A 57,671-nucleotide genomic window follows, 5' to 3' on the forward strand; every position below is an offset into this window, starting at 1 on the left:
CCCTGGTGCCGTCCGGCACCAGGGCCCCTCGACGTGTGGCCACGGAAAGTTGGGATGACACCAGACGATTCGCTCGGCCCGAGATGACCGGCGCCACGATTCGTCATGCCGAGCGGGCACGCAGGAACCAACCAGAGGGTGCTGAGTCCGCCGCGTCGGTGTCGTCGGGATGTCGGCAGCGGGCGTGTCGCACCCGCCCGGCCCGGCAGCGGGGGCGGCCGTCCGTATGGTGCGACGTCTCCGACGGCGACGCCGTGCGTGGCGCTGGACGGCGCCGAACTCCTGTGAAGACCAGCGGAGCCGTGCACAGCGTCCCAAGCCGACATCATGATCAGGCCAGCGGGTCGTGCCCCCAGTTCATGAGCGAGTAGCGCCAGCGCGTCGCGGTGACGTCCCCTTCGGGGCGCTGTTTCAGGTGCCGGTTCACGTAGCCGACGACTTTGCGCATATGGGCGACGTCGTCGGTGCCGAGGTCGGCGTTCTTCGTGCGCAGGAGGTCGACGATGCGGCGGCCCGACGCGTGTCCGACGCTTTCGCCGCCGTCCGTCTTCTGGCCGACGCTTCGGGACTCTTCGGTGCCCAGCCATTTCTCCAAGGCGGTCGGGCTCATGTTGACGGCCCGGTGGAACCGGTCGATGACATCGTCGCGTTCGTCGTCCCGGTCGCCGGTCATGATTTTCCGCGCTTCTTGCGCAGCGCTCCGGGTCTGTGTACGGCGGACCGGCCGGTCTTCTCGCTGCGCACCTCGTACTGCGGATCCCGCGCCGAGGCGTCGACTGTGCGACCGGCCGCGTGTGTTCGCTCGGTGATCAGGCGCTTGATGACGCCGGTGACGTTCTTTCCGTGACTCCGCCAGGAGACCTTGTCGCCCTTGCGGAACCTCGTTGTCCTGGCCACGTCCTGCTCCCGGTCCTGTCGGCGGTTGTGTCGAGCGGCTTGCGGATGCGGGCGGCCGGCCCGAGAAAAGGCGGAACGGCGTTCGAATCCGGTGTCCCTGCGCAGCCGACGCAATCCGACCAAGTGCCGCTTTTTCATCACAACACCCTGCCGCGCGACCCGCCACGCAGCCTTCCGGCGTCCTCAACCTTGCGTACGAGGCCGACTTCGCGGCGTGACCGGTCGTTCCCAGGGGAGCGGTCACGCCCCGGCAGCTCCCACGCCGTGTTGCTCCCGGCTCTGTGGATGCCGTGTCAGGTGGACGCGCGCTGGACGAGCCGGGGATTGAACAGAACGGCGGCGCTTGGGGGTTCGCGGCCGGCGAGGCCCGCCACGACCATGTCGGCGCGGCGGCGGACGACTTCGTCGAAGTCGAAGCTGATCGTGGTCAGGGGTGGGTTGGCCAGTCGCGCGGTGGGGATGTCGTCGACGCCGATGACGGCGATGTCGGCGGGCGCTGTGAGGCTGTGTTCGCGCATGCCCGCGAGGACCGCTGTCGCGGTTTCGTCGTTGAAGGCGCAGACGCCGGTCACGGATTCCGCGACCCAGCCGACCACGGCTTCGGCGGCGGTGGTCGCCTCAAGGTCGGTGCTGCGCACGACCGGTGGTGCGAGTCCGGCGGCCGCGCACGCTTCGGCCACCCCGCCCAGGCGCTCCTCGGCCATGCGGTGCAGGTTGGGGTGCCGGGGCAGGGCGTAGCCGATACGGCGGTGGCCGCGCTCGATGAGGTGTTGCGCCTGGAACTGTCCGATCGGTGCCGTCGCCGAACGCTCGCGCGAGGAGGGGATCACGACGTCGGCGCCCGCTCGGCGCAGGGCTTGCGCGGTGTCGTCGTCGAACGCTTCGAAGCCGATCACGGCCGAGGCGCCGATTTCGGCGCAGACGTCCGTCAGCGGTCGTCGGTGTCCGCCCGCGAGGTGGGTGACCAGGGTGAGGCCGTGCTCGGAGAGCGCGGCGGCGAGGCCTTCGACGAAGCGGCTGATGCTCGCGCCGATGGGCAGGTCGGGTACGGCGAGCAGCGCGATGTCGCTGCGCCCGCGCGCCAGCGTCCGGGCGGACGCGTGCGGCCGGTAGTCCAGTCGCCGGGCGGCCTCCAGAACGCGCTGCCGGGTCTCCTCGGGGATCGACTGGCCCGGGCGGTTGTTGAGGACGAAGCTGACGGTCGTCTGCGACACGCCGGCGGCCCTGGCGACATCGGTGCTTGTGGGGCGCTTGGGACGTGTCATGACGGTTCGTGCCCTCACAGGTGTCGGTGGTGGCGACTGTCGGATCGGCACAGGATAAGACGCTGCGCCATCCGTGTTCGGCGGGGGTCGGAACCGTCCGGTCGGACTCCGGTCGCCGGGCTGCCATCTGCGCAACGACGGCATCGTCCTGTGGGACCGGGACCGGGACCGCGTCGCGAAGCAGAGGTGACACCGCCGGTCGGCCTCGTGCCCCCGCGCACCACCAGCACAGCGCAGACGACGGTGTGACGTTGATGGGATGCGCAAGTCTCGCAGGGGTCAACGAGTCGGGGCTTCGAGCCGGAGCGCTCCTGCCTCTTCCCGAAGGGAACGTATGATCGCGCGTTCGTAGGGCGTCTCGTTGGGTTGGTGCAGGACACGCCGGGAGTGGTCCGTGCCAGTCGGCCAAATCCTTGCTGGTCCAGCAGCCGAAGCCGGTGCCCGGCCCGTTCCAGGGGTTGGGATCGGTGGTGCCGAACAGAACGTAGCCGGGAGGGTTCGTCGTCACGAGCAGGAACGGGTCACGGATCGGGACGTCGGGAAAGGCTGCGGGGGCGGGATTCATGACCCTCCGTGGGCTCGTGTTGATGCGCGGCCATGGAACTGTCGTGCATCTACGGCCACTTGGTGAAGCCTTCATGACGCACGGTCCAACTGCCGTCCTTGGGGAAGCCCGGGGCATCGGTGTCCGCGTCGTCCCACCCGGCGGCCATGAGGGACACGGCCGCGAGCAGGCTGCCGTTGGTGGGGAGGTACAGGGGCAGGAGGCTGCCGATCTGGGGGCTGTGCCCGGTGGCGATGTAGTGGTTCTTGGGGGTGTCCGTGAGCAGTGCGTCGACGGCGAGGTCGGGACGGCCGACGCGGGCGGCGGTCATGGCCATGACCGGGAAGTCCCAGGCCCAAGCGGTGTGCCAGGCCCAGTTGTCGCGCACGTCGAGCAGGGTGGCTTCCATGGCGGCCGGGTCGATGAGCGGTGTCGCGGGGACGACGCCGAGCGCGCACAGCAGCGCCGGGTGGTCGTCGCGGCGCAGGTACGGTTCCGTCGCGATGGCGGTGTATCGGCCGTGCTGCTGGTGTGGTGTGGTCAGGCCGTCCTGGATCAGCTGCCAGTCGCCGTGCCGGGCGCGTCCGGAGCGCTCGCGCCACCGTTGCGCGATCTCCAACCCCCACCACCAGTACGCGAGTTCGAAGGTCGGGTCCTCGGTGGTCCGGGCGTCGTAGAACTCCTGGGCGGGCATCACGGGCGCCGGCAGGTGGTGGGAACCGTCCCGTTGTTCGACGAACGACGCCATGAACAGGACAGTCTCGTCCACGAGTTCGGCGAAGCGGGCGACGAGTTTGTCGCGGTCGGCTTCGCTGCGTGCGCGGTACAGCAGCTCCAGGAGGTACAGCGGGTGCGGTTGCTGCCAGATCAGCAGGGCGCCGATGTCGCGGGGGCTTTCACGGCCGTCGGGGCCGACGTGCTTGGGCCACCGCGCGCCGGCGTATCGCTGGCGGCGGGCGGTGGCGCGTGCGGTGTCGAGGATGGACAGGTACCAGTCCATGCTGCGTTCGAGCAGCTCGGGGCGGCCCCATGCGGGGAAGTGCGCGGCGTGCCACCAGTGCATCTCCAGATGGAACTTGCCCTGCCAGGAGTTGGTGGTCAGACCCGTCTCCGGCGGGGGCATCGTGCCGGAGCAGTTCACCGCGGTCAGGTACTGGGAGAGCACGACCCGGCGCTCCAGCTCCGCGGCGCGCGGATCGCTGCTGCCCGCGAAGTCGACGGCCGCACCCGACGTCCAGATGTCGCGCCACCACGCCTCGGTGGCGGAACAGACCTCGTCGAAGCCGGAGTTGGGGATGGAGGGGCCATCGCCGGGGGTGGAAGGTCGCGACGATGTCGAGGGTGTTCCCGGACGTGGTCAGGAGGAACGTGTGTGACTTGTCCGCCGGGCCGATGCGTCCCTGGGTCCAGTTCAGTTGCAGCGAGTAGGTGGTGTCGTCCAAGGACCGGGCGAGCCGGCACGACCGTTCGTCGCGGGCTTCGAGGGAGGTGGTGTGCTTGCCCGGCGCGGTCCAGTCCGCGGTCTGGCAGAACCCGTCGCTCGCGTAGGGGAAGCGCACGGCGACGCGGGCCAGGCCGGCGGCCAGCAGGTCGGACTCGATGCGGAACGCGACCCGCGAATGGTGGGGATCGGCGACCGTGGTGACGCGCACCTGCCGCCCTGCGTAGGTGAATTCGCTGGTGATCGTCCCGGTCCACAGGTCGAGGCGCTGACGCGTGTCGGCGAGCGCGTCGGGTCCGGTCTCGCGCGCCGCGCCGATCGCCGGGCGCAGGTCGAGGCCGATACGGCCCAGGTCGAGGCGCTGGGGGTTGACGTGCAGCCAGGTGCCCGCGCGGAATTCGTCGGCGACGTCGCCGCCGAAGGCTCCCGCGATGTCGAACCTGTCCGGGTACTCCACCGGGCCGCGCGCGGTCTCGTACGTGGACATCGCGTCGGCGAGGCGGAACCCGTCCGGGTTGGGCATCTCGTGCCAGCCCCACGTCGCCATCGTCGCCGTGTTGACCACCAGACGCTTCTCGGTCATCGCCGCACCCTGGTCGTGGAACGTCGCGAAGGTCTGCATGCCGGTGATGACGGCGGTGTAGGCGAAGTCGCCGTTCCCGACGGTGAGTACGGCCGCGGGGTCCGGCTGCGTCAGCTCGACGGTGTGGCGGCGCACGACGGCTTCACGGTCGATCGGCTCGGTCGACAGAGGAGGAATGGTCACGGTGGCTCGCTTCGGTCGGGCGGCGTAGTTGGCTGCGGAGGTGTGTTCAGGCGGTCGCCTCGCGAAGCTCGGGTCACGCGTGCGCCGCGAGGCTCGTCAGTCGAAATCCTCGACACGCCACTCGTCGTGCCAGTCGAGGACCGGCATGTCGCCGTCGAAGCGGACGGGAAGCCATACATAGTCGGCGATGGAGGTGTTCGGGTCGAGCAGGTCCGACAGGCCCTCGGGGACGTCGTGCTCCTCGGCGGTGGCCATGGTCGCACCGGACGCGGCCATGGCCTCCATGCCGCTCACCACGGCGGCCGAGACCTCGGGGAGCAGGTTCGGCAGCCACCGATCGGCCAGCGCGATGTAGAGGTCGCGCTTGTGTACGCCACCTCGACGGACAGCTCGGGGCAAGGTTCTGCGGTGTGCCCGAGGCCACAGGAATCCGGCGCACGGACTCGGCTGCCACCGCACTCGGCGGGCGGGAGCTTGGGGGCTCCGTCCTCGTGCGGTGGTCGTCGACCGAGGTCGGCCGGCTCGTGCCGCGGCCCGCGGAGTGGTGTGGGGTCAGGTTCCGTTGGCGGGTTGGGTGTAGGTGTGTCCGTCGACGGTGGTGGTGAGGGTGCCGGTGGCGTTGAACTGGTTCCTCAGCACGTCGATGGTGAGGTGGAAGCCGTCGGGGCTGGTCTTCTTGGTGGCGTCGACGCAGCCGGTCTGGACCAGGTCGGAGTACCAGTCGATCTTGTTGAGCGTCGGGGAGGGGTTGTTGGTGGTGACGCTTTCGGTGCCGTTGAGGACGTGGTAGCCGTCGTCGGAGTAGTTCGTGTAGCTGACGGCGACGGTGCTGATGGCGGTGCGGGCGGCGTTCTCGGTGATGGTGACCTGCGCGCTGCCGAACTTGTCGCCCTTGAGGGTGTAGGTGCCCTGTGGGATGTACGGCCGGGCTGGCGGCGGGGTGCCAACCTCGTAGGGGACGCCCCACGGGACGGTGTCCGCGATCGGGGTCACCGGGCGCGGCGGTACCGGCTTGCGGTCGGTCAGGCGGGCGATCATCATCCGCGAATCACGGCCGCCGTCCGCGGTGGACACCGGGCAGGGCAGCGGGTTGTTCCCGCCGCACGCGGGCGAGGTGACCAGGGCCTGCCAGTAGACGACGGCGGTGCCGTCGGGTGACCACATGGCGTCGGCGCGGCCGTTCCAGTTGGGGTCGTTGACCGCTCCGGGGCTGCCGTCGCCCGCGGCGTTGAGTTGCTGGCCTTGGTAGGAGCCGCGGTCGCCGTACCGGTCGATCAGGATCGGCTGGAAGAACCTGCGGCTGCCGTTGTTGCGCGTCGACGAGGTGACGCTGGTGCTGACCATGTCGGTGACCGGCGGGACGGCGCGCATGCCGGCGAGGAACATCTGCCGGTCCGAGCCGCGGGTGTCCAGCGCGACGATCCAACGGTCGTCGGGCGAGGCGGTGACCGGGTCGACGTACTCGGGGTTGCCGGTGAGGCGGCGCACCTTGCCGGTGGTCAGATCCGCGGCGAAGACGTCGATGTTGGACGACTCCAGCGGGGCGCCGATGTAGAAGACCTCGCGGCCGTCGGCGGAGAAGCCGCGCAGCTCGCCGACGGTGATCGCGTCGGGGTTGTAGTCCAGCTCGTTGGGGTTGTCCGGGTTGACCCGCCACAGCTGCTGGGCCGGGTCGGGGTCGAACAGCCGGACGACGTTGACCAGGTCGTAGCGCGGTGCGAGCGGCGTGCCGGTAGTCGGTGCGGGATTGTACACCAGGCGGCCGATGTAGGCGTACTGGCCGAGTTTGCCGTTGATGGAGGTGAAGGCGTTGAAGCCGTAGTGCACGCCGTCCGGGTGCATGCGCGGTTCGCGGATGGGTCCGCCGGGCCCGGAGCCGTCCGGTGTGGTGTTCCATCGGATCGGAACGATGTGCACCTGGTCCGGGGTGCACGCCGCGTCGGCGATCTGGTGGGGGCCGCAGTCGACGATCTCCGTGCCGACCGTGACGCGTTTGCCGTCCGCCAGGGGGAAGGGGTGTTCCGGTGCGGCGGTCACTCCTTGGGCGTTCTCGGGGGGAACGCCGCAGGTGACGCACTTCCATGCGTCGCCGCCCGGGAATGTGGTGCCGTCGGTCTTGACGATGATCAGCTGGTCGCCGGTGTAGATGCTCGCCGGATCCGGGGCGGCAGGCGCCCCGGTGAAGGTGACCACGGCGGTGACGTGCTTGCCATCGGGCAGGAAACCGCCGGACTCCAGGCCCCCGCGTTGGCTCATGCATCCGGTGCCGCGGGGGTTGAGCGCCGGTGTGCAGCCGCCCGGTGCGTTGTCGGCGGTCACCGGCGGCAGTGGCAGTTCGGTGACCTCTATGTTTTCGGGCTTGGGCGCGGGCGGGTTGTTCCGCACATCGGGCAGGAGCTGTTCCGCGCAGGCGCACTGCGCCGGCAGGTCCCATGTGCCGACCTGGGACCAGGCGTTGCCGCGCGAGAACCGCAGATCACCGGAGTCCTTGCACGCCGCCCAGCGGTCCGTCGGGCGGGTCTCGGTGAGCGAGTGGCGGTGAGCGCCGGGCCACGTACGGCACGGGGTGCCATCCGACTGCAGGAACAGGTCCACCGCCGGGTCGGGCGTGATCGTCGCGGACAGGCCGGACGCACGGTTAGGCGAGTCGTGGTACAGGCGCAAGCCGGAGGCCGTGTCCGCGCCCTTGCACTTCCTGCCGTCCTCGCCGGTGCCGATCCGGGCCGACACGCGGAGCGCGAGTACGTCCCCCGCCTTCAGCACCGGTACCGCGAACTCATCCCAGGGGAACGCGATTTCACGTGCGCGGTCGGCGTCCGGGCTCAGGTCGCCGACACAGCGGCGCGTCCCGGTCGCCACCGGCGTGCCGTTGTTCAGCAGCTCGACCTGCACGTCGAACCGCGCGCCCTTGTCCCGCTTGTCGACCAGCCCCAGCCACAACCGCGCCTCACCCAGTGCGGTGAGCGAGACCAGGCCGGCCTCGGTCAGTCCGGGACGGTAACTGCCGGTGGCCGTACCGACGGTCACCGCAGGCCCCGGAGGCCGCCGGTCCGCGTCAGCCGAATCCGCGGCATCGGCGGACGGCCACGACAGCGTTCCCGCCGCGAGGACCAGAACGAGCAGAGCGATCAGCCGCGCGCGGAACTGCGCGGCTCTGGTGCCGGCCGCACGCACCTGCGGCGGAGGGATCTCCGCCTGGGCGTGCGGGTTGCCGAAACGCGTGCCGCACGAGATCACGCGCGGTCGCACGGCAACACGCCATCGTGTGCGCACACCTCTCGCTGATCGATCGGAGAACACGAAACCCCCTTCGCTATTTTCGGCGGCCTTCGACGGGTCGACGATCACGCCGAAACACTGCCGCTGTTCGCCGCAGCAACGCCAATTGGTGCCGCGAGCGTAGGGAAGGCGAGCCCTGCATATCAATCGCGGACAATCCACAATCTGAACTCATGGCCTCATCACTTGGATTGATGAGAATAATTGCGGGGCTGCGGCCATGCCGGTGGAGAAGGATGAAACGACGAGATGTCCGTGCGGGACCAGGGCGCGGGACCGGGCGGGACGAGTCCACAGGACGCGCGCGAACACGGGAGCGGTCGCCTGTTTGCCGCCGGCATTCGTTTTTGGGTTGTGTTTCCCGGAACAGTTCCGGCAGGTTCCGATTCAGGCGGTTATTGAATTGACGGTGCGCATGCGTGCCGCGTGGACGAAATTACTTCGCTCGCTCCGTGAAAAACATTTTCCGAGCGACCCACGGATGCGGGGACACATCGGGCGATCTGCGGTTTCCGCAGGAACGGGGGCTTGCCAAAACCGGTCCGGGGCCGCTGCGGGCGCCAAGGCAGCGTGTGCGGGCGCCCGCCGTGAGCGGGCCGTGCTCATACCGCGTTGTGGGTCCCGTCGCCGGTGCGGCGGGACCCACAACGCGGGGGCTCCTCGGGGGTGTGCGTGAGGGCGCGTCGGTCAGCGTCGCACGGGTTCGAGGAGGATCAGGTAGATCGCGTTCGGGGCGAGGTCGATTGTCTCGGTGTAGGTCTTTCCCGGCTTGACGATCTTGTCGTCGACGAGTTGGAGATCCGCTTTGGTCGGGTCGGTGAAGTAGTTGCTGGTGGTCTGGTCGATCCGGAAGAGCTGTCGGCGGACCGGGCCGTGCCGCAGTTCGGAGGGCAGGCGGGTCATGTCGACGGTCGTGCGGTAGCTGGTGTCGTTGACGTGCTGCCAGTTCCAGACCATCAGCGATGCGCCGGTGCGGTCCTTCGACGCGGTTGCATAGATGCCGTTGTCGCCTTCGAGGTTGTCCGAGACGGCGGAGACGCGTGTGTCCTTCATCCTGGACTGCATCAGGAGCATGTTGCCGTAGGGCGTGAAGGTGTCGGTGAGCGGTCCGTCGGGGGTGCGGGTGACGAACTGGTCTTTTCGTTCCTCCGCGAAGTGCCGGACGCACCAGTTGAACATGTACGTGTCGGGCTGATTCGCGTACAGGTAGCTGTAGGTGGCCATGGCGGCCGCCTGCCGGACGTAGTCGTTCCTCGGGTCGGTGTCGTCGAACGACGGGCCGGGGTAGATGCCGGTCTCGGTGATGAAGGCCGGCAGATCCGTGTCGAGGCGGCGCTGCTTCAGCCACCCGGCCAGTGTCCGCCGCTGTGAGGCCACCGCGCTGAGGTCGCTGACGTACCGCGTCGGTGTCTGGTACTTGTCGTCCCAGGACAGGTAGGCGTGGTAGGAGATGAAGTCGAGGCGCTTGCGGGGATTGCGGTCGGCGGCGAAGTCGTCGAGGAACGGCTCCATCCACTTCGGGTCCATCCACATCAGCGCCGGCCCGCCCACCTGGATCCGGTCACCGCGCCGCACGTTCTTGTTGACGTCGCCGACCGCCTCGTAAAACGGCGCGTAGAAGCGGTACAGGTCGCCGGGTTGCAGGGTCGTCTGGTCGGCCGGGCGTCCCGCCCTGCGCTCCTGGCCGTGGAACTGCCAGTCGGGCTCGTTGAAGGCCTCGACGTACTTGACGTCCGGGTACTTCTCCTTCAAATTCCGCAGGATCAGCTCCAGCATCGGCCGCAGCTCCGCGAGCGGGCGCCGGCCTCGGACGAACGCCGACGGGCTGAGGTTCACCAGAAGGGAATCAGACACCGAGCTCGCCTGGGTGAGGTAGGCGTCCACCGCCGAGAAGTCACAGGTCTGGGTCGCGAGTTCGCACGTGTCGAACACGTTCGTGCCAGGGGCGTTGGCGTTGCTGAGCCAGACGCGGTAGACCTCGCCGTGTAGGCCCTGTTCGTTCAGGTACGCCACGTCGTCGGCACGCTGCTGGGGCCACGCCGCCGCGTTGCCGAAGTTGTTGTACTTCTCCGGCCGCGGTAGTTCCCCCTGCCGCGCACCGAAGTCCACGGACACGCTCGCCGGAGCCGGTGATGCGGGTGACTCAACCGCGTGAGCCGCTCCGACCGGGACCGATAGCGGGGCCAACAAGCCGGCGAGTGCCCCGGCCCATAGCAACCGTTTCGTCGGACGTTTGACCGTCAGTGTCTGCATGCCGGAAAACCACCTCGTTTCGTCGGGCGGCCCGAGGGGCCGTTCCCAGGGGAAGAACTCGGGGTTTCACACAGCAGCGGAGGAGGACGCGGACCGGACCACCGGAACCGCGCCCGCGAACGGGCGTGATGCCGGCGCGCCGTCGTGCCGCCGCCGGCCGAGCCCGGCCGGTCGCACGGGTTACGTGCGCGCCAGGTTTCGTTTCTTGCCCCGGTGACCGTGATGGTAGGAAGCGCACATTCCGCGGATCAATATTTCCGAGTGCAGAATTGAAACTCATGTTTCCATCATTCAGAATGATGACCGGGCGCTCCTTGCCCCAGCAGAACCGAGGCGACGGTCGCGACTGAGCTCCGGAGCAATCACGACGACTGATGACAATGATCGATCCCGTGTGAGGCTTCACCCGACCGTCAGGGGAGACCTGGTGGAACTCAAACAGCTCAAGGCGCTGATCACCGTGGCCGAAGTCGGCAGTGTGACCCGCGCCGCCGAGATCCTCGACCTGGTCCAACCCGCCGTCACCAGGCAGATCCGCACCCTTGAGGACGAGATCGGTGTGATCCTGTTCGAGCGCAGCAGGCAGGGCATGCGCCTCACCGCGGCCGGGGAGATCATGGCCGACCGCGCACGCCGCATCTTCGACGACCTCAAGCACACCCTGATGTCCGTCCAACCACACCCCGACGACGTGACCGGCACCGTGGCCGTCGGCCTACTGGAGAGCACCGCCCACCTGCTCGGCCCGCTCCTCGTCGCGGCACTCCGCCGGAACCACCCCGGCATCGATCTGCGCCTGACGGTCGCGTCCTCCGATCACCTCGAAGAATGGCTTGACAACGGCGACCTCGACGTGACCCTGCTCGACAGCGCCCACAACACCCCCGCCATCAACAGCCACCCCGTCGTCCGCGACAACCTCTGGGCCGTCGCGCCACCCACAGCCGGACTCCGGCCGGACACTCCGGTACCTTTCGCGCACGCCGCGCGACAGCCCCTCGTGCTGCCCTCGTCCGGCCACGCACTACGTACCCTGATCGACCACGCCGCAGCGACCGCCGACGTCGCCATCGACACCGTCGTCGAGACCAACTCCCTGCACATGCAAAAGCGACTTGTCCTCGCCGGCCTCGGCTGGACCGTCCTGCCCGGCGTGGCCGTAACGGAGGACCTCGCCGACGGATCGCTCAGCGCCGCTCCCCTGTGCGAACCCGATATACGGCGCTCCCTCGTCGTCGCGAGACAACCCTCCGCCCGCACACCCTCCGCCGTACGCGTCGTCACCGCCACCCTCGTCCGCCTGAGCAGAACAGCGATGCGCGAAGGACACTGGCACCCGCACTACCACACCCCCCACCCCAAGACTGATCCGCGCCCGTTGCCGACATGACCAACGGCAGTGCGGATGCCACGGTGGCCTGGAGGGCGAAGTCCCCCTGTCGGAAAGCCAATTGGCATTGCCGGCGCTGGTGGGGGAGGAAGGGATGGCTGGGCGGCCGATGTATCCGACGGACCTGACCGATGTCGAGTGGGCGGTGGTGCCGCCGCTGCAGCCCGGTGGCTGTCCAGCCAAGCAAACTCTTCTGAGCTCATCGACGCGTTGGTGTATTGGGTGCGCGCAGGCTGTGTCCGGCGCGGCTTCCCCAGGACTTGCCGCCATACCAGAAGGTGCGCCACTTTCTGGCGCCGGTGGTACGTCGAGGGCCGTTGGGAGGAGATCCCCGCCGCCTGCGTGCGCACGAGCGCGCTGGTGGGGCCGTGAGGCGACTCCCAGCGCGTGTGCGTCCGACAGCCGGAGTGCCACAGGCGACCGAGCGGGGCGGCCGGCACGGGTAGGACGACGGCAAGCAGGTGCCGGGCATCAAGCGGCGCATGCCACTTGACACCCTGGCCCTGGCCGTGTGAATCAGTTCCGCCATCGTCGGCGGCCGGGACGGGCCGCCGTCCTGTTGGCCGGCTCCGCAGCCGAATTCCCGAGCCTGCGGCACCTGCGGGCCGACCAGCAGCACCGACACCAACTCCAACCGCGCCCGGGGCCAGACCCCGGGCCCGTGTTACGGGAACCAGTCGGCGAAATGCCATCGCGGAAAACCTTCGACAACCTGTCCCGCACCGACATCGCCGCAGTGCCCGCGGGTTGGCTGACTCGCGATCGGGAAATCACCATGGGCATGACCGGATGCATGGCATGCACGGTTCATGCGATCGCGCTGTGGAAGCGGTCGACCCCCTCTTACACCGTCACCCGCATTTCGTCGCGGATTGCCTCGCCGTCCGACTCGAGGCGACCGAGTCCGTAATCGCCCAGAATCTGCGTGCGCTCCATGATTCGAACAGCGTCGGCCGAGATACCGGTGGCGCAGTGGAGCATGCGCCAGTTGTCCCAGAGGACCATGTCGCCGAACTTCCACTCGTGGTAGTAGGCGTTGGCGGGATCGAGGCACAAGTCTCCCAGCGAACCGAGGATCGCGTCCCCTTCCGGCTTGGGGAGACCTCGGATTTCCTGGGCGAAGTAGGGCGAGAAGTTCAGCACCGGTCGGCCGGTTTCCTTCTGGCGGTAGACGAGCGGATGCTCGACACGTGGAAACAGGCCTTGGTCGCGTTTCGTGATGAGATCCTGGAACAGCGTCGAACGGCTGGTGACTTTGAGTGTCTTGGGTCGCGCGAACTTCAGGTTGTCGAAGTCGATGTCCATGTGGTAGACGACCGAGAGCCCGTCGACTTTCTCTCTGGCATCCGCGTTCAGCTTTTCGTAGAGCTTGATCTTGTCGATGAATCCCGTCCGGCCGCCTTCGTCGGGCAGCACGACCGGGCGAAGGACGGCGCCTCGGCTCACCTTGTCCAGGTAGATCATGTCCATGTGCCACGGCAGCCAGCCGACGAGCGCTTTTCCGTCGATTTCGCAGGCGTCCGCGTCGTTCGGGTCGTAGGTGAGCCGAACGATCTCCTTGTGCTTGTTTCCGCTGGTCTGGTCGTCCATGGGGTGGGCCTGCACGTCGCCGAAGACACGGCTGAGTTGCAGTTGGAACTCCGCCCCTTCCACGCCCCTGAAGACGATGACTCCGTGCTCGACCCACAGGCGGACGAGTTCGCTGCGCGTCCGGCTGTCGTCCAATGCCTCGAACGTAAGGCCGTGAACCTCACAGCCGATACCATTGGAACCGTCAATAGGCTTGACCTGTATGGTCATCTGCGCCGTCTCTCCGTTTCGAGGCCCCTGCGAGCCCGGTTGGTGAATTGCGCCGACAGGGCGGTCGGGTTTTGCGGCGGAACCGTCACCGCGGTCCCGGTTGGAATTTTACGAAGGGATCTGCGGCGGGAACGTCACGCCGATTGAGGTCCCCTGACAAGTTTTCCGGGCAGTGCGCCGGTGAACTCGCCGTCACGGTAGGTCGGTATGCCGGCGACCGTCGTCGCGACATATCCGTCGGCGCGCTGCATCAGTCGTTTCGCCCCCGAGGGCAGGTCGTTGACGAGGTAGGGCGGACTGACGGAGAGCGCGTCCATGTCGATCACGTTCAGGTCCGCGCGCTTGCCCGGGGCGATGACACCGCGGTCGTGGAGCCCGACGGTTGCGGCGGTGGCGGAGGTCTGCAGGCGGACGACTTCGGAGACCCCCAGCTCATCGCCCCAGTGCTGCAACGAGGTGGTCTGGAACGTGGCATCGACCACCGCACCGACGTGTGCGCCCGCGTCGCCCAGCGCGATCACCGAGGCGGGATCGGTCAGCATGTCGCGGATCGCGCTGTAGTCGTGGTCGTAGTAGTTCAGGATGGCCCAGAACAGCAGCGCGTTGCCGTCCTTCTCCATGAGGAGGTCGTAGATCACCTCGTTGGGGTCACGGCCTTCTCGCTGCGCGATTTTGGCGACGGATTTTTCAGGATCGCGACCGTAGTCGACCTGATCGCCGATCGGGAAAAGCCGTGAAGGCGTAACCATGCTGGGGTTCGTCGCCGCCTCTTCGAGCACCCGTGAACGGAATTCGGGATTGCGCATCGCAGCGACTTGGTCGGCCGGCGTTTTTCCTGCTACGGCCTTGAAGGACGGCAGCCCCTTGAAGGGGTGTGCAGTGGTTGTCAGCCCCATGATTCCTCCGACGGGGCGAGGGGCCACCTGGGCACGCAATTCGAGCCCCTGGGCACGGCACCTGGCGATCATTGCCATGTGCTCGCGCCATCCGTCGGGGTCATCGTGGAACTGGGTGATCGAGATGGACATCGGCCGGCCCGAAGTGCGCAGGATTCGCTCGATCATCGCGTATTCCGCGGCGCGCTCGTCGGGGTAGAAGTCCGAGATCAGTTGCAGCACACCGCGTCCGGCGTCCTTGACACCCATGGCAATGCCGGTCAGTTCGTCCTCGTGCGCGCGATAGGACGGAGTCGGGTCACCCTTGATCGACTTGTGGGAGATCAGGCGCGAGGTCGAGAAACCTATCGCGCCGGCCCGCATGGCGTCGCGGGTGATCTCGCGCATTCGAGCGATGTCGTCGGGCGTCGCATACTCCAGACGGCGGGCCCTGTCGCCCATGACGTACACCCGCAGCGGAGCGTGGGGCAACTGGGCGCAGACATCGACGTCCCAGGAGCGGGATCCCAGGACATCGAGGTATTCGCCGAAACTTTCCCAGTTCCACTCCAGGCCGTCGTGGAGGGCGGTCCCGGGGATGTCCTCGATGCCTTCCATGAGCTCGATGAGTACGTCCTGGTCGCCAGGGCGCACGGGCGCGAAACCGACTCCGCAGTTGCCGGTGACAACGGTGGTCACACCGTGCCAACTTGACGGCAGAAGGCGCTCGTCCCAGGTCGCCTGGCCGTCGAAGTGCGTGTGAATGTCGACGAAACCCGGGGTGACGAGCAATCCTCGCGCATCTATTTCCTCGGCGCCGGCGGATTTCACCTTCCCCACCTCGGCAATGCGCCCGTCCGATACGGCGACATCAGCTTCGACAAGGGGTGATCCGAGGCCGTCGGCGACGGTGCCACCGCGAATGACGAGATCGTACTGAGCAGTCATGGATATACCTACTTCGCGAGGTGCGTGCAGTAGCAGGGCCGCGATCTTGTACACGCGTACAGCATCAAGTTAACACCGCGTGAAATGCGGCGCAAGACCCTGCGCCCAGGCCGAGGAGCGGGTGGCCGACCGTCCACCTCAGCCTTGCGTCAAGCCTGTCGACCCAACCGTTTTCCGGATCGCGCGGCGTACTGAAGCATGCGGTGTGCCTGCGACGATCTGCTGCTTCCGTCGTCAATCAAGGCGCACGTCAGACGCCGCTCCTCAGGAGCGCACAGCCGAACGCCGTCTCAAGCGTCTTGTACCCGTGTACAGCACGGGGGTACGTTGATACGAGGCTTGCCACACTTCCCACCTTCGCCGACGATCCCCGTTCACACACTTGATCCCCTGGTCGGCGAACAACCCCACACCGAAGGGCAGCGTCACCTGGGATGAACGACCCCGGCACCACTGTGACAGTCCGGGGACGACATCGGCCGCCGAGGGTGCGAGGGACAGCCGGAGTCATCGGCAGGCACCATCCGACGCGGACTCAGGGACAGCCCCCGAATTGTCACTGACGAACAGACCGGTCGAAGACACAACTTCCGATCCCGGTCACAGGCTGCCGGCACTGCCCACCACCACGAGAAAGGGACCGTCGTGTCCATTGAGGACGAGTTGCACGAGCTCCGCCGCGAACTTCGCTATGTGGCAGATCGCATGGCCATCCTCGACTGCGTCATGAAGCAGTCGCGCGGCCACGACCGCCACGACGTCGAGCTGATGGCGAGCGTGTACCACGACGACGGAACCGACGAGCACGGCCCCGTCGTCAAGCCGGGACCTGAGTACGGCGAGTACGCCAACCAGGCGCACTCATCGGTGTTCATCGACCACCTGCACAACATCACCACCCACACGTGCGAGATCGACGGCGACGAAGCCCACTGCGAGAGCTACGTCATCGGCGCCATGCGCGCCCGCGACGGCAAGAGCGTCCACCTCATCGGCAGCCGCTACCTGGACCGCCTCGAACGCCGCAACGGCACCTGGAAGATCGTGCTGCGCCGCTGCACCCTCGAGTGGACGTTGACCGGCGACACCTCGCTGCTCACGTCCGGGGCGTTCGCCGGCTTCATCAAGGGCACGTGGGACAAGAAGGACCCCTCATACGCACGACCCCTGGGCCTGGAGTCAACGCCCGTTCAACGGTGGTGAGGATGTAGGCCGCGCGTTCCTCTCGATGGGGGCGGAGCGGATGGTCCAGCGGAGTCCATCGGCTCGTTGGGTTCGGCGCCTGGTCGTCTCAGGCCCGGCGAGCGGCGGAAGAGCGGCGCTGGGTGGAGGCTCTTGCTCCTGACAGCGGATGCGACAGCGCTGCGGACGCGAGGCCGCTGACCGAGTCCGGTGTGATCACGCTGACGCGGGTGCAATGCGCAATGGCGGCCGCAAACAGATCCACGGCAAGTGATGGCCGAGACGAGGCGAAAGGGCATTGGATTTCAAGCAACTCACTGCCCTCATCACGGTGGCTGACGCGGGCAGCGTCACCAGGGCCGCCGAGCTCCTGGGGCTGGCGCAGCCCGCCGTCACCCAGCGCATCATCGGCCTGGAGAAGGAGCTCGGCGTCACCCTGTTCGAGCGTACCTGGCAGGGCATGCGGCCGACCGAAGCCGGGCTGGTCATGGTGCACCACGCCCGTCGCGTGCTGGAGGAGCTGAAGCGCGCCCGGAACCTGCTGCGGCCGACCGGTGTGCTGACCGGCACGGTGGCTGTCGGCCTCCTGGACAGCACCGCCGACGTGTTGGGCGAACGGTTGTTGACCGCTGTCACCTTCGAGTACCCCGACATCGACCTCCGCGTCGTCACCGGGCACTCCGGTCAGCTCCAGCAGTGGATGGACGACGGGCACCTGGACGTGAGCCTGCTGGACAGCGTGCACCACATCGTGTTGATGCACCCCACCACTCTGATCATCGAGAAGCTGTGGGTCGCAGCACCGCTGAGCGACCGCCTGCGGCCCGACCAGCCGATCCCTGTCATGAGACTCGCCGAACGCCCTCTTGGCCTGCCTGCCGCGGGCCACGCACTCCGAACGCTGATCGACACGGCGGCCGCCCAAGCCGGAACCCACCTCGACGTCGTCGCCGAGTCCAACTACCTCCCCATACTCAGGCAGTTCGTTCTTGCCGGGCACGGTTGGGCCGTTCTCCCCGGGGTGGCCGTCGCCGCCGACCTCGCCGTCGGCCTGGTCAGCGCCGCACCCGTATCCGAGCCGGAGATACACCGATCCATCGTGCTGGGTACTCCGCGGGCCCGCCACGCGTCTGCCTCCACCGTGGCCGTCGCGCGGCAGGTGACCCGCGAGGTCAAGTCGGCCGTCGCAGACGGGCGGTGGTATCCCGCCACGTGACCGCGACATGGCGGATGCGGGGTGGTTCCTCCGTCGGGTCCGGCTCACCGACTGACGGACGTCCAACGGCTGTCCTGTAGCCGATTCGTCGGTTTGGCGGAAGGGCAACCGCACGCGACCGGACGGGCGCCTGCGCCGCCCCAGTCGGGCCGGCGAGGGGATGGCAGTGACCCAGCAAGCTTGAACAGGTCCGAACAGGCCCCGGACCTCGAGGCGGCGTCGACACGCAGGACAAGACCCAGCCCCGAAGCTCCGCTCCGGGATGTGAGGCCCTGCGCGCGCGGCCTCAAAACTGCGCGCACTCAGTGCCCAAGCCGCTCCGAACCTGTTCGCGCTCGACGGCGTCGGCCCGGACGTTGCCGGTCAACTCCCGGCCATCCGCGGCGACACCCCGAACGGCTGAGCTCGGGAACGTCAATCGCGCACCTGGTTGGGGTCGTGCCGATACCCGCCTTGTCCGGCCGCCGCGACCGGCACCGGCTCAACCGCGGCGGCGACTGCGCCGCCAACCACGTCCTGCACAACATGCCCCGCACACCGTCGCCCTGTCCTGTAGGTGGCTTGGGGGTCGGGGGCACGGGTGTCGGAAGGGCTCCCGCGTCGTGTGACGGACGTGGCAAGACGTTTCCCACCGCTGCACTCCGTGCCCCTGACCGTGGTTCCCGTCAGCGGAGGTCGTTCAAGCTCTTTCCGACGTCGGCGAGGGTGAGCGGCTTTCCGTAGTCTCCGGTGAGCGCGGTGGCCGGCGCGTCACACCGGTAGGCACCGGTGTCGGGTTTGAAGTCGGCGGGCTTCCAACCGTCGGGGGTCGCCTGGACGACGTTGTAGCACTTCACGGGCACGTGTTGGGAAAGGTCGATGGGCGCCTGGAGTCCCCCGCCCGCCCAGTTGGTCTCCTTGGCTGCCGTCTCGTAGAGGCACTTGCGGGTGAGGTTGTCCCCGCAGGCGACGGCTGCCTTGGCGAAGACGAGCCAGGCGGAGAACGCCTTGAGGCTGAGAAAGCTCACCTTGGAGCCGGGGGCGTACTTGGCGTACAGGTCGATCATCTGCTGGACGGCCGGGGACGAGGACGCCGTCTCCAGCGGGTGGAAACCGCCCAGGTCGGCAAGGTTGTTCTGATAGGCGAGGGCGGTCTTCCCGGCGAGTTCGAGGAACGCGGGACCGTACGCGTTGGAGTTGGCGTCGATCCAATCCGGCTTGTACTGGAGGCTGGTGAGGACCTGCTCCAGTTTCGCAAGGTTGCGGAAGTCGCCGAGGAAGACCAGGCCCTTGACACCCTTGTTCTTGATGGACTGCGCGTACGGGGTCCAGTCGGAGACGCCGGCCGCGGGGTACAGGTCGGTGTAGGTGACGTTCGCACCGATGGCGCGCAGGCTTTCGGTCGCCCGCTGTGTGCTGACCTTGGTGACCGGGGCGTCGATGGCGATGATCCCGATCGACCCGGCGGAGGCGGGGTAGGCCTCCTTGGTCAGCCAGTTGTAGAAGCCCTCGTACGGCCAGTGCGACGGGCTGAGGGGCTGGATGGAGATCTGCAGGTCCGAGCCCTGATTCTCGACGGTGGCGGTCTGGGCCGGGAACTCGGGCAGCAGGCAGTTCAGCCGATCGCGGACGCCGAGCGCGTCCAGGCCCGCGCCGCCGCCGACGAGCGCGAAGTCCTCGCTGCATGCCTCGGTGACCCGCTGCCGGACCTCCGTGAGTTTGGTGTCGCGGACGGCGGCGCTCAGCTTGCGTCCGTTGATGCCGCCGGCGTCGTTGCACCAGGCAGTGAACACCTTGGCGACGTCCCCGAATTCGGGCTTCTTGGTGAAGCCGACATCGGTGAGGGTGCCGACTTTGATCTCCTTGTCGGTGACACCCTGGGCAGGTGACCCCGAGGGGTTGCCGGGGCGGCAGACCTGTTTCAGGTCTCCGAAGTCGGCGGACACGGCTGTGGGGGCGGCCGTCGCCTGCCCGTTGCTGTCCTCGTCACTGCCGCCGTCACCGCTGCGTCCGCAACCGGCGAGCACCAGGGCCGAGGCCAGGGCGAAGACAGCGACGGATCTGCGGGTTCTCCGGGTTCTGCACAGTCTCATGGGCTTTCCTCCGACGGGCTCGTGGTGCAGGAACGCCGGCCCCCCGTTCGGTGTTTGGGGACGCAGTGGGTGCGGCTCGCGTGCGCAAAAGGCTGGGGCCGGTGTGGTGCGTTGCCTGCGGTTCCCGGCCGGTGCCGTGGAGAACGGCCTGGGCACACCGGGCCGCGACTCGGCCGCCCGCCGCAAAGCGGGGCGCCGAGAACCGTCGCGCCACCGGACCGTGGTTCCGAAAGTCGAGGCGCACGCGACTGTACATGCGTACAGCGCGGCTGTACATGGTTCGCCGGGCGGACGGTTCGCGGGCGGCCGGGGGGCGCACGGATCCGCACACCCCGTGTCGACTGCCGCTGCACCTTACGGTGCCTCACGAAAGTGAGGAGTTTCGCTCTGCCACTGTACGCGTGTACAGTTGTTGCTGTACACATGTACAGGTCAAGTCTTCGAGGAGGAACCGTGAGCCGCAGCGACCTGTACTACGACCCGTACGACATGGAGATCGACGCCGACCCGTACCCGGTGTACAAGCGGCTTCGTGACGAGGCGCCGCTGTACTACAACGAGCGCCTCGACTTCTGGGCGGTCAGCCGGTTCGCCGATGTGGTGGCCGTCGCGAAGGACACCCGCCGTTTCAGCTCCGCGAAGGGCGACATCCTGGAGGTCGTCAAGGCGGCGCCGGCCATCCCGCCGGGGACGTTCATCAACGAGGACCCGCCGATCCACACCATCCACCGCGCTTTGGTGCAGAAGGCGTTCTCGCCGAAGAAGATGCGGGAGATCGAGGCGAAGATCCGGGCTTTCTGCGTCGCGTGCCTCGACCCGCTGGTGGGCTCCGACCGCTTCGACTTCGTTCTCGATCTGGGCGACGAGCTGCCGATGCGGGCGATCGGCATGCTGATGGGCATCCCCGATTCCGAGCAGCCGACCGTACGCGACCACGCGCAGCGCAGTTTGCGCAACAAGCCGGGCGAGCCGCTGCCGGTCAGCGAGAACCGGTACTTCGACGGCCGGATGTACGCCGAGTATGTCGACTGGCGGGTCAAGAATCCGTCCGACGACCTCATCACCGAGCTGCTGAATACCGAGTTCGAGGACGAGACGGGCAAGGTCCGCAAGCTGACCAAGGACGAGGTCCTGATTTTCGTCGCGGTCATCGCGGGTGCGGGCGTGGAGACCACCGGCCGCCTGTTCGGGTGGATGGGCAAAGTCCTGTCCGAACACCCCGACCAGCGCCGCGAGTTGGTCAAGGACCGCGGCCTGATCCCCAACGCGATCGAGGAACTGCTGCGCTACGAGCCGCCCGGCCCGAACCTTGCTCGCTACGTCACCGAGGACGTCGAGATCCACGGGCAGACCGTCCCGGCCGGCAGCGCCATGCTGATGATGTTCGCGTCGGCCAACCGCGACGAGCGGCAGTTCGAGGACCCGGACCGCTTCGACATCCACCGCAAGATGGGCCAGCACGCCACCTTCGGCCACGGCGTCCACTTCTGCGTCGGTGCCGCACTCGCCCGCCTCGAAGGACGCGTCGCCCTCGACGAGGTTCTCAACCGCTTCCCCGACTGGGAAGCCGACATGGCGAACGCCCGCCGCTCACCCACTACCACCGTCCGCGGCTGGGACACCATGCCGGTGGCCATCGGCTGAGACCACCGGACCACCCTGTTCACCGGGGGCGGCCGGCATCCGGCACATGTCCGCTTGCCACAGCGAACCCTGTGACGGCACACACCACAGAACGCCGACGCGTGACCGGGGGCACCGGAGCCACATCAATGCGCCGGTGGGAGAAGCCGGATCGTCCCACCACAGGCCCGTACCCCCCGCTGATCCGTGGCATCACCTCGACGACAAGGTCCCCTCATGAGCAGCGACGCCACCTTCCCCGAGGCGGGGGAGGACCGCAAGAAGCACAAGATCGACTTCGACCGGCACTCCACCGCCTACCGGACGGACTTCGAGGAGATCACCCGGGACCTGCACGGCAGGTGTCCGGTCGCCTGGACCGACCGCCACGGCGGCTATTGGCTTGCGAGCGGCAACCAGGAGGTGTTCGATCTGGCTCGGCGCGCGGACCTGCTGTCCAACGACAACGACGTCAAGGGGGAGAGGAAGGGCTATTTCGGGATCACCATCCCGCACCGGCCGCACGGCGAGGTCAGCACGCGCGGGGGGTTCCTGGAGATGGATCCGCCCGAGCAGCGGCACTACCGTCAGGCACTGAACCCGTACCTCTCCCCGGCTGCCGTCGCGCGCTGGCAGCCGGTCATGGACGAGATCACCCGGGCCTGCGTCGACGAACGCATCGAGACCGGCACCATCGACTTCGTCGACGACCTGGCCAACATCGTCCCCGCCGTGATGACCATGGCCCTGCTCGGGCTGCCGCTGCGGGACTGGGAAGTCTTCTGCGAGCCGGCGCATATGAGCGTGTACACCAAGCCCGACTCGCCGGAGATGGCGAAGGTCATCGACGGCATGGCCAGGTCGTACCAGCGAATCACCGAACACATCGCCCGGCTCCGGGCCGAACCGCGTCCTGGCCTGGTCGACGCGCTGATCCACGCGGACATCAACGGCAGCTCGCCCACCGACCGCGACATCATGGAAGCGGTGATGCTGCTGATCGGTGGTGGGTTCGACACCACGACCGCGCTGACCGCGCATTCGCTGGAGTGGCTGTCGGAGAATCCGGCGGAGCGTGAGCGCCTCAGTAGTGAGCGGGATGCGCTTCTGGACAGCGCGACCGAGGAGTTCCTGCGCTATTTCACCCCCGCTGTGGGTGACGGGCGTACGATCGCGGCCGACTGCGAGGTCGCGGGGACGCGGTTCAGGGAGGGTGAACGGCTGTGGCTGTCCTGGGCGATGGCCAATCGGGACGCGCGGGTGTTCGACGATCCCGACACGGTGCGTCTGGACCGTACGGGCAACCGGCACGCGAGCTTCGGCCTGGGCATCCACCGGTGCATCGGCTCGAACTTCGCCCGCAAGTCGTTCAAGACCATGCTCACCCACGTCCTCGACCGCATGCCCGACTACGCATGCGTTCCCGAGGAAACCGTCCACTACGACACAACCGGCCTCATCAACGGCATGAAACACCTTCCCGCCACCTTCACGCCCGGGCGTCGTCTCGGCCCGGGGCTCGACGAAACCATCGACGCGCTCCAACGGGTCTGTGATGAGCAGCGACTCGCCGAACCGGTGACCGCACGCGGGACAGCAGTAGGCACAGAACGGTGAAGGCGGGCGGCAGACCGCCTGTGGTTGCCCGGCAGGGCAGAGCCACCGCGGCTTGCCGTCCCCCCTTATCGCGCAATCCCCGTAGCCTGCCGATCAACGACCGGAAGCCGAAAAGCAATTGTGTACCTCCCGACGCCGTGTGCGCTCCGGAGTGGCCCGGTGGTGAAAGGAAGCAGATGGCACACTCCCGCCCTGTCGGCGCACAGACCTCCAAGACGCGCGCGGTCCTATTGGATTGCGCTGAGCGGCTCATGCTCGACGAAGGGTACGCGGCGGTCACCTACCGCAGTGTGGCCGCCGAGGCGGAAGTGACCGCCGGGACGGTCCAGTATTACTTCCCGACCCTTGACGAACTTTTCATCGCCCTGGTTCGGGACCGGTCGAAGCAGAGTTTGAAAAAGCTGGTCGCGGACCTCCGTACGAACCACCCCCTGCGCGCGGTCTGGAACTACGCCAGCGATACGGCGGCAGCAGGCTTGACCGCAGAGCTCATGGCCCTCGCCAACCACCGAAAATGCATTCGCTCGGAAATGGCCGAGACGGGCATGCAGGCACGCGAACTCGTGATGAGCGCACTGGACGAGGCGCCCGGGAACTACGCCTTTCCGCAGGAGGTTGCACGGCCGGAGGTCCTGGTGTTCCTCATGACCAGCACTCCCCGGATGATCGTGATGGAGGAAGCCGCCGGCATCTCGATGTCCCATGCCGAGGTCGTGGACTTCATCGATCGGTATCTCGACACCGTCGAAAGGTCATGAGGTGCCGCGCGGTCGGGCGTTCTTCCCCTCTGTGCGGGTCGTCGGCGGGACGTGACCAGGGCACACCGACACCGAGACTTCGTTGTTCTCGAATGCACCGATGGTTTTCGGGCGCAAAACAACACCGACGAGAAAGGTTTCGCCCCCATGAGGATTGGCCTGACAGGACGGCCGGCCACCACCGATCAACTTGTCGAGCAGGCCCTGGCCGCCGAGAACGCCGGCTTCAGTTCCGTCTGGTACGACAACAGCGTCCTGTCCGACCCCCTCGCGGCGATGGCGGTGGCCGGACGCGCGACGACATCGATCGAACTCGGCACCGCGATCCTCCAGACCTACTTCTGCCACCCGATGTTCCAGGCGAGACGCGTCAGCGCGGTCACCGAGGCCATGGGACGCCCCGGCTTCACGCTGGGTATCGGCCCTTCCCACGAACCGCTCGTCAGCGGCGTGTATGGCCTGCCCTACGACCACCCCGGCCGCAATACCGAGGAATACCTGCGCATCCTCACCGGTCTGCTGCGAGGTGACGAAGTCACCTACGAGGGTGAGGATTGGACCGTCCGAGGGGCACACGTCCCGGCGACGCAACCTGTCCCCGTGCTGCTGGCGGCACTCGGGCCGCGGCTCCTCCGCGTCGCCGGCGAACTCGCGGACGGGGTCGTACTGTTCATGGCATCCGCGCGGGCGATCGAAACCCACATCGCCCCTCGTCTCCACGCCGCCGCGTCAGCGGCCGGACGACCCGCGCCACGCATTGTCGCCGGCCTCCCCATCGCCGTCCACGACGACCTCGACGAGGCCCGCCAGGCGACGGCCAGGACTGCGCGCAGCTACGAGAGCCTGCCGAACTACCGCCGCATCATGGACATCGGCGGCGTGGCGACTCCCGCCGACGCCGCGATCCTCGGCGACGAGCCGAGCGTGACGCGGCAGTTGCAAAGCCTTCTCGATGCGGGAGCCACCGACATCCAGGCCTTCGTCGTACCCGTAGGCGAGGACCGCCGCCAATCCCGGGAGCGCACAACGGACTTGCTGGCCTCGCTCGCGAAGTGACCCAACGTGGAGCGCAATGCACCGAGGGTGGACACGCAGTAGATCGACGGGTCGTACCGACTTTCGCCGGTTGGCCCGGCTGCAACTAGAGCGTGTCCACCTGGTCCAGGTATCGCTCGATGTAGTCGATGGTCTCCGCGTGGGACTTCACAATGCCGGCGGCTTCCTCCATGACAATCATCCGCGGCGTGCTGGTCATCAGGAACACCAGCACGTCAGGAGATGGCGCCTCCGGAAGGAAACCGTAGTCTCCGGAGGCCTCGGCAAGGGCCGCGAGAGCCAATTCCCGGGCCTTCAGCCCGGCCTCCGCGATCTCCGTCCGAATCCGCTCGCGATGATTTCCGAGAGCCATGAGTTCCGTGGTCAGCACCGCGGAGGCCTGGTGGTTGGCGTAGTCCCAGATGGCGCGGAGCGGATGCTTGGTTTTCAGGTCTTCGGCCAGCTTCCGCAGACTTCGCTGCGTGCGGTCTTGGACCAGGGCGACGAACAGGTCGTCGCTTGCGGGGAAGTAGTACTGCACCAGGCTCGGGCCGACACCGGCCTTGGAGGCGACGTTTCGGTACGTGACCGCCGCGTACCCCTCGTCGAGCATGATCTGCTCCGCGCAGTCCAGCAACACGCTGCGTGTCTTCGAGGTCTCCGTGCCGACGCGGCGGGGGGCTGCCATCAGTGTCCTCTCACAACCGAAACGGGATCGGCACCGCGCCGACCCTCGGCCCACATGCTAGAGGCCGACCTGCGGCGTGGGCTTTCCGTGTCTCAGCGAAAAGGTGCTGTCCGCTGACCGGATCACGTGCCTGCCGCGGACCGCGCAGACAACTTGGGTGCGGCCACTGACATCCTCTCCCGCCGAAGGTCTTGTATGGCTGTACAGCATCACTGTACGCTCGTACAGCATCGGCCGGGAAATCTTCTTGGAGGTTCGCGTTGAGTCGTGTCGCGGTGATCACCGGAGCCGCATCCGGCCTGGGGCTGGCGATCTGTGCGCATATGGCCCGCCAGGGACGGCAGATCGCGGTCCTCGACCTGGACGCCGAGGCAGCCGACAAGGCCGCGGTGCAGCTACGAGCCCAGGGGGCGAAGGCCGTCGCAGTCCAGGCGGACGTAGCGGATCGGTCCATGGTCGATAACGCGTTCGACCGCGTGCGCACCGCACTCGGCCCGATCGAGATCCTGGTGACCAGCGCCGGGATCTCCGGGTTCGTCCCGTTCGAGCAACTGACCGCTGAGCAGTGGGCGCGCACGATCTCGGTGAATCTGACGGGGACCTTCCACTGCCTGCAATCCGCGATACCCGACATGGTCGCGGCCGGCTGGGGCCGGATCGTGACCATGTCGTCAGCCGCGGGACAGACAGGTGTACCGCGCCAGGCCCATTACTCCGCGTCGAAGGGTGGCATCATCGCGCTGACCAAAACGGTCGCCCTCGAATACGCCGCGAAGGGCATCACGGCGAACACCATCCCGCCGTTCACCGTCGACACGCCGATGCTGCGCGGCGCACAGCGTTCGAAACAACTGCCCGGTGCCGAAGTGCTGTCACGGGCGGTCCCGGCGGGCCGTCTCGGCACCGCCGACGAGATCGCCGCGGTGTGCGCCTTCCTGTGCACGGACGAAGCGTCGTACATCACCGGCCAGGTCGTCGGAGTCAACGGAGGTGCAGTCACGTGAAGGACCGGTTCTCCCTGGACGGCCAGGTCGCGATCATCACCGGCGGGGGCACCGGGATCGGACGCGGCACAGCGCTGGTCCTCGCCCGCCGCGGCGCGGACGTCGTGCTCGCGGGGCGACGCCGCGAACCGCTTGAGGCAACCGCAAAGGAAGTCCAGGCGCTCGGACGGCGGGCGCTCGCGGTGCCGACCGACGTCACCGACCCCGCACAGTGCCAGGAACTGGTCGACGCGGCGCTGAACGAACTGGGCCGCCTCGACATCCTGGTGAACAACGCCGGCGGCGCCGAGACGAAGTCGATCGCGAAGTGGACCGAGGACGAGTGGCACCAGGTCATCGCCCTCAACCTGGGCAGCGTCTGGTTCCTTTCCCGCTGCGCCGCGCGACCCATGCTGGAACAGCGCAAGGGCGCGATCGTGAACATCTCGTCCGGGGCGAGCCTGCTGTCCATGCCGCAAGCCGCCCCGTACGGCGCGGCCAAGGCCGGGGCCAACAGCCTGACCGGGTCGATGGCGGCAGCCTGGACCGGCAAGGGCGTCCGGGTCAACGCGATCGCGGTGGGCGCGGTGCGTGCGGCCACCCTGGTCGACGTCGCCGCACTTCACGGCGTCGACCCGGAGACTTTCGGCCGGACCAACGCCTCCGGCCGTCTCGGCGACCCCGAGGAAATCGCCCACGGCGTGCTGTTCTTCGCCTCCGACGCGTCCAGCTTCTGCTCCGGACAAACCCTGTACATGCACGGCGGCCCCGGCCTCGCCGGCATCTGACGGCCCCGCCCGCCAATCCGGAAGCGACAGCCACACAGACGGTCGCGACGACAGACACGCAAGGAGGACCCGAGATGGCACGAGTGAAGGCGATTCCGCCCAGGGAATGGCCGCGCGAGATGCGTGAGGCTTTGGCCGCGCTGGTCCCGTCCGAGTCGCGGCACCCCCTTCTGGTCAGTGAAGGGCGTCCCAAGGGACTGAACGCCCTGGGCAGCTTCGCCCATCACCCGGCCTTGGCCCGCGCCTTCTTCCAGATGCAAGCCCACCTTCTGTTGAACACAACCCTGACTCCGCGGCAGCGTGAACTGCTCATCCTGCGTGTCACCCACCTGCGCCAGGCCCACTACGAGTGGGCCCAACACGTGCACGCGGCACAGGACACCGGCCTGGACAAGGACGAGATCGCCCGCATCGCCGATGACCTTGACCCGGACTCCTGGTCACCGCTGGAGTCGGCCCTGCTCCAGGCGACCGACGAGCTCGTCGGCGACGGCGGCATCTCCGACAAGACCTGGGCCGAGTTGTCCGCACACCTCGATACCCAACAGCTCATGGACGTCATCTTCACCGTCGGCATCTACGAGACAGTTTCTTGGCTGTTCCGCAGCCTCGACATCGACTTCGACGACGACCTCAGGCCCGCCTGACGCACGGGCGCAGGCCCGTCTCGTGCGACACCGTCCGCTGCCGTGGCCAGGAAGACGAGGATCGGCGTCGGCGTCGTGGGGTAGGGCCGCGCAATGTGCCACCGTTCGACACCCCGATCACGCGCAGCGGGAGCCCGCATCGCGAGATTGCCGGACAACCCTTCTCCAAGGCCCTCGCAGGCTGGCATACCCCTGGGTGGGTCAATCCCTTCGGGTCTCTCTCGACCCTTGCCTGAAAGGCAGGTGCCATGACCAAGACAGTGTCCCTGAACCCAAGCCGATCAAGTCACGCGCGACCTGCTCCGGGGGTTGTCGAGTGCGGTCATTCATGACGGCGGGAACCGCGAACGCGGGGAAAACCAGTCGGCGGTACCGTGTGGTGCAATGGGCGACCGGCAACATCGGGACACGATCCTTGCGCGAGGTGATCGAGCATCCCGATTTGGACCTCGTCGGCCTTTACGCACATAGCCCGGACAAGGTAGGACGCGACGCGGGCGAGTTGTGCGGGGTCGCGTCCGTCGGAGTCACCGCCACGGACAGCGTCGAAGCCATCGTCGGCCTGCACGCCGATTGCGTCCTGTACATGCCACTCCACTGTGACCTCGACGTTGTCTGTCGACTCCTCGCGTCGGGAACCAACGTCGTGACGACGCGCGGGGAGTTCCACCGCCCGGCGAGCATGGATCCGTCCGAACGGGCCCGAGTCGAAGCCGCCTGCGCCGAAGGCGGCACATCGGTCCACAGCACCGGCGTCAGCCCGGGGTTCATCACCGAGGCGGTTCCTCTCGTCCTCGCTTCCATCCAACGTCGGCTGGAGTCGCTGCGAATCCACGAGTACGCCGATCTCTCGCGCCGTGATTCGCCCCTACTGGTTTTCGATGTCATGGGGTTCGGCCGCGCACCCGAGGAATTGGCCGCGACCGGCCGCCTGACGCACGCCGAGGCCACCTTCGGCCCCTCACTCGCACTCGTCGCCGACGCACTGGGATTGCCCCTCGACTCGGTCCAGGCGTCAGGTGAGGTCGCGACCGCCACGCGTACGATCGAAATCGCCGCCGGGACCCTGCCGAAGGGCAGCGTGGCCGCGCAACGCCACGCCGTGTCGGGCATGCGAGACGGCCGAGAACTGCTGCGCTTCGAAGCCACTTGGTACTGCACCACCGACCTGGAACCCGCCTGGGACGCCCGTCCCACCGGCTGGCATGTCGTGGTCGACGGCGACGCTCCTCTCGACATCGACATGCGCTTCGCCGTGCCGATCGAGCGGATGGCCGCCGCGGCGCCCGGGTACACCGCGAACCGCGCAGTCAACGCCGTCCCGCACGTCTGCGCCTCCGCGCCGGGCATCCGTACGACGTTGGACCTGCCGCATATCACCGCGACACTGCTCAGCACCACAAACAAAGCCGACCGATAAACCGCCGCGCACTCCTCGGACCGAACTCCGGAGCCGGCGCGTTGTCGGCCCCATTACCGAATTCGGAGCCGGCGCCCACCGTCCGCATGCGGTGACCGCGACCCGGCTGTGCGCGGGCCCGCGAGCACACGGTGGCCGCGTCGCTTCGGCGCATCCTGCTGTCCCGCGGTTTGCCGGAACAGGCGAACCTGGACGTCGCGCACCGATACCTTCCGGCCGAGGCGGGTGTCGGTGGCGACCGGTTCGACGTCACACAGCTCTCCGGAGCCCGTGTCGCCCTGGTCGTCGGTGACGTGGTCGGTCACGGCCTGCATGCCGTGCAATGGGGCGGGTGCGGACCGCGGTGCACAACCTCTCCGCACTCGACCTCGCACCGAATCGGGAAGCATGCTTTCGCGAGCGCGTCGGCACCCCGCCTCCTCCGTGGGCCGGGGTGTCCCGCGCGAGCGGCCGTGAAGGTGCCCGCGATCGGGTCGTGAATCGCGTAGAGGCATGCTGCGCCGGTGATGAGGCGCGCGGCGTTTCGGCCTCGTCGACCGCCGCGCCGCTGAACTGGTCGTTGCGCGGGCCGCGGTGAGCGCTTCGTCGATGGCCGGGCTGTCGATGCCGGTCAGGTTGCTGGGGCTTTAACTGTGGAGCAGCTTGTACAGGATCGGCTCGGGATCGTCGAGCACGGATTGGCCGACGGTGCTCTGCCACGTGGTCTGGCCGGGGGCGACTTGCCTGACGAACTCGAGGATGGGCATGACTCGGACGTGCACGGTCACGCCGCGGTAGGCGCCCAGCTTGGCCTGCAGGATGCCTGCCAGTTTCTCGCTGAGGGGCGACGCGGGCACACTGTACGCGAATTCGAATTTCTTGGTGCCGTTCGCCGTGAGTTTGTCGAAGAGTTCTGCGGCTTTGCGCGGATCGTTGTCGGGCGCGGCCAGTTGGAGGTTGGCCATGGGCGACAGAGCACTGAATACGCCGCGCGCCGGTTTTCCCTCCCCTTCGTAGATCTGGTCGTTGATTTCCGCAGCGGAGAGCGCGTGGGCCACGGCGAGCCGGGCGTCGCGGTTGTCGAACGGGGCCACGCGGGTGTCGAACTGCAGCATTGCGCCGCCATCGAGATGCAGTTCGACCACGCCAAGGCCGGCTTCCTCGGCCGCCGCCTTGTCCGGCCCCCACCGGTTTCGTGCGCAGGCCGTCAGGGCCGGCTGCGCGGATCGCGGTGGGCGACGCGATGAAGTTCAGGCTCCGCGACACCGAGCGGTCGAAGTTGGAGTTGGGGCTGACAAGCCTGATGTGCAGTGTCAGTGGGTCCCCGGAGGCGACGGTCATGGCGCTGATCTGCCTGGCCGGCGCGCTGCCGCTGCCCCCCTCGTCCCCCGAACTGGAGCGCTGCCGCTCCCAATTTAACTGCACTGCCGCCGCGTCGAGTACCGTGCCGTCGCTGAATGTGATTCCGGGCCGCAGGCGCAGCGTCCAGTTCGTTTCCGTCGCGTCGCCGGTCATGGACTCGGCCATGTGCGGGTGGACCGTTTTCGTGGTCGCGTCGGTCCACAGCAGGACGTCGTACAGGGCGGTCATGCGGCTGCCGTCGGTGATGCCGTCGGAACTGCTGGTCAGGGGGGCGAGGCTGATGACGTCTGAGCGCAGGCCCATGACCAGCTCGCCGCCGGATTCGGGCGTTCCCTCCGCTCGGGGCGCGTCGCCCGAGGCGCTGCACGCGACAAGCATGCCGACGGCACACACCGCGGCCACCGCCGCGCGCTCTCCTGACGGATCAACCGGGCCTCGGCCCGATGCCGTCGGCGCGTGTCGGCGAGCGTAGAGAATACGGAGCGGACAGGCAACGAAAAGTAATCCAGAAGTTGAATCTATGAACTCCATAGATCTGAATTATGTCTCCACTCGTGAAAGCGCGCCGACATCGCGGGTCTTGTGGAACGTCCGCGGGTGGGCTAATTTCCCCGAGTTCCGTTCTTCTGCGAGCTAGACGAGTCGATGCATTAGCAGAAATCGACAGTTTCGGCCGCCGTTGCGCGAGAGCGGGAGCGTTGCGGCGTTGCGGCGGGAGGTCGTCTGGAGGCAGGCGGCCGACTCGGGCATCATCGCAATTGATAGGTCCCATCAATTTAACTTGCACGTTACTTTTTGTTGATTCGCGCGCCTTCGTATCTCTACGCTCGCCGACACGGCAGCGACCGCCAAGGGAATTTACGGCGAGTTCGATGCCGCCGCCGACGGTCGGTACGGCACGACATCGACCGGTGCTCGACGTCACAGCCCCGCGCGTTCCCGCACGTCCGCATGCCCCGTGTCTCCCGGACCGAAGGACTTCAATCCCATGCCCGTGAAACCAAGACCCAGCCGCGCCCACCGGTACACCCCCATCGCGCTCTTCACCTCCGCCGCCCTGCTGGCGGCCGCGGGGTGCGGCGGGGCCACGGACAAACCTGCCGCCGACAGCCAGACCCTGGCACTGTCCGTGCTGGGCGCACCGAACTCCTTCGACGTGACCCAACTCGCGGACGGGCAGCAGGCGTACGTCTGGAACTCGGTGTACGACACGCTGCTGTACACCGACAACAAGGGACAGATCCAGCCCAACGCCGCCGAGAGTTGGTCCTACTCCGAGGACGGCCGCACGCTGACGTTCAAGCTGCGCAAGGGCATGAAGTTCAGCAATGGCCACCCGGTGACCGCAGCCGAGGTGAGGGCCACCCTGGATCACGTCAGGACGACGCCCGGGCCGCAGCAGAGCCAGTTGGCCGCCATCGCCTCGATCGACACACCCGACGAGGTCACTGTCGTGCTCCGTCTCCACGCGCCGAACGCGGCTTTGTTGGTCAGCTTGACGATGGGTGCCGGTGTGATCGCCGATCCGGCGACGATGAAGGATCCGAGCGCGGCACTGAACCCGGTCGGGTCCGGCCCGTACACCTTGGACAAGGCCGCGACGGTGAACGGCTCGACGTACGTGCTCAACAAGCGCGACGACTACTGGAACGCGGACGCCTACCCGTTCGACACCGTCAAGGTCAAGGTGATGCCGGACCGCATCGCGACAGTCAATGCGCTGCAAGCGGGCGAGCTCAACGCGGGCACTGTCGAGCCGACCCAGGTCGACCAGCTCAAGAGCGCCGGGTTCGACGTCACACTCGTCCCGGCGACGTCACTCGGCGCCTTGGTCCTGACCGACCGGGAAGGCACGATCCTCAAGCCGCTGGCCGATGTGCGTGTGCGTCAGGCGATCAACATGGCCTTCGACCGGCAGAAGATCGTCACGCAGTTCCTGCGGGGAGCGGGGCGACCCACGGAACAGATCGTCAACCCCAAGAGCCCGTCGTACGACCCGGCGCTGGACACGACCTATCCCTTCGACCCGGCGGGTGCGAAGCGGCTGTTGGCCGAGGCGGGCTATCCCGACGGCTTCTCGGTGACGATGCCAAGCCTGTACTTCACCAAGCCGTTCGAGCCGACGATCGGCCAGGCTTTGAAGGACATCGGGATTAACGTCACCTGGGAACCGGTGCCCGCGCAGAACAACAACATCGCACTGACCTCGGGGAAGTACGCGATGTACTTCACGGCCGACGGGCTGGGCGCGGTCGCGCGCGACGCCGAGAGGTATTTCTCGCCCCAGGGCAGCCGCAACCCGTTCCACACCACTAACCCCGAGGTCACGAGTCTTCTCCAGGAGGCGTCGGCCACGCAGGACCCGGCGAGGCTCAACGAGACATTCAAGAAGATCAGCGCCTATGGAACGAAGAACGCCTGGTACGCCCCGGTCTTCTTCGCCGGAACCTCCTGGGTGACCAAAAAGGGCATCGTGTATCTCGGTGATGGTTCGTCGACGCTCGTCACCATCCGAGCCTTCGGGGTCTCGGACTGACTTGCGCCGGGCGGCGTCGCCGAACCACTGCTCGCGCGATTGTCGAGAACGAACGAACCGCCTGATCTGTATGTGATCCGCAGACCGGGCGGAGGTCGGAATGCCGACGCTCCTGGTCGGGGACTCGCCGTGCCCGGTGAGTCCCCGACCGGGCGGGAGCCGGAGGCATGGCCTACGAACCCCGACAGCCGTTGACCGTGGCGGCAAGACCGTCCAAGGCGTCCCGGATGGCGGCGGTGGGCGCCGTGGAGTCGTTCTCGATGAAGGAGAAGACCTTCCAACGGCCGTCGCCGCCGCGGGTGACGCCGCTCAGGGCGAGGGCTCCGGTCAGGGTTCCGGTCTTGGCCTTGACCAGGCCGACCGCGCATTGTGAGTGAGGGTCGTCGAAGCGTCCCCATTCGGGGCCGAGCGTGCCGCCTGCTTCGCCCGACACGGGAAGTCCCGCGAGGACGGGCGCCAGGCGCGGGTCCTGGTGATGGTCTTGGACCAGGTCGAGGATGTCGGCGATCGCCGAGGCGGGCACGCGGTCGGCGCGGGACAGACCGCTGCCGTCGTTGAGTTCGACGCCGGACAGATCGAGTCCGTACCGTGTGGACAGTGCCTCGCGCAGAGCCGCGATGCCGCCCGCGAAGGTGGCGGGTCGTCCCGTGCCCAACGCGGTTGCGCGCAATAGGCTTTCGGCGATGTTGTTGTCGCTAGTCCTGAGCATGTGCGGCACGATCTCGGCCAATTCCCCGGAGTCGTGCCGTGCCACGACGGAGGCCTCGGAGTCGGCTTCGTCGCGGGTGATGGCGCCGACAACGTCGATTCCGGCGGCGGTGAGTTGCCGCGCGAACTCCTGCCCGGCGTCGAGGCCCGTGTCCATCAGCGGTCGCCCGTCGACGACAAGCGCACGGACGGGGGCGACGGAGCCGGGGTAATAGCCGTCATTCCAGCCGTTTGCGAGGGAGGGTTCGCCGAACAGGCTGTCGTCGACACGCACTTGGATGCGAAGGACGCCGACGGCACGCAGCCGCGCGGCGGTGGTGCGGGCCAGTTCCGCCAGGTCCGCGGTGGTGAGCGTACGGTCGCCCCCGCCGACCAGCGTGAGCGCGTCGGGGCCCTGGACCACGTGGGTCTGAAAGCGGTGGCCCGGACCGAGCACCGCCAAGGCCGCGACAGCCGTGAACAGCTTCGCGTTGGAGGCGGGCATCAGGGCCTCGGTTCCCCGGTACTGCCATACGACGTTGTCGGACTCGGCGTCCATGACGAATCCGCTGACGCGCGGGCCCAGCCGTGTGTCGGTGATGCGCTGGTCGAGAAACCGTGCGATGGCTTCGTCGGCGGCCGACGCACGGCCGCCCGGGGTCGCCACTGCATCGACCGACGCCTGCGCCGTCGAGGCGACTGCGGTTCCCGATAACGGGAGCAGGGACGTGATCGCGGCCAGGGCGACGATGCGGCGCAGCCGTGACGCCGCCGCGCGCGCGAGCTGTCCGCCGGGGGTGTGGTGGCCGACAGTGCCGGCGTCCGTTGGGTGCACGTGTGTTTCTCCTTGCCGAGTGCGAGGTGTCCGTCGAGCCGCCCGGGCACGGTCGACGACGTGGGCGATTGTGTCCACGGACGAGGTGGGCGAAAGCGCAGGCCTCCAGGTCGCTGACTTGGGCGCAGCCGAAGTGCGTGACGGTGTGGCAGGTCGTGGGCAGGCAGATCAGCCAATTCAGCCTCTGGGAACGCAGGTCCGCCGCGACGTGGACGCTCGATCCGGGGATCCTCACGGACGCGGCATCACCGTGCTTCCTCCGCCCGACGCACGCGCCCGCGCCGACGTGGCGGCCGAAACCCCCTGCGGAAACCCGCAGTGGCCCCGCCTGAAGGCGCACGAACATGATCGCGGGGCGCCGGTCTCCGGCGTCGCCGGGTAGGCCCGGCGCGTGGCGAAGGTGAACCGAGACACGCTGCCGCGTCCGTGGTGCTGTTCCCGTTGTCGCCGCGTTGAGTTGGTCGTGGCGGGTCACAGGGTTGTCCCGCCCGGGAGACGAAGCCCGCTGCGCGCGGGCGCGGCGTGGAGCATGGGGCGTGGTGTCAGGGCGATGGTCAGGGCGGCGGCTGCGGTGGCTGCCGTGGCGGCGGTGGTTTGGCCGGCCAGGGCGAGCAGCGCGCCGGGCAGGAGGAGCCGTTCGTACAGGTGCCGGGTGACGGCTTGGTGGAGTCGGCCGCCGGCGTGCGGCCGGGTGGCCGCCAGCACGGCGACCGCGAGGGGCACGGCTGCGCCGAGGAAGAGCAGGAAGCCGGCCGTGGGCGGACGTCCGGTCAGCACCGGGGTGAAGGCGGCAGTGGTGTACGTGGCGGCCGAGAGCACCCCGAGGGTTCTTGCCGTACGGGTGGGGCCGTGGCGCACCGGGTGCGTGCGGCAGTGTGCCTTGAGGTCGTTGGGGCGGTCGTCGAGGGCCAGGAGCAGGTTGCCGAACGCCCCCTGCACTCCCAACGCCACCGCGGGCGCGACCAGTTCGGCGGGCGGCCAAGGCGCCGCCAGACAGGCGCCGGCCAACAAAGGGCACGACCAGCCCGCGAAACCGGTGGCCGCGTCGCCCCACAGCCCTCGGTCCTTCAGCCATCTGCCGTACGCGTAGGAGGCGACGGCAGCGAGGACCACGAACAGCAGCGCGCGGACGTTCAGCAGCGACATCAAGACCACAGCCACCACAGCGGCCAGGCCCGCCGAGGTCGTGGCGGCGCACGGAGACAGTCGTCCGGAGGGGATCGGCCGGTCCGGCTTCGTCGCCATGTCCTGGGACCGGGTGAGGTAGTCCGCGGCATACAGCGCGCTCGCGCACGCCGCCGCGGCGGCCACCGCAGCCGTCGCCTGCGCCACCGCATCGGGGCCCGGTCCGCCCAAAGCGGTGCCCGTGGCGCCGATCAGGGACACCACCACCAGGTCATAGGGGCGCAGGGTCTCCACATGGCCGCTCAGCCTCGGCCGGGTGGATCGGTTCCCGCCTACCGGGGCCGACCCGGGCTGTCGGGCGTCGGGCCGTGTCACCGCTGCCTGCCGATGTCCGTTCCGGGAACGTCGGCGTCGGCGTCGTCGGTGGCGGTGACGGCGGCGATCAGGTCGCGAAGTACCTGGCTGTGCGGGCCGGGAGGAAGGTCGTCCAGGGCCTGGTGGCATTGCAGGGCGTACTCCTGGGCGATTACCTGCGCCTGCTTGAGCGCCCCGGTCTCCTCCAGCAGAGCGGCCAGTTCCTCGTGACGAGCGGACGGATCGTCGGCGAGCAGGGCCGTCAGCCGCGTCCGCGCGCGGGCGTCGCCCAGAGCGCCGACGAGGACCAGCGGCAGCGCTGGGCGGGCGTTGCGCAGATCGCTGTCCGCCGGCTTGCCCTCGCGCGCGGCGGTGGAGGTGTACGGCAGCAGGTCGTCCCGGATCTGGAAGGCGATACCCAGCGCCTGCCCGTACGCGGCCAGGGCCCGCACCTGGCGGGCGCCGCCTCCTCCGAGCAGCGCCCCCATCTCGCAGGAGGCCCGCAGCAGCGCCGCCGTCTTCAGCCGCGCCGTCTCCGCGTAGTCGGCCAACGCTGATGCGCAACCGGCGCCCTGCACAGTGGTGGTCCAGCCGAGCTCGCGGGCGACGCCTTCGGCCATGTCCCGCCCGGCAGCGGCCAAGACACCGACTGCCTGCTGAACCGCGCGGGCCGGGACGCCGCGTTCCGCGCACCGCGCCACCTGCTCGAACGCGGCGAAAAGCAGTCCGTCACCGGCCAGGATCGCCAGCGGGGTGCCGAACCGCCGGTGCACCGCCGGTCTTCCGCGCCGCAACTCGTCGCCGTCGACGATGTCGTCGTGGACGAGGCTGCCCACGTGCAGCAACTCCATCCCCACCGCCGCGGGCAGGACCTCCTCCCGCCGACCCCCCACCGCGGCGGCCGACTCCACCAGCAGCACCGGCCGCAGCAGCTTGCCCGGCGAGGCAAGCGCCCATCCGCTCACCTCAGTCAACGCATCGCCACCGCGCTCGGCCAGCCACTCCGCCACTGCGCGGCCCACCGTCGCGGCCGCAGCGCTGCCGGCCCACCGCAACCCGTCCCCGCTGCCGGCCGATTCACCGACCTGCTGCCCGCGGCCGTCTGTCCCCACGTGTACGTCACCTGTCCCGGACCGAATCCTTGAGGTACACGCGGACAACGATCCAGATGGCACGCAGTCACACCCACGCTTCCCCCGGTGAGCTCCCGGATGGGCGCGCCCTGTCGCCCTCGCCGACCGGCGGAGCCGGGCAGTCGGCGAACGCGTCGCGGCGTATGAATCGACCTTCACCCCTCAGGGCACGCGACTCCCAGTCACGACGAGCCCCGTGACCACGGTGGTTCGGGTGGACGTGGCGCCACCGAGCGAGGACGCCGGCGGTCTCGGCGACACGGAACCCGAACGACACATGCTCCACTGGAAGGCGAACAGAGAGCGGGACCCCCGCCAAGAGTGGTACATGGGCGCCCCTCGCGCCGAACGGGCCGAGGCTGTCGCGTGGCTGCGGCGCAACGAGCCGACCACGGCGTACCGGGTGTCATCCGGTGGCCGACGTGCCGCACAGGGTGTGTGCCTGGGAGTCCCTCGCTTCGCTGGTGCGCTGTCTGCCGGTGATGCGCGCGTCGTTCGCAGCCAGCGCCGAGGCCGCCTAGGCGATGCACCGCGAACGTCGCCGAACCAAAAACCGTTGGGACAACGTCACCGTCGAAGAACACCAACGCCTTGCAGAACTCGGCATCGGTTCGGGGATGACGTGCCGGCGGCGCCTGGTCGGCCGCGTCTGCCGCGGGCCGGTGGCACGCCCTCACAACCAGAGGGGGAACCCCCCACGTCACGGTGTTCCGGCACGGGGCCGACACGCTTCCGTGTTCCTACGCGAAGTCCCGCCAGTGCCGGGTCATGTATTCAGCGCTGCGGAGTGTCCAGGCGACCTGCGTGAATGTCGGGTTGACGCTGGAGCCGGTCGGAAACACGCCCGGTGTCGCGATGAAGAGATTTTCGAGGTCGTGCGTCTGCCCGTGGGATGTCACAACAGAAGTGCGGGGGTGGTTTCCCATGATGGTTCCGCCCATGATGTGCGCGGTTGCCCGGGCTCCGGCCCACGCCTCCGTGGCACCTGCGGCATGCATGATCTCCAGCCCCTGTGCCAAAGCGGCGTCCTGGAGCGCATGCGCGTTGTCGTCGTGATCATGGGTGACCATGGCGATCGGCATTCCGTGCTCGTCCCGCTCGTCGAGCAGGGTCAGCCGGTTGTCGGCGCTCACAGTGCCGGTGCCGATAAGGTCCATGGACGCGAGATGGCCGGACGCCCGGCGCATGAACGCGTCCAACCGCGCGCCGTCCAGGTCAGCCCGGGACATCGCGATGCCCGCGAGGTCGTTGGGTTTCTTCGAGGTGCCGATGAGCCACTGGTAGCCGCCGAAGTATCCCCCCTTGGCCGGGTCGGAGTCGTGGTCCTCCTGGCACAGCAGCTGAGCACCGGTCGGTCCACGGCCGATGTCGGTCCGCTCGGCGAACAACCCATACAGGCTGAGCAGCGCGTGTACGTGGATGAAGCGGCCGACCAATCCGCTGGAGTTGGCCAGGCCACCCTCGGCGGAGTTGAGCAGAAGCCGGGGCGTTTCCAGAGCGAAGGCAGCCAGTACGACCACCTTCGCCTCCTGCACATGCCGTCGTCCCCTGTCGTCAACGTACTCCACGCCGGAGGCGCGGCCCCGCCTGCTCAGCACGCGGAGTACGTGGATCCCGGTGCGGAACTCCGCGCCGGCCTGCTTCGCCTCCGGGATGAAGGTGACCAGCGGGTTTCCCAAGGCACCGATCGAACACCCCGAGTCGCACCAGCCGTTGAGGTCGCACGCCGGCCGGCCCTTGTACGGCCGGGACAAGATCGCCTGGGGCGCCGGCGAGGTACGCAGACCAAGCGCGTCGAACCCTCTCTTGAGGATGCGCCCGTGCGCCTGCAGAGGCAGCGGCGGAAGCGGGTACGGAGCGCCGGGCGGACGCCAGACTTCCGCCCGGGCGTCACCGGACATGCCGACATCGCGCTGCGCACGGTCGTAATAGGGCCGCAAGTCGTCGTAGCCCAGTGGCCAGTCCAATTGCCACCCGTATCGGGTGCGCACGTCGAAGTCGGCGGCATGCATGCGGAACCAGCCCGCATAGTGGTGGATACCCGCACCGCCCATGCCGCGTCCGAGATTGAAGCCAATTCCTACCGGATCACGGCCCTGGCTGCGGTACAGCCCAGTGCCGCCACGGAGCCGACGGGACCAGATCTGGGAGCTGACGAGGTCTCGTGACTGCCAGTCCGGACCCGACTCCAGAACCAGTACCCGCTTTCCCGCGCGCGCCAGCTCTCGGGCGACGATCGATCCGGCGTACCCAGCGCCCACGATGACCGCGTCCACCGCCCGGTCGCCCGACGGCGACCGTCCGATGGCGTCCCCGCTCGTTGCCCGCACCGCGTTCACCATGACGTCACCGGCTCAATCTGGGGTCGGTACGGAAGACCGATGTGGGCGTATCCCGCCGGCACCCCGTATACGACGTCGATCGCATCGCCCCGCGTGACGAGGCGGAACAACGCGAACGGCGGTCCATCCCACGAGAGTTCACCTCTGCTCAGGATGTCGAGAAGATCAGAGCGCTGCGCACCGGACGACATCACGAAAGGCACGCCGAAGCGCGCCCGACTCGCCGCATCCAACGCATTCGCCCCGGCCTGATAAAAACCAGCCCATGGCGGCGGCCAGTCGAAATACCGAATGCCGAGCAGTGCGTCATCAGGCTTCTTGGCAAGCTGTGTTGTCACAAAATCGACAACGCCGTGATCCGCAGCCCCCGGCACCAGCAGATCGCACCACGCCTCGATTGTCCTCGTCCATTCCAGCGCGGCAGGTGGTTCCGCGCTGCTCGGCGAAGCCGTAGACGGAGGCGCACCGACGGTGACCAGGGAAGCCCAGGCCAGAAGCGCACCGAACCCGGCGGCCTGTCGCAAGAAGACTTTTCGTGTGATGTTTTCGCGCACGGACGATACCTCCGTCGGCGGGACGGCGTCGACGCTTGGCTGTCGGGGGAGTTTCCGGGGCCGCGCCGGACATGGACAATAGCGGGAGCGGCGATGGCTGGGTGATGTATTTTTCGGACTGATCCCAAAAATCGTGCGGCGTGAGCCATGCCCCGGAGCAAGGTACTTGCAGCGGACGGAGTTCGGCTTCTGTCCGGCATCCAGTTGGCACGTACCAACCGAAACGAATGGCGGCGCCACGAATCCGGACCGCGAAAGCCTGCTGGGCGGGTGTACTGCGCGGTATACGGTTCGGGTTTCGCATGACGTGCTTGTGCAGCCTTCGCGCTTGAAACGAGGCCGGAGCCGATCCGATGGCAGTGTCGGATATCTCGTGGATCAAGCAAAGGACCGCGCCCGATGGATTGCCGACCGCGACAGGAGGTTTGCCCCGGCGGCCGGCCGTGGTGGGGCGGCGGCATGCGGGCCCACCGGGCGGCAAGCTGCTCGCTGTAGGCGACCCGACCTCCGACGTCGTCCGCCGAGCTCGACTACTTCGACGAGCCACACCTGGCCCGCGCGCTGTGCTCCTACATCGGACGCACCGCCTGGCAGCTGCGCAGAGCGTCGACGGCGCGTGCAGCGTGCGCAGAACGCGATGGCGGGACCGACTCGCGGAGCCGTGGCGCCTCCCGGGGTGGGCCGAGGACGAGACTCTGATCGGGGGCTGTATCGGGAGATGGGACCGTGACAAGGTCCGGTCAGAGCGCGGCGCCGAGGGTGGCCAGGAACTCCTGCGTGCGGTGGCGGGAAGCGCGGCGGTCCTGTGGTGTGGCGCCGAGGGGGACGATGCGGGCGGCGAGGTCGGTGACGCCTGCGTCGCGGTAGCGCCTGAGTCGGGTGAGGACGGCTGATTCGTCGCCGACGGCCATGGTGTCTCCCACGTCCTCGGCGTCCCCGTGTTGGAGCAGGCGTGCGTAGTTGGGTGAGATGTCGGCGTGCCCGAGGACTTCGCTTGCGAATTCCCGTGCCGTGTCGACCTCGTCGTTGCGGCAGAGCGCGACCGGCACTCCGGCGATGACGCGCGGCGCCGGTCGTCCGGCGGCGGAGGCGGCCTTGGTGATGCGCGGCACGATGTGCTCGGCGACGGCCCGTTCGTCCGCCATCCACAGGATCGTGCCGGACGCCTCCTCGCCCGCGAGGCGGAGCATGGCCGGGCCCAGTGCGGAGATGACCACCGGCATCGGTTGCGGTTCGGCGACGTCGAGGGGGCTGTGGACGTGGTACGTGGCGTTCTCGACATCGACGCGGCCGTACCCCGCGAAGGCCCGTGTGAGCACCGCGAGATAGTCGCGCAGCAACGCGGCAGGGCGCTCGTACGGAAGACCGAGTTGGTCCTCGACGATCCAGTGGTGTGACGGCCCGAGGCCGAGCGTGAACCGTCCGGCGCAGGCGGCCTGCGTGGTCAGTGCCTGCTGCGCCATCGGGATCGGGTGACGTGTCTGAAGCGGCACGACTGCGGTGCCCAGTTCGATCCGCTCGGTCACCCGGCCGGCGATGGCGATGGCGGTCAACGCGTCGAGATAGCCCGGGATTTGGGGGACCCACAGCGACGCGAACCCGTCGCGCTCGGCGGCTTGGATGTCCTCGACCAAGCCGTCCAGCCGCTCGGCGCGCGTGCGTTCTTTGTCGCTGCCCACCATCAGGCCGATACGCATGACTTCCCCGTTCTGCCGTCGGTGCCCGAACCGCTCGGCGCCGCAGACGCATTGCGGCGACGGGGCGCACGATACCGGTCGTCAGCCGGGCGAGGCGCCATGGTGACGAGGTGAAAGTCGGTCAGGGTGCCGTTGTTGCTTCGGCGTCATGTACGTGGCGTGCGGTCGGCGGCGAGCCTGCATCCCGGCGGACCTGCCTCCGAACCGCCTCTCTCCCACCATCGATTTGCATCTGGGTGGTGGCACGCAGCGCGTCCGCCGAAACCTGAGCCTGCCTGGCCGCGCCCAGCAGCGTCAGCCACACACCAGCCGTCGTCGGAACAGCGGTGATCGCAGCACCAACGACAATCCCCATAGCCTCGTTCACGCCCGAGAGATATCACGAAGCGCATGGCATTGTTTCCGAAATAGCAAACTATATCCGTATTATCCAACCCTCCGGGGCCGTCATGGGTGCCGGAACCGGTACAGCCGCCGGGCCGTCGTCGGCCCGCCCGCCCGCCGTCGACAGCCGGTCACAGAGAACCACGTCCGGTACTGCGATCCGCGCGGCGTGTCAGTGTGCGGCGGAAGGATGCGGTCATGGATACCGCACCCGCTGCTGTCTTGGCCGACCGTGCCGCGTACGTCGAAGCCGTCGAGCAGGTCCGTGTCGCCGCGGCCGCGTACTACGGCGACGGAACCTCCGCGCTGGACGACGACGCGTTCGACCGGCTGATGCGCGGCATCGCCCTATACGAGGAGGCGCACCCCGGGGACGCTGTCGCGGAGTCGCCGACCGGCCAGGTCGCGGCGGGCGCGGTCGCCGGCGGCGACGTCGTCCACACCATACCGATGCTGAGCCTGGACAACATCTTCGACCACGACGGCCTCCTGCGGTGGGGTACGGGTCTGGCCCGGCGGCTGGGCCGCGAACCGCAGGGATTCCACGTCGGGCCGAAGATCGACGGGCTCGCCGTGGCCGCGTACTACACCGACGGGAAGCTCACCCGGCTGGTCACCCGGGGCAACGGGACCACCGGTGAGGACGTCTCCCACGCGATCGGAACCGTCGACGGGCTGCCCGACACGCTCAACGAGCCGGTGAGCGCCGAGGTGCGCGGTGAAATCGTGCTGACCACCGAGCAGTTCGACCAGGCCAACCGCATCCGCGCCCAGTACGGCGAACCGGTGTTCTCCAACCCCCGCAACGCCGCCGCCGGTTCCCTGCGCGCCACCGGCCGCGCCTACACCATCCCGTTGTCCTGCTACGCCTACACCCTGCTGCCCGGCCCCGACGCACCCGACAACGACGCCTTCGCGGGCCGCACCCACAGCGAGCTCGTCGACACCCTCGGCAGGCTCGGCGTGCGCACTGTCGCCGACACCCCCGTCGGGACCCGCACCCTGCGCGACCTGGACGCCGCCCGCGACTACATCGACACCGTCGCCGCGCAACGCGACGCGCTGCCGCTCGGGATCGACGGCGTCGTCGTCAAAGCCGACCACCCCGACGACCAGCACGACGCCGGCGCGGGATCACGCGCGCCCCGCTGGGCGGTGGCCTACAAGTTCCCCGCGGTGGAGAAGACCACCCGGATCCTCGACGTCACCTGGGCGACCGGACGCACCGGCTTCCTCGCACCGCGCGCACAACTCGCGCCCGTCGACATCGCCGGCGTCACCGTCGCCTACGCCACGCTCCACAGTCCCGGCATGATCACCAAACTGGACCTGCGGACAGGCGACACCGTCACCGTCCGCCGCGCGGGCGACGTCATCCCGTACATCGTCGGCCCGGTCGTCGCGCTGCGCACCGGAGAGGAAGCACCGATCGAACTGCCCGACCGCTGCCCGGCCTGCGGCGGGGAGATCGACCGCGCCCAGGAACGCTGGCGGTGCCTCCAGGGCCGTGCGTGCGACCTGTCCCGTTCGGTGGAATACGCCGTCGGACGCGACCAGTTCGACATCGAAGGCCTCGGCCCGAAGATCGTCGAACGCCTCGTCGCCGACGGCGCGGTGGCGGACATCGCCGACCTGTTCACCCTCACCCGCGAGCAACTCGTCGCCGCCACCGGCAGCGAGAAGAACACCGACAAGATCCTGGCCAACATCACCGCCGCGAAAGACCGCCCCCTCAGCCGCGTCTTCTGCGCACTCGGCGTCCGCGGCACCGGCCGCAGCATGTCCCGGCGCATCGCCCGCCACTTCGGCACCATGACCGCCATCCAGGACACCGACACCGACGGCCTCCAGCAAGTCGAAGGCATCGGCCCGGAGAAGGCCGCCATGCTCCTGGCCGAACTCGCCGAACTGGCACCCGTCATCGCCAAACTCGCCGCCGCAGGAGTCAACCAGACCGAACCCGGCCCGCCGAACTCCTCCGACCCGGATGCCGACACCCCCGCGGCGCCGCTGGCCGGGATGACCGTGGTGGCGACCGGCAGCATGACCGGGCCGCTCGCCGACCTCTCGCGCAATGCCGTCAACGAACTCATCGAACGCGCAGGCGGGCGCGCGGGTTCCAGCGTCTCCAAGACCACAGGACTCCTCGTCGCCGGAGCCAACGCCGGCTCGAAGAAGAGCAAAGCCGAATCGCTGGGCATCACCGTTGTCAGCCCTGAGGAGTTCGCCGAGATGGTCGGGGCGTATCTGGGATAAAGGCCAGCGCAACGTGAGGCCTTCTGGGTTGGCTGGCTTGACAGTTGCCGCATGTAGTTTTGTCCGTCGTTTGATCGAGACCAATAGCACGTACGGACATCAGGAGTCAGACCATGGCTGTACCTCTCGACGCCCTCCTGGAACTGCGCCGGGCCGCTTCGGCGGGGCTGCTTGAACTCGACGAGGCCGGGCCGCATCCTGACAGCGCGACGTCGACACCGGACGCACCACCGGGGTCTCCCAGTCGGGGGTGCGGCAGGTCATCGCCGAGGTCGCCGACAACGCCGCGACGTTCATGCCCGCGTCGGAGTGGGCTGCCCGAGAAATTCTTTCGGCGAATCCGACCCGGCAGCGATGAGTTCGAGCGGTGAGTTCGGTCAACACATCAGAGGTACGTTCACCTGATGTCGGGAGGAACCATGACCGAGCGCACAGCCAAAGCTCTGCCGCCTGTCGTCGACCGGGAAACGTGGCGGGCGGCGGTCGATGAGTTGCGGGTGCGGGAGAAGGCAGCCACGCGGGAGCTCGACGCGATCGCGGCGCAGCGTCGCAGGCTGCCGATGGTCGAGCTGCCGGATTACACGCTGACCGGGGCGGATGGGCCTGTTCGGCTGGTCGACGTCTTCGACGGGCGCTCGCAGCTCATCGTCTACAACCACATGTGGTCCGACGGCGCGGAGTGGCAGTGCGGCGGGTGCACCGGCCTGACGTCGCAGTACGTCCGGTTGGAATGGCTCGACAACTACGATGCGCGCTTTGTGATCGTGACCAACGGGCCGATCGAGGAAGCGCTGGCGTACAAGGCCAAAGTCGGTAACACCATGGACTGGTACTCGTCGTCGGACAGCTCGTTCGGGGCCGACGTGGACGCGCCGCCCGGTGGAGGGTTCGCGGTGAACGTGTTCCTCCGCGACGGGGACACCGTCTACCGGACCTGGCACACCACCGGCCGCGGTACGGAACAGCTCAGCTACACCTTCGCGTTGGTCGACATCCTGCCGTGGGGTCGTCAGGAGGAGTGGCAGGATTCACCCGACGGTTGGCCGCAGTCGCCCACCTACTCCAAGTGGCTCGACTCTCCCGATGTCGCGCGATTCTACGGTCGACGGCATGAGGCGTGAGGCGGCGGTGACGACGATGAAGCCCACGCACCAGGGGCACCTGGCGATCAACGGCCTGAGCCTCCACCACGAGGTGTACGGCGAACTCGGCACGTCGGGCACGCCCCCGTTGCTGCTCATTCCCGGCGCGTTCATGGGCACGGAGTCGATGCAGCCGTGGGTGTCGGCCTTCGCGGCCGAGCGCACCGTGATCGTCTTCGACCAGCAAGGCCACGGTCGCACCCCCGACACCTCGCGCCCGATGTCGTACGAGCAATTCGCCGACGACGCCGCGGCGTTGCTGCGGGCGTTGCGGGTCGAGCGCGCGGACGTCATGGGCTATTCCCAAGGCGGCGGGGTCGCGCTGCAACTCGCGCTTCGTCACCCGGCGCTCGTCGGCAAGCTGGTCTCCATGTCGGCCACCTACCGCCAGGACGGCTGGTATCCCGCCGTGTTGGAGGGGATCGCGGGTCTTGGTGCCGCTGCGTTCGAGGGGTCATCCGTCGAGAAGGCGTTCAAGGAGCACACACCGGACCCCGCGGCGTTCGACGCCTACGTCGACAAGATGAAGACCCTGAACATCGACGACCAGGACATCAGCGACGCGCAGATGCGCGGGATGTCCGCGCGGACGATGGTCATCGTGGGCGACGCGGACGGCGTTACGCCGGAGCACGCCCTGGCGATGTTCAAATTGCGCGGCGGCGGAGACAAGGAAGCGGCGGCCACGGGGATGCTGCACCAGGCACCGGCCGCACGCCTGGTGGTCCTGCCGGCGACGTCGCATATCGGCATCTTCGGGGAATCGGCGGTACTGGTGCCGATGGTGACGGCGTTCCTCGACGACGTGCCGCCGACGACGCCGAGTCTCTTCTAGCGCTCTGACCAGGAGATTCGCGGGGGTGTCGGTGGTGTCCGGACCTGCGGCCGTTGGCCAAGGACCGCACAGGGGTGGTTCGTTGCGGACCGTTCCGCCCCCAGTGCGGCGTCACGGTGCTTTCGGCCGCAGGTCAGGAGGGGTTGCGGGTGGGTAGGGCGCCGGGGAGCCCGTCCGGGCTGATCTCGTCCACGTCGTCGGCGGGCGGAGGGGTGTCGTCGATCGGCTTGCCCCAGTCCCAGTAGCGGGTGGTCACCTTCGTGGTCTTCGGTACGCCGCCGCTCTTCGCGGTGGTCACCGTGATCTGCCGGACGGGCAGGGAGTCCTGCCCGATCCAAAGGTCGATCCTGGCGTTGTCGAAGCCCTGGTCCGTCCAGAACGCGCGCAGGGCCTCGTACTGCTTCTCGGACAGGCCGAAGTCGGCCGCGGCGTTGTCGTGCAGGAGCAGGAGTGAAATGGTGCCGTTGTAGTGCGTCGTGGCGATCCCGTCGATGGTCTCCTTGCCGACCTCGCCGATGTCTCCGGACTTTTGCAGAAGGGCCAGTTGCGCGGAGAAGTCCTCCGGGGTGCTGCTCGTCGAAGTCGGCAGGTCCAGGGTCGTCTTGCTCCAGTGTTTGCCATTGCTGAGCTGGATCATGAGGGGACTGTTGCTCGAATAGACCACGCCGCCGGGCAGTTGCAGCGACTCGCTGACCTGCGGTTCGGTCGGCCGGTTCGGCAGCCCCAAGCCCTCGTACGCGGCGGGGAACACGGTCGTGACCTGGCGCAACGCCGCCCGGTCGCCCAGGCGTACCTGGAAATCGTGTGTCGAGGTGAGCACCCCGTCCGTCTGCGCCTCGGAGTGTCCCTTGTACGTCTGGGCGGTCTGCAACTTGTCGCGTGTCCCGGCCAGTCGAAGTGCGGCGCCGGACAAGCTGGGGGAGCGCGCAGGGGTGGGTGCGGTCGAGGCTACCGCGGTCGGTGGTGCCGTCGACGACGGGCGGCTTGCGTCGGATTCGGAGTCACCGGTCACCCCCGAGCATCCGGACAAGACCAGGGCGAGCACGGCGACGGCGCCGGACGTGGTGACTTTTCGCATGGGCGACGGCTCCTGAAGGCGATGTTCGGGGCGGAGAACGTACCAATGCGATCGGCCCGCAGGTCTGCGACGGCGCGAACTGTACAACGGTCATGGGAAACCGGCGTGCGTCACCGGACACGGACAACCCTCGGCCTGCACCCCGGCCGCCGCAGTCGTCGGTAGCTCGGACACAGCCGAGCGGGAGCCTGCCGCAGCGGCACGGTTCGGCGGGCCCCGGGAGGCGTGGTCGTGTCCCTGTGTTGATCGCCGCCGCGTCGGCGTGCAGCGCCTTGTCGTTGCCTGTCGGCGGGCCGGAGAGCTACTTCGCCGGTTTCTCGGGCTTGTTGCCGGCCTTGCTTTTCTCCTTGGCTTTGCCCTGGCCCTTTGCGCTGTCGTCTCTTTGTCGGTTGTCGCCGTCCTCGCCGGTGTCGGGCTTCCCCGGTGGCGTCGGGGCGGGTGACGTGGGGGAGACGGTCCGTGTCACGGCGTCGACCGGTGTGGTCAAAGGTTCCGGGGTGGGATGGATCGTCGGAGCGGGCGATGTGCCGGGCTGCGTGGGCGGCGGCGTCGGCACGATCGCGGGTGCGGGACGATCGCTGCCCGCGTCGGAGCCGGTGCCGTTGTCGAGTACGGCCGCGGTGGTTCCGCCCGCGCCCAGGACAATGCCGATGACCAGGCTCGCGGCCAGGGGGCGGCGCCGTTTCGGCTGCGCCGCGCCCGTGCCGGGAGCGACAGGCAGCGGCGGGTGGTCGCGGTCACCGGCGGGCGTGCGGGACGTCACGATGTCGGCATCGGTCGTCGTGCCGGACGCAAGGACCCCCGCGCCGGACGCAAGGACCCCCGCGGCGGCTGTGAGCATCCGCACGCACTCGGCGGCATCGGGCCGGTCGGCGGGATCCGTACGCGTCATGGCCTCGATGACCGAGGCGAGTTCCACGGGCACGCGCGCCGTGATGTGCGGCGGGCGCAGCGTGCGGGCGGTACCGGCTCCGAGGGGGCCTCCGGGATACTCCCGTTCACCCTTGAGTGCTTCGAGGAGCACCAGACCCAGGGCGTGGATGTCGCTTGCCGGTCCCGAACCGCGGCCGAGGAGTTGTTCCGGCGCCAGGTAGGGAACGGTGCCGACGATTGTGTCGGGCGCGGAGCGGGTGGGTTCGTCGACGAGACGGGAGATCCCGAAATCCGCCAGGTAGGGGGCGTCGTCGAGCCCGACGAGGACATTCGACGGTTTCACGTCGCGGTGGACGATGCCGGCCGCGTGCACGTGTTCCAGCGCCGAGGCCAACCGCGCGCCGAGTCGCGCCACGCGTTCCGCCGACAGTGGACCGTCGAGTATGTGTTCACGCAAGGTGACGCCCTCGACCAGGCGCATCACGATGTAGACGGAGGTTTCGTGCCGGCCGACATCGTGGACGGCGACAAGCCCGGGGTGCGCGACCCGGCCCAGCAACTCGGCCTCCTGGCAAAAGCGTTCCGCGGTCACCGCACAGGCACCGGGCCGGAACACCTTGACCGCCACATCGCGTCGCAGTCGCATGTCTAATCCGCGGAAGACATCGGCCGTACCGCCCGCGCCGAGCAGCTCCCGCAGTCGGTAGCGACCGGCGAGGACGCTGCCGACGCCTGGGGCCGGACGCCGGACCCGGCGTGGCAGTGCCGTCATACGTCCTCCCGGTTCGCCCTCACAACGCCCGGATGTCTACCCGTCCTCCGGCCTCGCATTCCGGAGAACACGGAGGAGGACCGCAAGCGAGCACCGCAAGCGAGCACCGCAAGCGAGCACCGGCGTCGTCGGACGCGTCCTCGTCGTGCTAGGAGGAGTTCCCTGTTGCGCGGCACCGTCCGGCAGCCGTGCCGCCGACAGCGCCCGAGGCGAGGCCGAGCGGCCTGGAGGAGATCCGCGGTTCACGCCTTGTGGCGGCGCCAGGCCAGCCACACCACTACGGCGACGGCCACGCCCGCGCCCGCGAGCCGCAGGTTGCGGTTGTCCCGGACCGTCCGTGCTCCCTGGGACGTCTCGTCCCGCACCGACTCCGGAACCTTGTCCTCCCACAGCTGCCCCGCACGGGACGCCTGGGCCCGAGCCTGTCCCGCGGCCTTGTCCTTGACCCGGTCGGGCAGTTTGTCCTGAGCCTGGTGTGTCAGTTCGACGGCCTTCGCCTTCAGTTCGCCGGCTTTCGCGGCCGCTTGTTCCTTCAGCGCCTCGGCCTTGGCGGCTGCCTGTTCCTTGACTTCGGTGGCCTTCTCCTGGGCGCGGGCCTTGACATCGGTTTTGGCTGCCAGCGCCTGGACCGTCTCGCCGAGCTCGGCGCGGGTCCGCTCGATCTGTTCGCGCAGCGCCTCGGGGTTCGAAGCAGGCTGCCCGTCGTGGGCCGACTGGGTCATCGGTGTGCACTCCCCTTGATCTCGGCGACGTCGGCCTTTACGTTCTCGATCGTTTGTTCGGGTGCAAGTGGCGCGGCGCGGTGGACCTGCTGCTTCCCCATCAGGGCCATCACCCCGGCGATCACGCCGAGGCCCGCGGTGACGATGAGCGCCGCCGCCCAGACCGGCAGCGGCACCGCCAGCGCCGCGATCGTGGTGGCCACCAGAGCCTGCAGCATCAGGAAACCGACCACCCCGGCGCCGCCGAAAAGGCCGCCGCCCTTGCCGTAGCGCTTGCCCTTCTCCTTCATCTCCGCCTGCGCCAAGCGGATTTCCCCGCGTACCAGCTCCGTGAGCTGCTGCGACGCCTGCTGCACCAACGCGCCCACCGGCTCCTGACCGCGCGCCGGGCGCTCGGTAGTGGTGTAGTGCTGCGTGCTCGACACGGCGATCACCTCCCGTCTGCGTCGTTCCCGCTCGCCGGACCGCCCTGTCGCGTCCGGCCGTCTGTTGGTGGCGATTACCCCGAACAGCCGAGTTCGGTCACGTCTTCTCCGGACTTGTGCTCGTTGGGGCGTCCGTGGCAGCTCAGGCGGTTGCGTTCGGAAGCAGCAAGTGCGGGTCGCGGCCGTCGAGCCCGTCGGTGCGGTATCACCAGGCGAGCGGGCCGGGGGGTCCTTGGTCGAGCAGGACAGACGAAGGAGTCACGCCGCGTTTCCGCCGACCCGGATGGCACCGGTCCAGGTCGACCGCGCGTCGCGGTGCAGCAGGGCGATGCCCGGGTTACGGCCTTCTCGCCACCACCAGATCCACCATGTAGGTCTCTTCGACCATCCCGTCCGGGAACAGTTCGCACAGCACCGTCCGCTCCCGGGCCAGGAATTCCGCCGTCTTGTCCTTGCCCAGGACGAGGAACGCCGACCAACTGGTGACATTGGCGAGGTGGGTGTCGACGGGAACAGTGCGGCTCCAGGTCAATTGTCGCCGGGTGAAGGGGAGTTCGCCCAGGGCCGCGAGGCGGTCGGCCTGGATGTCGTCGGGACGCCTGCGGTCCGCGGGGTCAACCCCGCAAGCCTGCGCGACGCGGTCGGCCTGGGCCAGAGCCCACGGCGGGTCGGCGCAGCCGGTGTTCCACCACAGGGCCAGCACGCCGCCGGGGCGCAGCACCCGCAGTGCCTCGGGCACGGAACGCTTGGTGTCCGTCCAGTGCCAGGACTGTGCGTACGTCAACAGGTCGCACGACGACGTCGCGAGTGGCAGCGCGTTGCCGTCACCTCGGACGATCGGCACGTTCGGCAGCGCCCGGCGAAACTCCGCAGCCATCCCCTCGCCGGGCTCCACGGCGATCACTTCGGCGCCGCGCTCGCGCAGCAGCGCGGTGGCGATGCCGGTGCCTGCGCCGATGTCGGCCACGCGAGCACCCCTCAGCGGGCGCCCGCCGACCTCTTCCACGGCGTCCAGGACGGAGGGCGGGTACGAGGGCCGGTTCGCGGCGTACTGGGCGGCGGCCATGTTGAAGGAGTGGGCACGTGAGGCGGAGACCATGCCCTCATCCTCGCGCGCAGACCCTGGCAGCCGGAAGGGCCGTCCAGGCAAGGACGACAGGGGCCACACGCCGACGACCTGAGGCCCCGGGCCACCGTCGAAGCGTTCGACCGGCGGCGATGCTCCTGCTCCTCGCCGGGGCCTCCGTCGGCCGCGCGCCCGTGCCGACCCGCAGTCAGGTAAGGCTTGAAATTCTGCTATAAACATTACCGTGAAGATTCCGCTCGACGACTACGCTTGGGGCGTGGCGGTGGCGAATGACCTGATCGCCACCTCGCCCACAGTGCGCGCCGGCACGGACGCGCTGCCCGACCCGGTCACGCTGTCGGACTTCCTCACCGCGCACAGGCTGCAGCGTGACGAACCGCCGACCGACGCGGACGTGTACCACGTGCATCTTCTGCGCCGCGAGGTAAGGGGGATCATCGAGACCGAGACCGCCGAACAAGCCGTCGCAGGGGCGACCGTATTGCTGCGCCGCGCCGGGCTGGCCCCGACCCTGGAACGGCACGACAAGAGCCGTTGGCAGTGGCTGCTGCCCACCGCACCGGGAGCCACTCTCGCCGACGAGATCGCCGCGGTCGTCGCCGTCGGCATCCTCGGGGTCGTCCGAACGCTGGGAAGCGAACGGTTTCGTCCCTGCGAAGCACCCGACTGCCGCGGGGTGTTCGTCGACATCAGCCGAGGCGGGCGGCGGCGCTACTGCATGCCCGACCTGTGCGGCAACCGCGTCAACGTCGCCAACCACCGTGCACGCAAACGTGAAGGGATCGCGATCCGTTGAACACTCCGACATTGCACGGGGCCATCGAGCTGCCCGACGGCACCCGCGTCCGCGGCCGCGGCCTGCGCCGTCCTCTGCCTGACGGGCCCGCACCCGAGATCGGCCTCTACCTCGGGTCCGATCGGCTGCGCCGCCGCCACGAGGCCGCGATGACCTGGCCCCACACCTGGATCGACTGGCCCGACTTCCTGCTGCCCCGCGACCGCGACGAGGCGGTCCGACAGATCCACCGCACACACCAACAGATGAGGTCCGGCGCCTCGGCCGAAGTCGCGTGCGGCGGCGGTATCGGCCGCACGGGCACTGTCATCGCCTGCCTGGCCGTACTGTCCGGTGTCGACCCCTCCGACGCTGTCGCCTGGACACGCGCACACCACCACCCGAAAGCCGTCGAAACGCCCTGGCAACGCCGCTGGGTGGCCCGCTTTCCCCAGACTGCCCCCGAGCGCTGAGCGGGGCCACGGCATCTCGCGCAACTGCACGAGCCGACACCGCCAAGTCGCCGGCGACTCGCGACGGACCACCTTCGCACACAGGCGCCAACCACAACAGCGCCGGCTTCGGCCACCTCCTGGTCCGGGACGCGGCCCCCGCACCCCCGACTGCGGCCCTACTGATCCCGATCGCATCGTCGTGCCGGCCGGACGCGCCGACCGCAGCCGCGCAACCGTTGGCCCTCGCCAAGTAACGCCCACCACTTGGTTTCTGACGTCGTGTCATGCGCCATACTTCGGCGCATGCCGGAACATGAGCCATTGCCCGAGGACGCGATACCCGTCGACGCACGCCCGTGGTGTGCCGCCGATGCCGCAGCGTGGGAGGCCGCCGCGACGCGCCGGTGGCGAGCGCGCAAGGCGCAACTGCGCGTGTCGCGGGCGCAGGCCGGCGACGGGTGTACGCGGGTGCCCGAGTCGGTCGGGCGTCCGCGCGGAGTGTGGCGCGGGATTGCGACCGGGGTGGGCACAGCAGGGGCCGTCGCGGCGGTGATGGCTGGGGTGTGCCTCGGGATCTCGGAGACGCGCGACCCCGCGCCGCGGCAAGGGGACGTTGTGACACGGCAGTTGGACATAGGTCCGGCACCCGAACCCGATGGCTCGGTCGCGATGATATCCGTTATGGAGGTGGGCTCCGAGATCCTGGATTCCTGGGTGGTCGAACGCGACGGACGGAACTACTACGCCTACAAGGCGCGCATCGTCGACGGAAGGCTCGGGCCGGATGTGGTGGTGTGGACTTTCCGCGTGGCCGCGGGTGTGGCGCTGCTCGCCGGGATCCTGGCGCTGCTGCGCGGCGGGACGTGGTGGCGCGAGGCAACCCGCCTGCACAGCAAAGAGGTTGCCGCACGCTCGGTCCTGGTACGCGCGCATCGTCCCGGCCTGGTGGCCGTGTACCCGGCCGACGACACGTTCGGGCGACTGCCGATGTTCCTGTGCCGTGTGCCGTTCCTGCCCCGCGACGGGGACCGCCTGAGCGAGGCGGTGCTGTACGGAGACCTGCGGGCGGGAGCCGCCGTCGCGCTCACCGTTCCCGACACGGCGCGGGGCGCACGCACCGAGATCTCGGCGTCCGCGCTGCACCCGATCCGTCCGTCACGCCGTGCGCCGTACCGCCCGCGCGGCACGGAGATCACCGCCGAGCAGATGACGCCCCGCCGCGCGCCCGTGGTGTGGACGTGGCCGCCGCGATGGACCGTGGCGGCCGATCGCGACGGGATCCACCTCGGCGGCCCGGTCCGCCGGCGCCACGTGCCATGGGACGACGTCGCGTCCGTGACGTACCAACGCGGCACGCTGGTCGTCACGACCCGCTCCGGGCGCCGCATTCGCGTGGTCGCATGCCACCCCGAACTCGCCCACTCCGCAGCGGTTTTGGACGCCATGCGGAAACACCCCGCGCTACGCCCCGCCGACACCGACACCCCGCCCCCGACCCTCCCGCTGCTCCTGCTCACAGCCGGCGCCGCAGCCGTCACCGCGCTGGTGTTCCTCCTGCGGGAGCTGTGACCTGGCTGACCGCGGATACGACGCCCCCCCACAGCTCGGAGGGCCCCTCAACGAGCACCATGCAGCCCGCGTCGAAGCGAACGCTGCGGGCTGCCGCACGGCGCTTCCTGTAAGCGACGGTGTCCGCAAGGAAACGTCTCCAACGGCTGCTGGTTCACCGGGCGTTCGTCGCGGACACGAGGAGGAAGGGGCTGGTGCGATCCGCGTATTCTTCTGCGGGCCAGCCCCAACGGGCGAGTTCGCTCGCGCAGGCGGCGAGCTGCTGACGCCGGTCAGCGCGGGAGACGCCGGGCGGTGCCTGCCAGTCGACGCGGACCTCGCCGGCCCGGTCGCCGGGGCTGACGCGGTAGCCGGGGCGTACGGGACGACCGGACGCGTCGCGGGCAGACGCGGGCAACCCGGCGGCTTCGAGTACGAGCGCCACGGCCTGGACCGGACGGGCCCGCTCCCAGGCGGCGGGAATGGTCAACCCGGTTCCGGACACGCGTCGGACCTCCAGCAGGCCGGCCCACGCGCGGGCGACCTCCTCCGCCCGCCGTGCGGCACGACGTCCGTCCGCCGTCCCGGCGGTAGCCGGCTCGTCCCCGGTCGCAGCAGTGAACTGCTCGGCCCGGCCGGACAGTTCGTCGGCCGACACGGCCGCGGAAGTCACCGGCGGATGGTGCGTGCTCGCCTCTAGGTCCTGCCGGACCCGCCGACCGGCAGCAGTCAGATACACCGCCCCGATCCTGCCGGACGCGACGGCGAGCTCCTTGCGCCGCAGCGCCGCCAGCGTGGCCGCGTTCGCCTTCACTTCGCCGGTCACCGGGTCGGCACTGCTGATCGCGCGTCGCTGCGCGTCCGACAGTCCGGCGGGACCGCGGCCGTGCACGCTATCCACTGGGCGTCACGCTCCCTGTCGTGTCGGGGTCCGAACGGCTGCCCGGCGTGGCCCCTGTCACATCGCCGCGCACCGGCTGGGCAAGGCCGCCGGGAAGACGCTTCCCTAGGATAACGCTCCGTCACATTCGCTTCCCTGAACGGCTTTTCGTGCGTGCGGCGAGTTCGATGGGTGTGCGCGTCGTCCATCATGCCGAGCGCAACCATCAAGTTCGGGTCCGGCTCCTTCGCGTGGCGAGCGCGTCGTCAAGCGGTCGCTGGTTCGGGTGAACTGCGTTCTGTGCTTCCTCCCCGCCGTCCCCATGTGTGTCCGGTTTAGCTACCGGCGCATAGGCCTTCGGCCGCCCCGGGCAGCCCTGGCGCTCGGGTCTCGGGTAAGCCGTCCGGCCGCACACAGGGGGTCCCGCCGGGTCGGCCTGTGGCCGGTTCCCGTGCGCCACGGCTCCGTACGTACCGGGGACTGCCGTACGCCGGAGCGCGAGCTGCTCGCGTTTCCCGGCTGAACACGGGGGACGTCCAGTTGATGTGCCTTAGGTTGTCCGACCGAATCACCGTGACGCAAACAGCCGTCTTCGGGCAACCCGACAGGAGGCGACTCGATGCCGCCGAACGACTTGGTCATCCGCGAACTCCACGAACTCCACGAATTCGCCGATGTGTACGCCCTCTTCGACCGGGTCTGGCAGCCCGAGCCCGGCGAGGCGCCCGTCATCGTCGAACAGATGCACGCGTTGGCACACACGGGCAACTATGTCGTCGGTGCCTATCAGGACGGCAGGATGGTCGGCGCGTCTGTGGCGTTCCTGGGGATGCCGATCGGTGAGGTGCTGCACTCCCACGTCACCGCAACGGACGTGCGGCGCGGCGTCGGGTTCGCGCTCAAGCGGCATCAGCGAGAGTGGGCGCTCGCGCGGGGGCTGAGCCGCATCACCTGGACGTACGACCCGCTGGTCCGGCGCAACACGTACTTCAACATCGTGAAGCTCGGAGCGAGGCCGGAGGGCTACCGCGTCAACTTCTACGGGAAGATCGACGACGCGATCAACGGCGGTGACGAGACCGACCGTCTGCTGATGGACTGGCGCCTGGACGGCCCCGAGGCCACCGCCGCCCTCGGCGAGCCGATCGCGGCGATCGCGGCGGGCGCGCCCGAAGGTGCGCAGGCGGCGCTGATCGTGGCCGGCGACACACCGGAGGTGCGGTCGACGACAGCGGACATCGTCACGGTCGACATCCCCGAGGACATCGAGACCATGCGCCTCGCAAACCCGGCGGCGGCGAAGGACTGGCGCTACGCGCTGCGCGATGTCCTCGGCGGTCTCATCGCCGGGGGAGCGAAGGTCACCGGCTTCGATCCAAAGACGGGTTACATCGTCGAGCGCTGAGCGGCGGCGCAGAACCCACCGAGGTGGTGGCCCGAACGCCGCGGCTCCGAGCACGGGCACATCAGTCGGCAGGTCCACCACCGCCTGATCCGGCACCTGCCGTCCCCTCGCTCGAACCTGCGCGGCCGCCGCCTGGAACAGCCCGCCCGCCCCCCTTCGACGCGCCTGTCGGCCCCTGACCTTCGCCGCCACTTCCCAGCAACTACTCGCGTACGGCCGCCGATTCGGGATCACGCCGTTCGGAGCATGATGACTTCCGCACGGTCACCGGTGCGCGAGGAGCTCAGCGTCGGTGACCGGCCCGGAGCTTCAGCCCGACGACTCCAAGGCGCCGTTCCGGCGGGCGACGCCGCCGAGCCAGGCGAGGCTGGGCTTCGGGGTGCGGACGAACGTCTCACGGTCGAACGCGATGAGCCCGAACGTCGGGGCCCAATGGCCCCACTCGTAGTTGTCGATCGCGGACCAGTGCAGGTAGCCGCGCACGTCGACGCCGTCCTCGACGGCGGAGTAAAGGGCCTGGAGCGCCTTGGTGGTGTAGTCGATGCGGCGGTTGTCGTCGCCGGTGGCGATGCCGTTTTCGGTGACCATGAGCGGCAGGCCCCGGGTGACCTCCCACGCGTGCCGCAGTGCGATGCCGAGCGCATCCGGGCGGTAGGCCCAGCCGGTCAGGGTGTTGTCGGGGTGGTCCGGCTGCTTGACGATGCCGTCCGCGTCGACGTTCTTGCTGCTGTAGGACTGCACTCCCAGGAAGTCGTCCCCGCGTGCCGCCTCCAGGAACAAGTCCTCCCACAGCCACTGTAGTTCGGCGTGCTTCGCCTCCCCGCCCGGCAGGGCGACGAGGGACTGTTGTGCGACGGTCCAGCCCGCCTTCGCCGAGGTGCGCTCGCGGACCACCTGGACTGCGGCCTTGTGGAACTCGACCAAGCGCAGGCTGTGTTCCTCC

General features: G+C 68.6%; 46 protein-coding genes and 2 pseudogenes (1 of these 48 only partly in view). 21 read left to right on the forward strand and 27 right to left on the reverse strand.

Going from position 1 to position 57,671, the window contains the following annotated elements:
- Positions 1–331: 331 nt before the first annotated feature.
- The 8 genes from ACRX5W_RS26615 to ACRX5W_RS26650 form a co-directional block, all read right to left on the reverse strand.
- Complete coding sequence (locus tag ACRX5W_RS26615) at positions 332–673, reverse strand: DUF3140 domain-containing protein (RefSeq protein WP_436790859.1); 342 nt, start codon at positions 671–673, stop codon at positions 332–334.
- A complete protein-coding gene (locus ACRX5W_RS26620) occupies positions 670–897 on the reverse strand; it encodes a DUF2945 domain-containing protein (protein ID WP_436790860.1) in 228 nt (75 codons plus the stop codon). Before ACRX5W_RS26620 ends, ACRX5W_RS26615 begins: the two co-directional genes overlap by 4 nt.
- A gap of 293 nt (positions 898–1,190) precedes the next feature.
- Positions 1,191–2,162, reverse strand: a complete 972-nt coding sequence (locus ACRX5W_RS26625; RefSeq protein ID WP_436790861.1) for a LacI family DNA-binding transcriptional regulator — start codon at positions 2,160–2,162, stop codon at positions 1,191–1,193.
- Between the two features lie 614 nt (positions 2,163–2,776).
- Positions 2,777–3,706 carry a hypothetical protein gene (locus ACRX5W_RS26630; RefSeq protein WP_436790862.1) on the reverse strand — a complete coding sequence of 310 codons (930 nt, stop codon included), beginning with the start codon at positions 3,704–3,706 and terminating at the stop codon, positions 2,777–2,779.
- Positions 3,603–4,913: a hypothetical protein gene (locus ACRX5W_RS26635; RefSeq protein WP_436790863.1), complete on the reverse strand. Its 1,311-nt coding sequence runs from the start codon at positions 4,911–4,913 to the stop codon at positions 3,603–3,605. The genes ACRX5W_RS26630 and ACRX5W_RS26635 overlap by 104 nt, the downstream gene beginning before the upstream one ends.
- Positions 4,914–5,009: 96 nt before the next feature.
- Positions 5,010–5,312, reverse strand: coding sequence for a hypothetical protein (locus ACRX5W_RS26640; protein WP_436790864.1), 303 nt, complete (start codon positions 5,310–5,312; stop codon positions 5,010–5,012).
- A gap of 153 nt (positions 5,313–5,465) precedes the next feature.
- The gene (locus ACRX5W_RS26645; protein ID WP_436790865.1) at positions 5,466–8,162 is read right to left on the reverse strand and encodes a hypothetical protein; all 2,697 of its coding nucleotides are present in this window, start codon (positions 8,160–8,162) and stop codon (positions 5,466–5,468) included.
- A 717-nt stretch (positions 8,163–8,879) separates the two neighbouring features.
- Positions 8,880–10,301, reverse strand: a complete 1,422-nt coding sequence (locus ACRX5W_RS26650; RefSeq protein ID WP_436790866.1) for a GH39 family glycosyl hydrolase — start codon at positions 10,299–10,301, stop codon at positions 8,880–8,882.
- A 571-nt stretch (positions 10,302–10,872) separates the two neighbouring features.
- Here ACRX5W_RS26650 and ACRX5W_RS26655 point away from each other — a divergent pair.
- Complete coding sequence (locus tag ACRX5W_RS26655) at positions 10,873–11,835, forward strand: LysR family transcriptional regulator (RefSeq protein WP_436790867.1); 963 nt, start codon at positions 10,873–10,875, stop codon at positions 11,833–11,835.
- Positions 11,836–12,678: 843 nt separating this feature from the next.
- Here ACRX5W_RS26655 and ACRX5W_RS26660 read toward each other — a convergent pair.
- Entirely contained in the window at positions 12,679–13,635 is a 957-nt protein-coding gene (locus ACRX5W_RS26660; RefSeq protein ID WP_436790868.1) for a TauD/TfdA dioxygenase family protein, read from the reverse strand.
- Positions 13,636–13,769: 134 nt separating this feature from the next.
- Entirely contained in the window at positions 13,770–15,458 is a 1,689-nt protein-coding gene (locus tag ACRX5W_RS26665) for an N-acyl-D-amino-acid deacylase family protein (protein WP_436790869.1), read from the reverse strand.
- 645 nt (positions 15,459–16,103) lie between these two features.
- On the opposite strand from ACRX5W_RS26665, the gene ACRX5W_RS26670 reads away from it, so the two are divergent.
- From ACRX5W_RS26670 to ACRX5W_RS26680, 3 genes are all read left to right on the forward strand, one after another.
- On the forward strand, positions 16,104–16,661 hold the full coding sequence (locus ACRX5W_RS26670; RefSeq protein ID WP_436790870.1) for a nuclear transport factor 2 family protein: 558 nt from the start codon (positions 16,104–16,106) through the stop codon (positions 16,659–16,661).
- Between the two features lie 277 nt (positions 16,662–16,938).
- On the forward strand, positions 16,939–17,856 hold the full coding sequence (locus ACRX5W_RS26675; protein ID WP_436790871.1) for a LysR family transcriptional regulator: 918 nt from the start codon (positions 16,939–16,941) through the stop codon (positions 17,854–17,856).
- A gap of 438 nt (positions 17,857–18,294) precedes the next feature.
- The gene (locus tag ACRX5W_RS26680; RefSeq protein ID WP_436790872.1) at positions 18,295–18,579 is read left to right on the forward strand and encodes a hypothetical protein; all 285 of its coding nucleotides are present in this window, start codon (positions 18,295–18,297) and stop codon (positions 18,577–18,579) included.
- Here the strand turns inward: ACRX5W_RS26680 and ACRX5W_RS26685 are convergent.
- A complete protein-coding gene (locus ACRX5W_RS26685; RefSeq protein WP_436790873.1) occupies positions 18,522–19,928 on the reverse strand; it encodes an ABC transporter substrate-binding protein in 1,407 nt (468 codons plus the stop codon). The genes ACRX5W_RS26680 and ACRX5W_RS26685 overlap by 58 nt on opposite strands.
- A gap of 453 nt (positions 19,929–20,381) precedes the next feature.
- Between ACRX5W_RS26685 and ACRX5W_RS26690 the strand changes: the two genes are divergently transcribed.
- The 4 genes from ACRX5W_RS26690 to ACRX5W_RS26705 all read left to right on the forward strand — a co-directional run bounded on the left by ACRX5W_RS26690 (position 20,382) and on the right by ACRX5W_RS26705 (position 24,982).
- On the forward strand, positions 20,382–21,572 hold the full coding sequence (locus ACRX5W_RS26690; RefSeq protein WP_436790874.1) for a cytochrome P450: 1,191 nt from the start codon (positions 20,382–20,384) through the stop codon (positions 21,570–21,572).
- A 216-nt stretch (positions 21,573–21,788) separates the two neighbouring features.
- Positions 21,789–23,168 carry a cytochrome P450 gene (locus tag ACRX5W_RS26695; protein ID WP_436790875.1) on the forward strand — a complete coding sequence of 460 codons (1,380 nt, stop codon included), beginning with the start codon at positions 21,789–21,791 and terminating at the stop codon, positions 23,166–23,168.
- 176 nt (positions 23,169–23,344) lie between these two features.
- Positions 23,345–23,926, forward strand: a complete 582-nt coding sequence (locus ACRX5W_RS26700) for a TetR/AcrR family transcriptional regulator (RefSeq protein WP_436790876.1) — start codon at positions 23,345–23,347, stop codon at positions 23,924–23,926.
- 147 nt (positions 23,927–24,073) lie between these two features.
- The gene (locus tag ACRX5W_RS26705) at positions 24,074–24,982 is read left to right on the forward strand and encodes a TIGR03564 family F420-dependent LLM class oxidoreductase (protein ID WP_436790877.1); all 909 of its coding nucleotides are present in this window, start codon (positions 24,074–24,076) and stop codon (positions 24,980–24,982) included.
- Positions 24,983–25,067: 85 nt separating this feature from the next.
- Here ACRX5W_RS26705 and ACRX5W_RS26710 read toward each other — a convergent pair whose 3' ends face one another.
- Positions 25,068–25,649: a TetR/AcrR family transcriptional regulator gene (locus tag ACRX5W_RS26710; RefSeq protein WP_436790878.1), complete on the reverse strand. Its 582-nt coding sequence runs from the start codon at positions 25,647–25,649 to the stop codon at positions 25,068–25,070.
- A 260-nt stretch (positions 25,650–25,909) separates the two neighbouring features.
- Between ACRX5W_RS26710 and ACRX5W_RS26715 the strand changes: the two genes are divergently transcribed.
- From ACRX5W_RS26715 to ACRX5W_RS26735, 5 genes and pseudogenes are all read left to right on the forward strand, one after another.
- On the forward strand, positions 25,910–26,653 hold the full coding sequence (locus ACRX5W_RS26715; protein ID WP_436790879.1) for an SDR family NAD(P)-dependent oxidoreductase: 744 nt from the start codon (positions 25,910–25,912) through the stop codon (positions 26,651–26,653).
- Positions 26,650–27,420 carry an SDR family NAD(P)-dependent oxidoreductase gene (locus tag ACRX5W_RS26720; RefSeq protein WP_436790880.1) on the forward strand — a complete coding sequence of 257 codons (771 nt, stop codon included), beginning with the start codon at positions 26,650–26,652 and terminating at the stop codon, positions 27,418–27,420. The genes ACRX5W_RS26715 and ACRX5W_RS26720 overlap by 4 nt, the downstream gene beginning before the upstream one ends.
- A gap of 74 nt (positions 27,421–27,494) precedes the next feature.
- Positions 27,495–28,067, forward strand: a complete 573-nt coding sequence (locus tag ACRX5W_RS26725) for a carboxymuconolactone decarboxylase family protein (protein ID WP_436790881.1) — start codon at positions 27,495–27,497, stop codon at positions 28,065–28,067.
- A 424-nt stretch (positions 28,068–28,491) separates the two neighbouring features.
- Entirely contained in the window at positions 28,492–29,487 is a 996-nt protein-coding gene (locus tag ACRX5W_RS26730; RefSeq protein WP_436790882.1) for an NAD(P)H-dependent amine dehydrogenase family protein, read from the forward strand.
- Between the two features lie 119 nt (positions 29,488–29,606).
- Positions 29,607–29,866, forward strand: a pseudogene (locus ACRX5W_RS26735) (SpoIIE family protein phosphatase); the annotation flags it as partial.
- A gap of 247 nt (positions 29,867–30,113) precedes the next feature.
- Here the strand turns inward: ACRX5W_RS26735 and ACRX5W_RS26740 are convergent.
- Positions 30,114–30,611 carry an ABC transporter substrate-binding protein gene (locus ACRX5W_RS26740; RefSeq protein WP_436790883.1) on the reverse strand — a complete coding sequence of 166 codons (498 nt, stop codon included), beginning with the start codon at positions 30,609–30,611 and terminating at the stop codon, positions 30,114–30,116.
- Between the two features lie 91 nt (positions 30,612–30,702).
- Positions 30,703–31,359 (reverse strand): annotated as a pseudogene (locus ACRX5W_RS26745) (ABC transporter substrate-binding protein); the annotation flags it as partial.
- 457 nt (positions 31,360–31,816) lie between these two features.
- Between ACRX5W_RS26745 and ACRX5W_RS26750 the strand changes: the two are divergent.
- Positions 31,817–33,364 carry an ABC transporter substrate-binding protein gene (locus tag ACRX5W_RS26750; RefSeq protein ID WP_436790884.1) on the forward strand — a complete coding sequence of 516 codons (1,548 nt, stop codon included), beginning with the start codon at positions 31,817–31,819 and terminating at the stop codon, positions 33,362–33,364.
- 172 nt (positions 33,365–33,536) lie between these two features.
- On the opposite strand, the gene dacB is transcribed toward ACRX5W_RS26750, so the two are convergent.
- The 6 genes from dacB to ACRX5W_RS26780 form a co-directional block, all read right to left on the reverse strand.
- Positions 33,537–34,886 (reverse strand): D-alanyl-D-alanine carboxypeptidase/D-alanyl-D-alanine endopeptidase, encoded by a 1,350-nt coding sequence (gene dacB / locus ACRX5W_RS26755; RefSeq protein WP_436790885.1) that lies wholly within the window; start codon positions 34,884–34,886, stop codon positions 33,537–33,539.
- Positions 34,887–35,357: 471 nt separating this feature from the next.
- A complete protein-coding gene (locus ACRX5W_RS26760) occupies positions 35,358–36,305 on the reverse strand; it encodes a UbiA family prenyltransferase (protein ID WP_436790886.1) in 948 nt (315 codons plus the stop codon).
- A gap of 77 nt (positions 36,306–36,382) precedes the next feature.
- Positions 36,383–37,477 (reverse strand): polyprenyl synthetase family protein, encoded by a 1,095-nt coding sequence (locus ACRX5W_RS26765; protein WP_436790887.1) that lies wholly within the window; start codon positions 37,475–37,477, stop codon positions 36,383–36,385.
- A gap of 761 nt (positions 37,478–38,238) precedes the next feature.
- Positions 38,239–39,828 (reverse strand): GMC family oxidoreductase, encoded by a 1,590-nt coding sequence (locus tag ACRX5W_RS26770; protein ID WP_436790888.1) that lies wholly within the window; start codon positions 39,826–39,828, stop codon positions 38,239–38,241.
- A gap of 5 nt (positions 39,829–39,833) precedes the next feature.
- A complete protein-coding gene (locus tag ACRX5W_RS26775) occupies positions 39,834–40,394 on the reverse strand; it encodes a gluconate 2-dehydrogenase subunit 3 family protein (protein WP_436790889.1) in 561 nt (186 codons plus the stop codon).
- Between the two features lie 740 nt (positions 40,395–41,134).
- On the reverse strand, positions 41,135–42,091 hold the full coding sequence (locus tag ACRX5W_RS26780; protein ID WP_436790890.1) for an LLM class F420-dependent oxidoreductase: 957 nt from the start codon (positions 42,089–42,091) through the stop codon (positions 41,135–41,137).
- Between the two features lie 582 nt (positions 42,092–42,673).
- Here ACRX5W_RS26780 and ligA point away from each other — a divergent pair.
- The 3 genes from ligA to ACRX5W_RS26795 all read left to right on the forward strand — a co-directional run bounded on the left by ligA (position 42,674) and on the right by ACRX5W_RS26795 (position 46,708).
- On the forward strand, positions 42,674–44,731 hold the full coding sequence (gene ligA / locus ACRX5W_RS26785; protein WP_436790891.1) for an NAD-dependent DNA ligase LigA: 2,058 nt from the start codon (positions 42,674–42,676) through the stop codon (positions 44,729–44,731).
- 419 nt (positions 44,732–45,150) lie between these two features.
- A complete protein-coding gene (locus ACRX5W_RS26790; protein WP_436790892.1) occupies positions 45,151–45,852 on the forward strand; it encodes a DUF899 domain-containing protein in 702 nt (233 codons plus the stop codon).
- Positions 45,842–46,708: an alpha/beta fold hydrolase gene (locus ACRX5W_RS26795; RefSeq protein WP_436790893.1), complete on the forward strand. Its 867-nt coding sequence runs from the start codon at positions 45,842–45,844 to the stop codon at positions 46,706–46,708. The genes ACRX5W_RS26790 and ACRX5W_RS26795 overlap by 11 nt, the downstream gene beginning before the upstream one ends.
- 133 nt (positions 46,709–46,841) lie before the next feature.
- On the opposite strand, the gene ACRX5W_RS26800 is transcribed toward ACRX5W_RS26795, so the two are convergent.
- The 5 genes from ACRX5W_RS26800 to ACRX5W_RS26820 form a co-directional block, all read right to left on the reverse strand.
- Complete coding sequence (locus tag ACRX5W_RS26800; protein ID WP_436790894.1) at positions 46,842–47,786, reverse strand: hypothetical protein; 945 nt, start codon at positions 47,784–47,786, stop codon at positions 46,842–46,844.
- A 301-nt stretch (positions 47,787–48,087) separates the two neighbouring features.
- Positions 48,088–49,431 (reverse strand): serine/threonine-protein kinase, encoded by a 1,344-nt coding sequence (locus ACRX5W_RS26805; RefSeq protein WP_436790895.1) that lies wholly within the window; start codon positions 49,429–49,431, stop codon positions 48,088–48,090.
- A gap of 242 nt (positions 49,432–49,673) precedes the next feature.
- Positions 49,674–50,153 carry a DUF3618 domain-containing protein gene (locus ACRX5W_RS26810; protein ID WP_436790896.1) on the reverse strand — a complete coding sequence of 160 codons (480 nt, stop codon included), beginning with the start codon at positions 50,151–50,153 and terminating at the stop codon, positions 49,674–49,676.
- Positions 50,150–50,578 carry a phage holin family protein gene (locus ACRX5W_RS26815; protein ID WP_436790897.1) on the reverse strand — a complete coding sequence of 143 codons (429 nt, stop codon included), beginning with the start codon at positions 50,576–50,578 and terminating at the stop codon, positions 50,150–50,152. Before ACRX5W_RS26815 ends, ACRX5W_RS26810 begins: the two co-directional genes overlap by 4 nt.
- 337 nt (positions 50,579–50,915) lie before the next feature.
- On the reverse strand, positions 50,916–51,677 hold the full coding sequence (locus tag ACRX5W_RS26820; RefSeq protein ID WP_436790898.1) for a class I SAM-dependent methyltransferase: 762 nt from the start codon (positions 51,675–51,677) through the stop codon (positions 50,916–50,918).
- 211 nt (positions 51,678–51,888) lie between these two features.
- Here ACRX5W_RS26820 and ACRX5W_RS26825 point away from each other — a divergent pair, with 211 nt between their 5' ends.
- The 3 genes from ACRX5W_RS26825 (at position 51,889) to ACRX5W_RS26835 (ending at position 54,464) form a co-directional block, all read left to right on the forward strand.
- On the forward strand, positions 51,889–52,461 hold the full coding sequence (locus ACRX5W_RS26825) for a CGNR zinc finger domain-containing protein (RefSeq protein ID WP_436790899.1): 573 nt from the start codon (positions 51,889–51,891) through the stop codon (positions 52,459–52,461).
- Positions 52,458–52,913 carry a protein-tyrosine phosphatase family protein gene (locus tag ACRX5W_RS26830; protein ID WP_436790900.1) on the forward strand — a complete coding sequence of 152 codons (456 nt, stop codon included), beginning with the start codon at positions 52,458–52,460 and terminating at the stop codon, positions 52,911–52,913. The genes ACRX5W_RS26825 and ACRX5W_RS26830 overlap by 4 nt, the downstream gene beginning before the upstream one ends.
- A 663-nt stretch (positions 52,914–53,576) precedes the next feature.
- Entirely contained in the window at positions 53,577–54,464 is an 888-nt protein-coding gene (locus ACRX5W_RS26835; protein ID WP_436790901.1) for a PH domain-containing protein, read from the forward strand.
- Positions 54,465–54,618: 154 nt separating this feature from the next.
- Here ACRX5W_RS26835 and ACRX5W_RS26840 read toward each other — a convergent pair whose 3' ends face one another.
- Positions 54,619–55,344, reverse strand: coding sequence for a hypothetical protein (locus ACRX5W_RS26840; protein WP_436790902.1), 726 nt, complete (start codon positions 55,342–55,344; stop codon positions 54,619–54,621).
- 598 nt (positions 55,345–55,942) lie between these two features.
- Here ACRX5W_RS26840 and ACRX5W_RS26845 point away from each other — a divergent pair.
- Positions 55,943–56,728, forward strand: coding sequence for a GNAT family N-acetyltransferase (locus tag ACRX5W_RS26845; protein ID WP_436790903.1), 786 nt, complete (start codon positions 55,943–55,945; stop codon positions 56,726–56,728).
- A 309-nt stretch (positions 56,729–57,037) separates the two neighbouring features.
- Here ACRX5W_RS26845 and ACRX5W_RS26850 read toward each other — a convergent pair whose 3' ends face one another.
- Positions 57,038–57,671, reverse strand: partial view of a glycoside hydrolase family 1 protein gene (locus ACRX5W_RS26850; protein ID WP_436790904.1) — the 3' portion only. Its footprint extends 554 nt past the window's final position; 634 of the gene's 1,188 nt are visible here — the last part of the coding sequence; its start codon lies off the right edge, out of view — the gene reads right to left on this strand; the stop codon is at positions 57,038–57,040.

It is taken from the genome of Yinghuangia sp. YIM S10712, assembly GCF_051388935.1.
Taxonomy (GTDB): Bacteria; Actinomycetota; Actinomycetes; order Streptomycetales; family Streptomycetaceae; genus Yinghuangia.

Coding starts and splice junctions, on each gene's coding strand:
- ACRX5W_RS26820 (WP_436790898.1), bottom strand. CDS start 51,677: ATGGTCTCCGCCTCACGTGCCCACTCCTTCAACATGGCCGCCGCCCAG.
- ACRX5W_RS26795 (WP_436790893.1), top strand. CDS start 45,842: ATGAGGCGTGAGGCGGCGGTGACGACGATGAAGCCCACGCACCAGGGG.
- ACRX5W_RS26665 (WP_436790869.1), bottom strand. CDS start 15,458: ATGACTGCTCAGTACGATCTCGTCATTCGCGGTGGCACCGTCGCCGAC.
- ACRX5W_RS26750 (WP_436790884.1), top strand. CDS start 31,817: ATGCCCGTGAAACCAAGACCCAGCCGCGCCCACCGGTACACCCCCATC.
- ACRX5W_RS26790 (WP_436790892.1), top strand. CDS start 45,151: ATGACCGAGCGCACAGCCAAAGCTCTGCCGCCTGTCGTCGACCGGGAA.
- ACRX5W_RS26685 (WP_436790873.1), bottom strand. CDS start 19,928: ATGAGACTGTGCAGAACCCGGAGAACCCGCAGATCCGTCGCTGTCTTC.
- ACRX5W_RS26630 (WP_436790862.1), bottom strand. CDS start 3,706: ATGGACTGGTACCTGTCCATCCTCGACACCGCACGCGCCACCGCCCGC.
- ACRX5W_RS26835 (WP_436790901.1), top strand. CDS start 53,577: ATGGAGGTGGGCTCCGAGATCCTGGATTCCTGGGTGGTCGAACGCGAC.
- ACRX5W_RS26800 (WP_436790894.1), bottom strand. CDS start 47,786: ATGCGAAAAGTCACCACGTCCGGCGCCGTCGCCGTGCTCGCCCTGGTC.
- ACRX5W_RS26725 (WP_436790881.1), top strand. CDS start 27,495: ATGGCACGAGTGAAGGCGATTCCGCCCAGGGAATGGCCGCGCGAGATG.
- ACRX5W_RS26700 (WP_436790876.1), top strand. CDS start 23,345: ATGGCACACTCCCGCCCTGTCGGCGCACAGACCTCCAAGACGCGCGCG.
- ACRX5W_RS26615 (WP_436790859.1), bottom strand. CDS start 673: ATGACCGGCGACCGGGACGACGAACGCGACGATGTCATCGACCGGTTC.
- ACRX5W_RS26625 (WP_436790861.1), bottom strand. CDS start 2,162: ATGACACGTCCCAAGCGCCCCACAAGCACCGATGTCGCCAGGGCCGCC.
- ACRX5W_RS26780 (WP_436790890.1), bottom strand. CDS start 42,091: ATGCGTATCGGCCTGATGGTGGGCAGCGACAAAGAACGCACGCGCGCC.
- ACRX5W_RS26810 (WP_436790896.1), bottom strand. CDS start 50,153: ATGACCCAGTCGGCCCACGACGGGCAGCCTGCTTCGAACCCCGAGGCG.
- ACRX5W_RS26805 (WP_436790895.1), bottom strand. CDS start 49,431: ATGACGGCACTGCCACGCCGGGTCCGGCGTCCGGCCCCAGGCGTCGGC.
- ACRX5W_RS26845 (WP_436790903.1), top strand. CDS start 55,943: ATGCCGCCGAACGACTTGGTCATCCGCGAACTCCACGAACTCCACGAA.
- ligA (WP_436790891.1), top strand. CDS start 42,674: ATGGATACCGCACCCGCTGCTGTCTTGGCCGACCGTGCCGCGTACGTC.
- ACRX5W_RS26710 (WP_436790878.1), bottom strand. CDS start 25,649: ATGGCAGCCCCCCGCCGCGTCGGCACGGAGACCTCGAAGACACGCAGC.
- ACRX5W_RS26705 (WP_436790877.1), top strand. CDS start 24,074: ATGAGGATTGGCCTGACAGGACGGCCGGCCACCACCGATCAACTTGTC.
- ACRX5W_RS26695 (WP_436790875.1), top strand. CDS start 21,789: ATGAGCAGCGACGCCACCTTCCCCGAGGCGGGGGAGGACCGCAAGAAG.
- ACRX5W_RS26660 (WP_436790868.1), bottom strand. CDS start 13,635: ATGACCATACAGGTCAAGCCTATTGACGGTTCCAATGGTATCGGCTGT.